This is a genomic window from Comamonas denitrificans (assembly GCF_042654745.1).
Lineage (GTDB): Bacteria > Pseudomonadota > Gammaproteobacteria > Burkholderiales > Burkholderiaceae_C > Comamonas > Comamonas denitrificans.
In genome coordinates this window covers 1-55,492 of the sequence record NZ_JBHSEY010000046.1, presented here as the reverse complement: position 1 = coordinate 55,492, position 55,492 = coordinate 1, and the positions used below count along the sequence as shown (strand labels likewise).

57 protein-coding genes (1 of these 57 cut by a window edge) are annotated in these 55,492 nt (G+C 60.6%); 22 read left to right on the top strand and 35 right to left on the bottom strand.

Features of this window, described 5'->3' with window-relative positions; all coding sequences use genetic code 11:
* From map to ACFO24_RS09305, 9 genes are all read right to left on the bottom strand, one after another.
* A protein-coding gene (gene map, locus ACFO24_RS09345) for a type I methionyl aminopeptidase (protein ID WP_377738101.1) crosses the window boundary here: on the bottom strand, positions 1-3 show its start. It extends 813 nt beyond the left edge of the window; the window shows 3 of its 816 coding nt (coding positions 1-3); its start codon is at positions 1-3; its stop codon lies beyond the left edge, outside the window.
* A gap of 186 nt (positions 4-189) precedes the next feature.
* Complete coding sequence (glnA, locus tag ACFO24_RS09340) at positions 190-1,605, bottom strand: type I glutamate--ammonia ligase (protein WP_377738100.1); 1,416 nt, start codon at positions 1,603-1,605, stop codon at positions 190-192.
* A 96-nt stretch (positions 1,606-1,701) separates the two neighbouring features.
* Positions 1,702-2,535: a competence/damage-inducible protein A gene (locus tag ACFO24_RS09335; protein WP_377738098.1), complete on the bottom strand. Its 834-nt coding sequence runs from the start codon at positions 2,533-2,535 to the stop codon at positions 1,702-1,704.
* Between the two features lie 172 nt (positions 2,536-2,707).
* On the bottom strand, positions 2,708-3,502 hold the full coding sequence (locus ACFO24_RS09330) for an ABC transporter ATP-binding protein (RefSeq protein WP_207574702.1): 795 nt from the start codon (positions 3,500-3,502) through the stop codon (positions 2,708-2,710).
* A 22-nt stretch (positions 3,503-3,524) separates the two neighbouring features.
* Positions 3,525-4,412, bottom strand: a complete 888-nt coding sequence (locus ACFO24_RS09325; RefSeq protein WP_207574703.1) for an ABC transporter permease — start codon at positions 4,410-4,412, stop codon at positions 3,525-3,527.
* A gap of 98 nt (positions 4,413-4,510) precedes the next feature.
* The gene (locus tag ACFO24_RS09320; protein WP_377738096.1) at positions 4,511-5,473 is read right to left on the bottom strand and encodes an ABC transporter substrate-binding protein; all 963 of its coding nucleotides are present in this window, start codon (positions 5,471-5,473) and stop codon (positions 4,511-4,513) included.
* A 253-nt stretch (positions 5,474-5,726) separates the two neighbouring features.
* The gene (locus ACFO24_RS09315) at positions 5,727-7,430 is read right to left on the bottom strand and encodes an electron transfer flavoprotein-ubiquinone oxidoreductase (protein ID WP_377738095.1); all 1,704 of its coding nucleotides are present in this window, start codon (positions 7,428-7,430) and stop codon (positions 5,727-5,729) included.
* A gap of 134 nt (positions 7,431-7,564) precedes the next feature.
* The gene (locus ACFO24_RS09310; protein WP_207574741.1) at positions 7,565-8,167 is read right to left on the bottom strand and encodes a peroxidase-related enzyme; all 603 of its coding nucleotides are present in this window, start codon (positions 8,165-8,167) and stop codon (positions 7,565-7,567) included.
* A 126-nt stretch (positions 8,168-8,293) separates the two neighbouring features.
* Positions 8,294-8,839 (bottom strand): PAS and helix-turn-helix domain-containing protein, encoded by a 546-nt coding sequence (locus ACFO24_RS09305; protein ID WP_207574742.1) that lies wholly within the window; start codon positions 8,837-8,839, stop codon positions 8,294-8,296.
* 109 nt (positions 8,840-8,948) lie between these two features.
* Between ACFO24_RS09305 and ACFO24_RS09300 the strand changes: the two genes are divergently transcribed.
* Entirely contained in the window at positions 8,949-9,656 is a 708-nt protein-coding gene (locus tag ACFO24_RS09300) for a 3-oxoacid CoA-transferase subunit A (protein WP_207574706.1), read from the top strand.
* A 1-nt stretch (position 9,657) separates the two neighbouring features.
* Positions 9,658-10,296, top strand: coding sequence for a 3-oxoacid CoA-transferase subunit B (locus tag ACFO24_RS09295; protein WP_207574707.1), 639 nt, complete (start codon positions 9,658-9,660; stop codon positions 10,294-10,296).
* Between the two features lie 99 nt (positions 10,297-10,395).
* Here the strand turns inward: ACFO24_RS09295 and ACFO24_RS09290 are convergent, their stop codons facing one another.
* From ACFO24_RS09290 to ACFO24_RS09280, 3 genes are read right to left on the bottom strand one after another with little or no spacing between them, the layout of a single operon-like run.
* A complete protein-coding gene (locus ACFO24_RS09290) occupies positions 10,396-11,847 on the bottom strand; it encodes a TolC family protein (protein ID WP_377738094.1) in 1,452 nt (483 codons plus the stop codon).
* A complete protein-coding gene (locus tag ACFO24_RS09285; RefSeq protein WP_377738093.1) occupies positions 11,844-15,116 on the bottom strand; it encodes an efflux RND transporter permease subunit in 3,273 nt (1,090 codons plus the stop codon). Before ACFO24_RS09285 ends, ACFO24_RS09290 begins: the two co-directional genes overlap by 4 nt.
* Position 15,117: 1 nt before the next feature.
* The gene (locus ACFO24_RS09280; protein WP_377738092.1) at positions 15,118-16,224 is read right to left on the bottom strand and encodes an efflux RND transporter periplasmic adaptor subunit; all 1,107 of its coding nucleotides are present in this window, start codon (positions 16,222-16,224) and stop codon (positions 15,118-15,120) included.
* A gap of 136 nt (positions 16,225-16,360) precedes the next feature.
* Here ACFO24_RS09280 and ACFO24_RS09275 point away from each other — a divergent pair, with 136 nt between their 5' ends.
* Complete coding sequence (locus tag ACFO24_RS09275; RefSeq protein ID WP_377738090.1) at positions 16,361-16,702, top strand: ArsR/SmtB family transcription factor; 342 nt, start codon at positions 16,361-16,363, stop codon at positions 16,700-16,702.
* Between the two features lie 217 nt (positions 16,703-16,919).
* Here ACFO24_RS09275 and ACFO24_RS09270 read toward each other — a convergent pair whose 3' ends face one another.
* Entirely contained in the window at positions 16,920-18,131 is a 1,212-nt protein-coding gene (locus ACFO24_RS09270; RefSeq protein ID WP_377738088.1) for a tyrosine-type recombinase/integrase, read from the bottom strand.
* Between the two features lie 96 nt (positions 18,132-18,227).
* On the opposite strand from ACFO24_RS09270, the gene ACFO24_RS09265 reads away from it, so the two are divergent.
* Entirely contained in the window at positions 18,228-19,187 is a 960-nt protein-coding gene (locus tag ACFO24_RS09265; protein ID WP_377738087.1) for a DNA-binding protein, read from the top strand.
* Positions 19,188-19,395: 208 nt separating this feature from the next.
* Here ACFO24_RS09265 and ACFO24_RS09260 read toward each other — a convergent pair whose 3' ends face one another.
* From ACFO24_RS09260 to ACFO24_RS09245, 4 genes are all read right to left on the bottom strand, one after another.
* Positions 19,396-20,715, bottom strand: coding sequence for a TolC family outer membrane protein (locus ACFO24_RS09260; protein ID WP_377738086.1), 1,320 nt, complete (start codon positions 20,713-20,715; stop codon positions 19,396-19,398).
* Between the two features lie 117 nt (positions 20,716-20,832).
* A complete protein-coding gene (locus ACFO24_RS09255; RefSeq protein WP_207574714.1) occupies positions 20,833-21,183 on the bottom strand; it encodes a rhodanese-like domain-containing protein in 351 nt (116 codons plus the stop codon).
* A 33-nt stretch (positions 21,184-21,216) separates the two neighbouring features.
* Positions 21,217-21,927 carry a protein-L-isoaspartate O-methyltransferase family protein gene (locus tag ACFO24_RS09250; protein ID WP_377738085.1) on the bottom strand — a complete coding sequence of 237 codons (711 nt, stop codon included), beginning with the start codon at positions 21,925-21,927 and terminating at the stop codon, positions 21,217-21,219.
* Between the two features lie 131 nt (positions 21,928-22,058).
* Entirely contained in the window at positions 22,059-23,561 is a 1,503-nt protein-coding gene (locus ACFO24_RS09245; RefSeq protein ID WP_377738084.1) for a helicase HerA-like domain-containing protein, read from the bottom strand.
* 82 nt (positions 23,562-23,643) lie between these two features.
* On the opposite strand from ACFO24_RS09245, the gene ACFO24_RS09240 reads away from it, so the two are divergent.
* The 6 genes from ACFO24_RS09240 to ACFO24_RS09215 all read left to right on the top strand — a co-directional run bounded on the left by ACFO24_RS09240 (position 23,644) and on the right by ACFO24_RS09215 (position 28,639).
* Positions 23,644-24,363 (top strand): YebC/PmpR family DNA-binding transcriptional regulator, encoded by a 720-nt coding sequence (locus tag ACFO24_RS09240; RefSeq protein WP_207574717.1) that lies wholly within the window; start codon positions 23,644-23,646, stop codon positions 24,361-24,363.
* The gene (gene purD / locus ACFO24_RS09235) at positions 24,360-25,646 is read left to right on the top strand and encodes a phosphoribosylamine--glycine ligase (RefSeq protein WP_377738083.1); all 1,287 of its coding nucleotides are present in this window, start codon (positions 24,360-24,362) and stop codon (positions 25,644-25,646) included. Before ACFO24_RS09240 ends, purD begins: the two co-directional genes overlap by 4 nt.
* A 14-nt stretch (positions 25,647-25,660) precedes the next feature.
* On the top strand, positions 25,661-26,593 hold the full coding sequence (hemF, locus tag ACFO24_RS09230; protein WP_377738082.1) for an oxygen-dependent coproporphyrinogen oxidase: 933 nt from the start codon (positions 25,661-25,663) through the stop codon (positions 26,591-26,593).
* A gap of 85 nt (positions 26,594-26,678) precedes the next feature.
* Positions 26,679-27,446, top strand: a complete 768-nt coding sequence (gene rsfS / locus ACFO24_RS09225; RefSeq protein WP_377738080.1) for a ribosome silencing factor — start codon at positions 26,679-26,681, stop codon at positions 27,444-27,446.
* Between the two features lie 42 nt (positions 27,447-27,488).
* Positions 27,489-27,956 carry a 23S rRNA (pseudouridine(1915)-N(3))-methyltransferase RlmH gene (gene rlmH, locus ACFO24_RS09220; protein ID WP_207574721.1) on the top strand — a complete coding sequence of 156 codons (468 nt, stop codon included), beginning with the start codon at positions 27,489-27,491 and terminating at the stop codon, positions 27,954-27,956.
* An 80-nt stretch (positions 27,957-28,036) separates the two neighbouring features.
* Positions 28,037-28,639: a Maf family protein gene (locus ACFO24_RS09215; protein ID WP_377738078.1), complete on the top strand. Its 603-nt coding sequence runs from the start codon at positions 28,037-28,039 to the stop codon at positions 28,637-28,639.
* Here ACFO24_RS09215 and ACFO24_RS09210 read toward each other — a convergent pair.
* The 14 genes from ACFO24_RS09210 to ACFO24_RS09145 form a co-directional block, all read right to left on the bottom strand.
* Positions 28,636-29,328, bottom strand: coding sequence for a Crp/Fnr family transcriptional regulator (locus ACFO24_RS09210; protein WP_377738077.1), 693 nt, complete (start codon positions 29,326-29,328; stop codon positions 28,636-28,638). The genes ACFO24_RS09215 and ACFO24_RS09210 overlap by 4 nt on opposite strands.
* A gap of 70 nt (positions 29,329-29,398) precedes the next feature.
* Positions 29,399-31,225: a nitric oxide reductase activation protein NorD gene (locus ACFO24_RS09205; RefSeq protein ID WP_377738075.1), complete on the bottom strand. Its 1,827-nt coding sequence runs from the start codon at positions 31,223-31,225 to the stop codon at positions 29,399-29,401.
* A gap of 112 nt (positions 31,226-31,337) precedes the next feature.
* Positions 31,338-32,165 (bottom strand): CbbQ/NirQ/NorQ/GpvN family protein, encoded by an 828-nt coding sequence (locus tag ACFO24_RS09200; RefSeq protein WP_377738074.1) that lies wholly within the window; start codon positions 32,163-32,165, stop codon positions 31,338-31,340.
* A gap of 33 nt (positions 32,166-32,198) precedes the next feature.
* A complete protein-coding gene (locus ACFO24_RS09195; RefSeq protein ID WP_207574726.1) occupies positions 32,199-33,623 on the bottom strand; it encodes a cbb3-type cytochrome c oxidase subunit I in 1,425 nt (474 codons plus the stop codon).
* A gap of 17 nt (positions 33,624-33,640) precedes the next feature.
* Entirely contained in the window at positions 33,641-34,078 is a 438-nt protein-coding gene (locus tag ACFO24_RS09190; RefSeq protein WP_207574727.1) for a c-type cytochrome, read from the bottom strand.
* Between the two features lie 86 nt (positions 34,079-34,164).
* Entirely contained in the window at positions 34,165-34,440 is a 276-nt protein-coding gene (locus ACFO24_RS09185; RefSeq protein WP_207574728.1) for a cytochrome C oxidase subunit IV family protein, read from the bottom strand.
* A gap of 35 nt (positions 34,441-34,475) precedes the next feature.
* Positions 34,476-35,036, bottom strand: a complete 561-nt coding sequence (locus ACFO24_RS09180; RefSeq protein WP_377738073.1) for a cytochrome c oxidase subunit 3 — start codon at positions 35,034-35,036, stop codon at positions 34,476-34,478.
* Between the two features lie 62 nt (positions 35,037-35,098).
* Positions 35,099-36,706: a cytochrome D1 domain-containing protein gene (locus ACFO24_RS09175; protein ID WP_377738072.1), complete on the bottom strand. Its 1,608-nt coding sequence runs from the start codon at positions 36,704-36,706 to the stop codon at positions 35,099-35,101.
* Complete coding sequence (nirJ, locus tag ACFO24_RS09170) at positions 36,699-37,931, bottom strand: heme d1 biosynthesis radical SAM protein NirJ (RefSeq protein ID WP_377738071.1); 1,233 nt, start codon at positions 37,929-37,931, stop codon at positions 36,699-36,701. Before nirJ ends, ACFO24_RS09175 begins: the two co-directional genes overlap by 8 nt.
* A 23-nt stretch (positions 37,932-37,954) precedes the next feature.
* Entirely contained in the window at positions 37,955-38,434 is a 480-nt protein-coding gene (gene ahbB / locus ACFO24_RS09165; protein WP_377738069.1) for a siroheme decarboxylase subunit beta, read from the bottom strand.
* Complete coding sequence (locus ACFO24_RS09160; protein WP_377738068.1) at positions 38,421-38,927, bottom strand: Lrp/AsnC family transcriptional regulator; 507 nt, start codon at positions 38,925-38,927, stop codon at positions 38,421-38,423. Before ACFO24_RS09160 ends, ahbB (ACFO24_RS09165) begins: the two co-directional genes overlap by 14 nt.
* Positions 38,928-38,948: 21 nt before the next feature.
* A complete protein-coding gene (gene ahbB / locus ACFO24_RS09155; RefSeq protein WP_377738067.1) occupies positions 38,949-39,956 on the bottom strand; it encodes a siroheme decarboxylase subunit beta in 1,008 nt (335 codons plus the stop codon).
* A 12-nt stretch (positions 39,957-39,968) separates the two neighbouring features.
* Complete coding sequence (locus tag ACFO24_RS09150) at positions 39,969-41,186, bottom strand: cytochrome D1 domain-containing protein (protein ID WP_377738145.1); 1,218 nt, start codon at positions 41,184-41,186, stop codon at positions 39,969-39,971.
* Positions 41,187-41,208: 22 nt separating this feature from the next.
* Positions 41,209-41,583, bottom strand: coding sequence for a c-type cytochrome (locus tag ACFO24_RS09145; RefSeq protein WP_377738066.1), 375 nt, complete (start codon positions 41,581-41,583; stop codon positions 41,209-41,211).
* A 139-nt stretch (positions 41,584-41,722) separates the two neighbouring features.
* On the opposite strand from ACFO24_RS09145, the gene cobA reads away from it, so the two are divergent.
* Positions 41,723-42,529: a uroporphyrinogen-III C-methyltransferase gene (cobA, locus tag ACFO24_RS09140; protein WP_377738065.1), complete on the top strand. Its 807-nt coding sequence runs from the start codon at positions 41,723-41,725 to the stop codon at positions 42,527-42,529.
* A gap of 8 nt (positions 42,530-42,537) precedes the next feature.
* Here cobA and ACFO24_RS09135 read toward each other — a convergent pair whose 3' ends face one another.
* Positions 42,538-42,816 carry a hypothetical protein gene (locus ACFO24_RS09135; RefSeq protein ID WP_207574735.1) on the bottom strand — a complete coding sequence of 93 codons (279 nt, stop codon included), beginning with the start codon at positions 42,814-42,816 and terminating at the stop codon, positions 42,538-42,540.
* A gap of 110 nt (positions 42,817-42,926) precedes the next feature.
* On the bottom strand, positions 42,927-43,508 hold the full coding sequence (locus ACFO24_RS09130) for a C40 family peptidase (protein WP_377738064.1): 582 nt from the start codon (positions 43,506-43,508) through the stop codon (positions 42,927-42,929).
* A 224-nt stretch (positions 43,509-43,732) separates the two neighbouring features.
* On the opposite strand from ACFO24_RS09130, the gene ACFO24_RS09125 reads away from it, so the two are divergent.
* A complete protein-coding gene (locus ACFO24_RS09125; RefSeq protein ID WP_377738063.1) occupies positions 43,733-44,335 on the top strand; it encodes an isochorismatase family protein in 603 nt (200 codons plus the stop codon).
* A gap of 10 nt (positions 44,336-44,345) precedes the next feature.
* Here the strand turns inward: ACFO24_RS09125 and pdxH are convergent, their stop codons facing one another.
* The gene (pdxH, locus tag ACFO24_RS09120; protein ID WP_207574737.1) at positions 44,346-45,005 is read right to left on the bottom strand and encodes a pyridoxamine 5'-phosphate oxidase; all 660 of its coding nucleotides are present in this window, start codon (positions 45,003-45,005) and stop codon (positions 44,346-44,348) included.
* A 141-nt stretch (positions 45,006-45,146) separates the two neighbouring features.
* Between pdxH and ACFO24_RS09115 the strand changes: the two genes are divergently transcribed.
* Complete coding sequence (locus tag ACFO24_RS09115) at positions 45,147-45,701, top strand: OmpA family protein (RefSeq protein WP_377738062.1); 555 nt, start codon at positions 45,147-45,149, stop codon at positions 45,699-45,701.
* A 105-nt stretch (positions 45,702-45,806) separates the two neighbouring features.
* Here ACFO24_RS09115 and ACFO24_RS09110 read toward each other — a convergent pair whose 3' ends face one another.
* Entirely contained in the window at positions 45,807-47,234 is a 1,428-nt protein-coding gene (locus tag ACFO24_RS09110; RefSeq protein WP_377738061.1) for an APC family permease, read from the bottom strand.
* Between the two features lie 324 nt (positions 47,235-47,558).
* On the opposite strand from ACFO24_RS09110, the gene ACFO24_RS09105 reads away from it, so the two are divergent.
* From ACFO24_RS09105 to ACFO24_RS09065, 9 genes are all read left to right on the top strand, one after another.
* Complete coding sequence (locus ACFO24_RS09105; RefSeq protein ID WP_377738059.1) at positions 47,559-48,560, top strand: sulfate ABC transporter substrate-binding protein; 1,002 nt, start codon at positions 47,559-47,561, stop codon at positions 48,558-48,560.
* Positions 48,561-48,607: 47 nt separating this feature from the next.
* On the top strand, positions 48,608-49,477 hold the full coding sequence (gene cysT, locus ACFO24_RS09100) for a sulfate ABC transporter permease subunit CysT (RefSeq protein ID WP_377738058.1): 870 nt from the start codon (positions 48,608-48,610) through the stop codon (positions 49,475-49,477).
* Positions 49,474-50,397, top strand: a complete 924-nt coding sequence (cysW, locus tag ACFO24_RS09095) for a sulfate ABC transporter permease subunit CysW (protein WP_377738057.1) — start codon at positions 49,474-49,476, stop codon at positions 50,395-50,397. Before cysT ends, cysW begins: the two co-directional genes overlap by 4 nt.
* Positions 50,398-50,458: 61 nt before the next feature.
* On the top strand, positions 50,459-51,574 hold the full coding sequence (locus tag ACFO24_RS09090) for a sulfate/molybdate ABC transporter ATP-binding protein (RefSeq protein ID WP_377738056.1): 1,116 nt from the start codon (positions 50,459-50,461) through the stop codon (positions 51,572-51,574).
* 66 nt (positions 51,575-51,640) lie between these two features.
* The gene (locus ACFO24_RS09085; RefSeq protein ID WP_377738055.1) at positions 51,641-52,135 is read left to right on the top strand and encodes a disulfide bond formation protein B; all 495 of its coding nucleotides are present in this window, start codon (positions 51,641-51,643) and stop codon (positions 52,133-52,135) included.
* The gene (locus ACFO24_RS09080) at positions 52,136-52,753 is read left to right on the top strand and encodes a pseudouridine synthase (protein WP_207575390.1); all 618 of its coding nucleotides are present in this window, start codon (positions 52,136-52,138) and stop codon (positions 52,751-52,753) included.
* 73 nt (positions 52,754-52,826) lie between these two features.
* A complete protein-coding gene (locus tag ACFO24_RS09075) occupies positions 52,827-53,252 on the top strand; it encodes a hypothetical protein (RefSeq protein ID WP_377738054.1) in 426 nt (141 codons plus the stop codon).
* 190 nt (positions 53,253-53,442) lie between these two features.
* Complete coding sequence (gene infA / locus ACFO24_RS09070) at positions 53,443-53,691, top strand: translation initiation factor IF-1 (RefSeq protein WP_377738052.1); 249 nt, start codon at positions 53,443-53,445, stop codon at positions 53,689-53,691.
* A partial coding sequence (locus tag ACFO24_RS09065; RefSeq protein ID WP_377738050.1) for a PAS domain S-box protein occupies positions 53,621-55,492 on the top strand: 1,872 nt, incomplete at its 3' end. The genes infA and ACFO24_RS09065, both read left to right, overlap by 71 nt.

Genomic DNA, 55,492 nt, shown 5'->3' with positions numbered 1-55,492 from the left:
CATGGCGGCGAATTATCCCACCACCTTTCGCGGCAGCAGGGCGCACGCAAAAAAGCCCAGCCACCGACTGCGGCGCTGGGCGTTGATGCTGGGCTTTGATAAAAAGAGCTGGTTGCGCTTTTAAATAAAGTGATTTAAGTTGTTTAGTGCAATAAATTGAATAAATTCAAGCGCAAGCAGCTACTTTTTTTAGAGCGAATAGTACATGTCGTACTCGATGGGGTGTACGGCCTGGCGAAAGCGCGTGACCTCGTCCATCTTCAGGGCGATATAGGCATCGAGCATGTCGTTGGAGAACACGCCGCCCTTGGTCAAAAAGGCGCGGTCTTGGTCCAGCGCTTCCAGGGCCTGGTCCAGGCTGTGGCAGACGGTGGGCACCAGGCGGTCTTCCTCGGGCGGCAGGTGGTACAGGTCTTTGGTGGCGGCTTCGCCGGGGTGGATTTTGTTTTCCACACCATCCAGACCGGCCATCAGCAGGGCCGAAAAACCCAGGTAGGGGTTCATCAGCGGATCGGGGAAGCGGGCTTCTACGCGCCGGCCCTTGGGGTTGCTGGTGTAGGGGATGCGGATGGAGGCCGAGCGGTTTTTCGCCGAGTAGGCCAGTTTGACCGGCGCTTCATAGCCGGGCACCAAGCGTTTGTAGCTGTTGGTGCCGGGGTTGGTGATGGCGTTGAGCGCGCGGGCGTGTTTGATGATGCCGCCGATGTAGTACAGCGCAAAGTCCGACAGGCCGGCGTAGCCGTCGCCAGCAAACAGGTTTTTGCCGTCTTTCCAGACCGACTGGTGCACGTGCATGCCCGAGCCGTTGTCGCCCGCGTAGGGCTTGGGCATGAAGGTGGCGGTTTTGCCGTAGTTGTTGGCCACGTTCCAGATCACGTACTTTTGCACCTGCGTCCAGTCGGCGCGTTGCACCAGGGTGGAAAAGCGCGTGCCCAGTTCGTTTTGGCCGGCACCGCCCACCTCGCGGTGCAGCACTTCGACGGGGATGCCCAGGGATTCGAGCAGCAAGGCCATTTCGGCGCGGATGTTTTGCGTGCTGTCGATGGGCGGCACGGGAAAGTAACCGCCCTTGGTGCGCGGGCGGTGGCCCTTGTTGTTGCCATCGAGCTGGGCACCGCTGTTCCAGGGGGCTTCGTACTCTTCGATGGTGTAGAAGGTGTTGCCCGGCTGGTTGTCCCAGCGCACGTTGTCAAACAAAAAGAATTCTGGCTCGGGCCCAAAAAAGGCGGTGTCGCCCAGGCCCGAGGCTTTCAAATACGCTTCGGCGCGTTTAGCGATGCTGCGCGGGTCGCGGTCGTAGGCCTTGCCGTCGCCCGGCTCGACCACGTCGCACTGCAAAAACAGCGTGGTTTCTTCAAAGAAGGGGTCGATGTTGGCGGTGGCGGGGTCGGGCATGAGCTGCATGTCCGAGGCTTCAATGCCCTTCCAGCCGGGCATGGAGGAACCATCAAAGGCGTGCCCTTCGCTGAATTTGTCTTCATCAAAATGCGATACGGGCACCGTGACGTGCTGCTCTTTGCCCCGGGTATCGGTAAAACGCAGATCGACGAATTTCACTTCGTAGTCTTCGACCATTTGCATCACATCAGCGATGGTTTTGCTCATCAATTGCTCCGGCTTGTGCCTGGTTAAGTAGTAAGGGGGAAATAAGGGGGAATGCGTTTAAAAAAGCGCTGGGTGGCGGGCCAAGGGGCCCGATCATTAAATCTGGCGCTGCAATTCGGGGCCAAATTGTGCCCCAAGGCGGTGTAAACCCTCGGTTAATTGCTGCCAAGCCGGGGCAATGGCCGCGGTTTTTCCTTTCACGCCCAGCTCAATGTGCAGGCCGTATTCGGGGTGGTCCACGCTGGGCAGGCTAAACACTTTGATGCCGGGGTGGGCCATCTCAACGGCTTGCATCAGCGGGGTCAGGGCCGACTCCTGGGCTTTGAACAAAATGACCGAGCGCTCGGTGTAGGCCTGCTGCTGGTGCAAATCACGGTGGTGGGCATCCAGCGCCCACGCCACCATGGGCCAGGCCATCACCGGGAAACCCGGCACGCAATGCAGCCAGGCCCCACGCGCACCCCGGTAGCTAAAGCCAGGGATGCGGTTAAACGGGTTGGGAATAATCTGCGCCCCGGCGGGCAACACGCCCATTTGCAGGCGCTGCACGTTGTCCGGGCGCTGGGGCGCAAATGCTTCGCCTTTTTCAGCTGCCATCTCTTGCATGCGCTGGGTGATCAAGGCCTGGGCCTGGGGGTGCGGTTGCAGTGCCACGCCCAACGCGGCCGCCGTGCATTGCCGGGTGTGATCGTCCGGCGTGGCACCAATGCCGCCAAAGCTAAAGACGATGTCGTTGCCAGCGACTGCGCGGCGCAGCACCTCGGTTAAACGGGTGCGCTCATCGCCCACATACTCGGCCCAGGACAGGGTGCAGCCCCGGGCGGCGAGCAATTCGATCAGCTTGGGCAGGTGCTTGTCTTGGCGTTTGCCAGAGAGAATTTCGTCACCAATGATGATGGCGCCAAATTGGGGGGCGGGGGAGTGGCTCATTCGGGCGATTTTATCGTTCACAAACACGCTTTCTGCCGACGGTGTGCGCAATGAAAGCCAGGGGGTTTAATTTTAAAAAGAGCTGTTTGCGCTGGATAAATCTCAAATTCAATGACTTAAAAGCCTGAATTGTCGATGAAATAAGCGCTAACAGCTCTTGTTTTTAATGCGCTTAGCTGAGCAGCAACGCATCGTCCGAGAGTTTTTCGCCGCGCACTTTCTCGAACATTTGCAGCAGGTCGGGCACATCCATGCGGCTGCGCTCTTCGCCGCTCACGTCCAGCACCACCTGGCCTTGGTGCAGCATGATGGTGCGGCTGCCCACGTCCAGCGCCTGGCGCATGCTGTGGGTGACCATCATGGTGGTGAGCTTGGATTCTTCCACGATGCGGCAGGTCAGCTGCAGCACAAAATCGGCCGTGCGCGGGTCGAGCGCGGCGGTGTGTTCGTCCAGCAGCAGGATGCGCGAGGGCTGCAGCGCCGCCATCAGCAGGCTGATGGCCTGGCGTTGCCCGCCCGAGAGCAGGCCGATGCGGTCGGTCAGCCGGTTTTCCAGCCCCAGGCCCAGCATGGCCAGCCGATCGCGAAACAGCGCGCGCATTTCGGTCTTGACGGCGCGGGTCAGCTTGCGAAAGCTGCCCCGGCACTGCGCCAGGGCCATGTTTTCTTCGATGGTCAGGTCTTCGCAGGTGCCAGCCATGGGGTCTTGAAAGACGCGGGCCACGCGCTCAGAGCGGGCCCAGACGGGCATTTTGGTCACATCCAGGCCGTCGATTTTGATGGTGCCGCTATCGACACTTTGGTCGCCTGAGACCGAGTTCAAAAACGTCGATTTGCCAGCCCCGTTGGAGCCGATCACGGTGACGAACTGCCCCGTGGGAATCTCCAGCGACAGGCCGCGCAAGGCTTTGGTCTCGATCGGGGTGCCAGGGTTGAAGGTCAAGCGCAGGTCTTGTGCACTCAGCATAAAACTTCCTTTGTTGTGCGCGTTACGAGACGCGGGCGTTGAGTTTGCGCTTGAGCTGGGGTAGCACCAGCGCCAGCGTGACCAGCACGGCGGTGATCAGGTTCAGGTCTTGCGCCTTCAGGCCAATAAAGTCGCTGTTAAGCGCTGCAGCGATAAAGAAGCGGTACACGATGGCCCCCAGCACCACCGCCAGCGTGGCCCAAATAATGCGCCGCGACGGCAGGATGGACTCGCCCACGATCACGGCAGCCAGACCGATCACGATGGTGCCGATGCCCATCGAAATATCGGCCCCGCCCTGGGTTTGCACGAACAAGGCACCGGCCAGCCCCACCAGCGCGTTGGAGATGGCCATGCCCAGCAGCACCATCGCCCCGGTGTTGATGCCCTGGGCACGGGCCATGCGGGCGTTGGAGCCGGTGGCGCGAATGGCCAGGCCGCGCTCGGTGGCGAAAAACCAGTCCAGCAACAGTTTGGCCAGCACCACAATCACCAGCAGCACCAGGGGGCGCAGTACGTAATCGGCCATGCTGTCGGGCTGCAGTTGGGTGAACAGGGTGGGTTCGGCAATCAGGGGCACGTTGGGGCCGTTCATGACGCGCAGATTGATGGAGTACAGCGCCGTCATCATCAGGATCGAGGCCAGCAGATCCATGATTTTGAGCTTGACGTTGAGCCAGCCCGTTACCAGCCCGGCGGCAGCCCCGGCCAGGGTGGCCCCCAAGGTGGCGATCCATGGGTTAAAACCGGCAACGATCATGACAGCGCAGACGGCCCCCCCCAGGGGGAAGCTGCCATCGACGGTTAAGTCGGGAAAGCGCAGCAAGCGAAAAGAGATGTAAACGCCCAGCGCGACCAAGGCAAAAATCAAGCCGATCTCAATAGCACCAAGCAGGGAAAACAAAGACATGGGAGAGCCACCATCGAAAGGGTGAGGAGGGGAGTGGAAAAGAACGAAAAAAGGCAGGGGCCGCTACTGGCACCTGCCTGTTGTCTGCACCGCAGCGCTTACTGCACGACTTGGGCGGCTTTGTCCACCAGTGCCTGGGGCAATTTCACGCCTTGCTTCTCTGCCGCGCCGGGATTGACGAACAGCTCCAGCTTGTCACTGGTTTCGGGCTTGATGTCGCCGGGCTTCTCGCCCTTCAGAATGCGCACCACCATGCGGCCAGTTTGCTCGCCCAAATCGCGGTAGTTGATGCCCAGGGCGGCAATCGCGCCGCGCTTGACCGAATCGGTGTCCGAGGCGATCAGGGGAATCTTCGCTTCCTGGCCCACCTTGACCAGCGATTCGTAGGCGGACACCACGTTGTTGTCCGTATTCGTATAAATCACGTCCACCTTGCCTACCAGGCTGCGGGCGGCGCTGCCCACGTCCACGGTGCGCGGCGCAGCGGCTTCAACCAGGGTCAGGCCCGCTTCAGGCAACAGCTTTTGCAGTTGTTTGACGACCACGACCGAGTTCGCTTCGCCGGGGTTGTACACCATGCCTACGCGCTTGGCGGTTGGCACCACTTCCTTGATCAATGCAATTTGTTTTTCCAGTACCAGCAAGTCCGATACACCGGTCACGTTGATTTTGGAAGCCTCCCAGCCCGGCACCAGTTTCGCGGCCACCGGATCGGTTACCGCGGAGAACACCACCGGCACGTTTTTCGTTGCGGCCACAGCGGCCTGGGCCGAAGGGGTGGCGATGGCAACAATCGCATCGGGCTTGTCACCGATGAACTTGCGGGCAATTTGTGCAGCGGTGCCGGTGTTGCCCTGGGCGCTTTGGTACTGCCACTTGAGGTTTTTGCCTGCTTCGTAGCCAGCATCCTTCAGGGCGGCCTGCACGCCGTCGCGCACGGCATCCAGGGCGGGGTGCTCCACGATGGCGGTGACGGCCACGGATTTTTCTTCGGCAGCGTGCGCTGCGCTCAGGCTCAACAGGGACAGGGCGACAGCAGATGCCAGGGCTTTGAGTTGCATAAAGTGGTCTCCAGCGAAGCAGTAGAAAAATAAAAAGTTACCGGGGGTAAATTTGAGGTGGGGCAAGTCTAAGTCAGCCAATGTGGCCAAAAAGCTTGAAATCCCAGGGTTTGCACGAGGGCAAAAGGCGCATTGCACGTCGCCTGCTTTAAAACAAGCGAACGTGCTTTTTTATTTAGAAAAAGTGCGTTTTCATGAAAAATAGCCTATTAAATAGACTATTTTTTGCAGGAAACATGAATTTTGCGCAGGTTTACATGCCTGCGTAGGTTGGCCCGCCGCCGCCTTCGGGCGTGACCCAGGTGATGTTTTGCGTCGGGTCTTTGATGTCGCAGGTCTTGCAGTGCACGCAGTTTTGCGCGTTGATCTGCAGGCGCTTGGCACCTTGGCGGGCCTCATCGTCCACAAACTCGTACACCCCGGCCGGGCAGTAGCGGCTTTCGGGACCAGCGTACTTGGCCAGATTGACGTTCACCGGCACGCTGGCATCTTTCAAGGTCAGGTGCGCTGGCTGGTCTTCGCTGTGGTTGGTGCTGCTGATAAAGACGCTGGAGAGGCGGTCAAACGTCAGCTTGCCATCGGGCTTGGGGTACTCAATGGGCTTGCACTCGGCGGCAGGTTTCAAGTACAGGTGATCGGGCTTGTCGCGGTGCAGCGTCCAGGGGATGTTGCCCTTGAGCAGAAATTGCTCCAGGCCGTTCATCAGCGTGGCAGTGGACAGGCCTTTTTTGAACCAGGCTTTGAAGTTGCGTGCCTTGTACAGTTCATCGTACAGCCAGCTGTTTTCAAACGCGGTTTCGTAAGCGGTGAGGGTGTCGCCCTGGCGGCCGGCCACAATCGCTTCGTAGGCGGCTTCGGCGGCCATCATGCCGGTCTTGATGGCGGCGTGGCTGCCCTTGATGCGGCTGACGTTGAGGAACCCGGCCTCGCAACCGACCAAGGCCCCACCGGGGAAGACAAACTTGGGCAGGCTCAGAATACCGCCCGCCGTAATTGCCCGGGCCCCGTAGGACAGGCGCTTGGCCGGCTTGATGCCTTTGGACTCATCGCCCTCAAGGTACCAGCGGATGTTTTGGTGGGTTTTCCAGCGCTGCATCTCTTCAAAGGGCGAGATGTACGGGTTGGCGTAATCCAGCCCGGTGATAAAGCCCAGGGTGACCAGGTTGTCCTCCAGGTGGTACAGGAACCCGCCGCCGTAGGTGTCGGACTGCAGCGGCCAGCCCGCGGTGTGTACCACGGTGCCCGGCTTGTGGCGGGCCGGGTCAATCTCCCACAGCTCCTTGATGCCGATGCCGTAGGCCTGCGGGTCTTTGCCAGCATCGAGCTTGAAGTGGGCAATCAACTGCTTGCCCAGGTGGCCACGGGCCCCTTCGGCAAAGATGGTGTACTTGCCGTGCAGCTCCATGCCCAGCTGAAATTCAGCCGTGGGCTCGCCATCCTTGCCAATGCCCATGTTGCCGGTGGCCACGCCTTTGATGCTGCCGTTGTCGTTGAACAGCACTTCGGCAGCGGCAAAGCCGGGGAAAATTTCTACGCCCAGCGCTTCGGCCTGCTCGGCCAGCCACTTGGTGACAAAGCCCAGGCGCACGATGTAATTGCCCTCGTTGTGAAAGCACTGGGGCAGCAGCCAGTTGGGGGTGCGCAGCGAGGAGTTCTCACTCAGGAAAACCATGGCATCTTGGGTGACGGGCTGGTTCAGGGGCGCGCCCTTGGCCTTCCAGTCGGGGATCAGCTCGCTCAGGGCCTGCGGGTCCATGATGGCGCCAGAGAGGGTATGGGCGCCCGCATCAGCACCTTTTTCCAGCACGACGACCGAGACATCCTGGCCTTTTTCTGCCGCCAGTTGTTTGAGGCGTATGGCTGTCGATAGGCCAGCGGGCCCGCCGCCGACGATGACGATGTCGTACTCCATGGCTTCGCGGGGGCCGTACTGGGCCAGGATTTCTTCGTGGGTCATAGGGATGTCTCTTGAAGTTGGAAAAATAGAACGATCGTTCTATTGTATTGCCGAAAATTGCCGCGCATTCTATGCCCTTGGGTCGCGCTCAAGTCTTTGGGTGCTTTCCTAGTGGCATGGCTTAGAACGTGTTCTTAGCGCGTTTTCTCGCGGGGAATGCGGCCCATCAGGTAGAACTCGGGGTTGGGTTGCATGCCGGTGGCACTGACCAAGCGGTTGGACAGGCCAAAAAAGGCGGTAATGGCCGCAATGTCCCAAATATCTTCGTCGTCAAACCCATGGGCGTGCAGGGTGGCGAAATCCGCATCGTTGATTTCGTAGCTGCGTTGATTGACCTTCATGGCAAAGTCGAGCATGGCTTTTTGGCGCGGGGTGATGTCGGCCGTGCGGTAATTGACGGCCAATTGGTCGGCAATCAGGGGGTTTTTTTCGTAAATCCGCAAGACCGCCCCGTGGGCGACCACGCAGTACAAGCATTGATTGACGCTGCTGGTGGCGGTGACGATCATTTCGCGCTCGCCTTTGGTCAAATTACCTTCTTCTTTGGCCATGAGGGCATCGTGGTAGGCAAAAAATGCCCGCCATTCCGCCGGGCGGCGGGCCAGGCCGAGGAAAACATTGGGAATGAAACCGGCTTTTTCCTGTATTTCCAAAATACGCGTGCGGATGTCTTCCGGCAAATTTTCCAGGGCCGGAAAAGGGTAGCGGGCGGGGCCGAGCGAAGCAGGTGTGGTCATGGCGGTTGAATTGACGTTTACGGAAACGTCAAGCATAAGAGTAAATATTCTTACCCGTTACTGACAATTTATTCGGATAAACCCTTGTTCCTTGGTGCGCGGCCGCAGCGTCGTTGGCTTGTGGATTTAACTTGCCCCCACCAATTTGTGCACCAAATCGGCGGTGGTGTTGGCCCCGTACTTGCGCATCAAACGGGCACGGTAAATTTCTACGGTGCGGTGGCTGATGCCCAGCACGCGGCCAATTTCCTTGGAGGTCATGCCGTCGAGCAGGCGGGCGGCCACTTCGCGTTCGCGGCTGGTGAGGTCGGCCTTGACGGGGCGCTGTTGGCTTAAATCCTCAAAACTCCAGATGCCGCTGGCATGGGGGTTGCAGCGATCGAGCGCGCGACCGGTGACATGGCACCAAAAAGTCTCGCCATTGGCGCGTTTCATGATGCGGTTGTCGCTGTAGAAACCTTTGGCATTGAGAATTGGGGCCATGCGCTGGCCTTGGCGCTCGTACTCTTCCAAGCTGGGGTAGAGCAGTGAAAAGGACTGGCCAATCAGCAATTCTGGGGATGCGCAAAACATTTCACACAGGCGCTGATTGCAATTGATCATGCGCCGATCACGCGATATCACCAAGCCCACTGGGGCCATTTCAAAGGCCAGGCGGTAATCCAAATTCAAAGAGGTCATAAATAGTGCCTTTGCAGGTGCTAGGGTAGTTCGCTAGGAAATACTACGTAGCTTGTTACGTAGTATCGTACGCGACATTCGTTTAAACAAAGGAGGCAATGTGAAAAAACTCTATCCAAGCGCCGCCGCTGCGCTGCAAGGGGTGGTTGCCGATGGCCAGTTGTTGGCCGTTGGTGGTTTTGGCTTGTGCGGGATTCCCGAAGCGCTGATTGATGCCCTGCGCGACAGCGGGGTGAAAAACCTCACCGTGGTGTCCAACAACGCCGGTGTTGATGGTTTTGGCCTGGGCAAGCTGCTGGAGACGCGCCAGATCAAGAAGATGGTCAGCTCGTATGTGGGGGAAAACAAAGAGTTTGAGCGCCAGTTTCTGGCCGGCGAACTGGAGTTGGAATTTACCCCCCAAGGAACGCTGGCAGAAAAATTAAGAGCAGGTGGCGCAGGCATTCCGGCATTTTTCACCAAAACTGGCGTAGGAACCTTGGTGGCTGAGGGCAAAGAGCTACGAGAATTTGATGGCGAAACCTATGTGATGGAGCGCTCCATCGTCACCGATGTGTCGCTGGTCAAGGCCTACCGTGCCGACAAAAGCGGCAACCTGCAATTTCGCCTGACGGCGCGCAACTTCAACCCCGCTGCGGCCACCGCTGGCAAGGTGTGCATTGTGGAAGTGGAAGAAGTTGTGGAAGTGGGCGAAATTGCGCCGGACGATATTCACCTGCCGGGCATTTATGTACACCGCATCGTGCACAACCCCAACCCGGAAAAGCGCATCGAAAAACGCACCCTGACCGAGAAAAAAGGAGACTGATATGCCTTGGACGCAAGACCAAATGGCCGCGCGTGCGGCGCAGGAACTGGAAGACGGTTTTTACGTGAACTTAGGCATCGGCATTCCGACCCTGGTGGCCAACCACACGGGCGATAAAGAGGTGTGGCTGCAATCGGAAAACGGCATGCTGGGCATTGGCCCTTTTCCCACCGAAGAGCAGGTTGATGCCGACCTGATCAACGCGGGCAAGCAGACCGTGACCACCTTGCCGGGTTCGGCGATTTTTGGCTCTGACCAGTCGTTTGCCATGATTCGCGGCGGCAAGATCAACCTGTCCATTCTGGGGGCCATGCAGGTCACCGCCAGCGGTGACCTGGCCAACTGGATGATTCCGGGCAAGATGGTCAAGGGCATGGGCGGCGCGATGGATTTGGTGGCCGGTGTCAAGCGCGTGATCGTGCTGATGGAGCATGTGGCCCGCAAAAAAGACGGCACCACGGATTTGAAAATCCTGCCCGAATGCACCTTGCCCCTGACCGGCAAAGGCGTGGTCGATCGCATCATTACCGATCTGGGGGTGATGGATGTGACCCCTGAAGGCTTGAAGCTGGTCGAGCTGGCCCCGGATGTAACGTTTGAAGAGATTCAGTCCAAAACAGGGGTGCCGCTGATTCGCTAAGCGACTCGCTTAAAAGATAGCGCTTAACGCCCGTTATACGGGCGTTTTTTTATTTTTATCCTTTATTTCCTTGTGCATCCAGCGCAAGCAGCTATGCATTTATGGCTTTGGTGCTTGTGCAAACGCCTGGTTGGCTTGCTGCAGCGCGGCCTCATCCAGCGTGCCGGCCAGTTGGGCCAGTTGCAATTGCGCCAGCAGCAGGCGGCTGCGGGCCTGGGCCAGGGCCAAGGTGGTGGCGGCGTGGTCGTTGTCGGCGTGCAGCACATCCAGCACGGTGCGCTCGCCGGTGGCTTGGCCAATGCGGGTGGCTTCTTGGCGGGCGGCGCTGGCCTGCAGGGCCGCTTCCAGGGCGCGCACTTGCTGCACACCGGTTTGCTCGCCCAGCCAGGCGGCGTGAACTTGCTGGGCCACCAGGGTTTGCGTGGCGGCCAGTTGCGCCTGGGCGGCTTGGGCCTGGGCCTGGGTTTCGTCGGCCTTGGCCGAGCGGTAGCCGCCGGTGTACAGCGGCACGGTCAGCTGCACGCCGACCAGGGCCTGGGTGTCTTTGTTGCGGGCGTGGCGGCCAAAGTCGCCCCGGCCCGACAGGCGCTGCTGCTGCGCCTGGGCGACCAGGTCGAGCTTAGGCGCGGCGCTGGCACGGTGCTTGCTGGCTTCGGCTTGGGCGGCCTCCACGGCGCGTTGCTGCAGGCGGATGCTGAAGTTGTGCGCAGCCGCATGCTCTTGCCACCACGCCAGCGCTTGGCCCAGGGGGGCGATGGTAACGGGCAGGTGCGGGGCCAGGTCGGCCGCTGGCAGGCCGGTGGTGTCGTGCAGCTGGCGGCGCTGCACGTCCAGCGTGGTTTGCGCGGCCAGGTGCTGCGCTTGCAGCTGGGCCTGCTGGGCGCGGGCTTCGTGGACGGCGGTGATGGGGGCGGCCCCCAGGTCAAAGCGCTCTTGTGCTTCGGCCAGAGTGCGGTTGATGGCGGCCAGTTGCTGCTCCAGCACGCGCAGGGCTTCGTGCGCCACGGCCAGGTCCAGGTACTGCTGGGCGGTGCGCAGCATGGCCGCCTGCCGGGCCGCTTGCCATTGCAGGTCACCGATGTCGGCGCTGGCGTTCAGTTGCTGCTGCTGGGCGCGGCGTTCGGGGTTGTACAGGGGCTGGCTGGCCTGCAGCGCAATCTGGGTGGCGTTGCCGTGGGTGACCGAGGTGCCAAAGTCCACCCCATTGTTGGTGCCCATGCCGGGCGCGGAAAATTGCGCCCCTTGCATCTGCGTTTCGCCATAGCCGCGCCCGGCGCTGGCGCTCAGCCCCAGGCTGGGCCGCCACAGCGCCTTGGCCTGCTGGCGCAGGGGCTGGGCGCTGCCGTGGGCGGCCTGGGCGGCCAGCCATTGGGGGTCGTGGGTTTGTGCGGCCTGCCAGGCGTGCAGCAAATCGGTGGCTTGGGCTGGCAGGGCGGTCAGCAGGGCGCAGGCGGCAGCGGTCAGAGCAACAGCCAGTGGGTGAGGTTTTATAAGAAATCGGTGTTTAGTCCTTGCGGGTAAAGCGCTTGCAGCTATGGTTAGCGTAGTCATTCAACGGCTCCTTGCGAGGGGGCAGCTGGCGAAGCTGCCGGGCCGCGCACCACGTCCAGGCGGTGGCGGTAGGCGATGTAGTACAGCAGGGGGATGACGACCAGCGTCAGCACGGTGGAGACGGCGATGCCAAAAATCAGCGAGATCGCCAAGCCGTTGAAGATCGGGTCGTCCAGGATGAAAAACGCCCCCAGCATGGCCGCCAGCCCGGTCAGCACAATGGGCTGGGCGCGGGTGATGGCCGATTGCACGATGGCCTGCTTAAAGTCTTGCCCGGCTTGTACCTGCAGGCGGATGAAGTCCACCAGCAAGATGGAGTTGCGCACGATGATGCCGGCCAGCGCAATCATGCCGATCATGCTGGTGGCGGTGTATTGCGCCCCCAGGATGGCGTGGCCGGGCATGACACCGATGATGGTCAGCGGAATGGGGGCCATGATGATCAGCGGCGTGAGGTACGAGGCAAAGTGCGCCACCACCAGCAGGTAGATCAGCAGCAGCCCCACGGCGTAGGCGGCGCCCATGTCGCGGAAGGTCTCGTAGGTGATTTGCCACTCGCCATCCCATTTGATGGCGTAGCCCCGGTACGGGTCGCTGGGCTGGCGGATGAAGTATTCCTCTAGCCCCGCACCATCGGGCGCAACGATGGTGGCAATCGCACTGCGGGCGGCAAACATGCCGTACAGCGGGCTATCGACCTTGCCGGCCATGTCGGCCACCACCAGGTTCATGGGCAGCAAATCCTTGTGGTAGATGGGCTGCTCGCGCAGGGTGTCGGTCACGGTGACCAGTTCGCCAATGGCCACCGTGCGGCCGTCGGCGGTGCGCACCGGCAGTTGCAGCAGGGCGTGCAGATCGCCGTGGCGCTCTGGCGGCAGTTGCAGCAGCACGGGGGTGGGGTATTTGCTGTGGGCATCGCGCAGCCAGGTGGCGGCTTCACCCATCAAACCGGCGTGCAGGGCGCTGACGATGGCTGCTTGCGGCACCCCCATTTGCATGGCTTTGGCGCGATCAACCAGCACCAGCTGGCGCGGCGCGTTGGCAATGGCCGAATCGTCCAGATCGACAATGCCGGTGGTTTGCGCGAGCGCCTGGCGCACGGCCTGGGCCACCTGGCGGCGGCCTTCGGCCTCAGGGCCGTAGATTTCGGCCACGATGGGCGAGAGCACGGGCGGGCCGGGCGGCACTTCCACCACCTTCACATTGGCACCAAACCGTGCGCCGATGGCTTGCAGCGCCGGGCGCTCGCGCATGGCGATGGCGTGGCTTTGGTCGTGGCGCTCGTGCTTGTCTTTCAGGTTTACCTGGATGTCGCCCACCTCGCCGCCGCTGCGCAGGTCGTATTGGCGCACCAGGCCGTTGAAGTTGATCGGCCCGGCGGTGCCCGCGTAGGCTTGGTAGTTGATCACCTCCGGCACGGTGGCCAGGTGGGCGGCCAGCTCGTGCAGCACGGCGGCGGTGGCCTCGGGCGGGGTGCCGGCGGGCATATCGACGATGACTTGAAATTCGGATTTGTTATCAAACGGCAGCATCTTCAGCTGCACCCAGCCCAGCACCGGCAACAGCATTGACAGCGCGATCAGGCCCACCACCGCCAGCCCCAGCAGGCTGCGGTTGCGCCGCCCCGTGTGTTCATCCAGCAGTGGGGTAAAGATGCGCTCAAACAGCGGCGTGAGTTTGGCTGAAATACCGCTTGGCGCGTTGCTGGATGTGTGGTTGGCGCTATTGTTTTTCATCCACAGCCGCGCCAGCCAGGGCGTGACGGTAAACGCCACGGCCAGCGAAATCACCATGCCCATGCTGGCGTTGATGGGGATAGGAGCCATGTACGGCCCCATCAGCCCGCTGACAAAGGCCATGGGCAGCAGCGCAGCAATCACGGTGAAGGTGGCCAAAATGGTGGGCCCGCCCACCTCATCGACCGCGCCGGGGATGAGCTGCAGCAGGGTTTTGTCCGGGTGCAGGGCTTGGTGGCGGTGGATGTTTTCGACCACCACAATCGCGTCATCGACCAGGATGCCAATCGAAAAAATCAGCGCAAACAGCGACACGCGGTTCAGCGTAAAGCCCCAGGCCCACGAGGCAAACAAGGTGGCCGCCAGCGTCAGCCCCACGGCCACGCCAACGATCAGCGCCTCGCGCCGGCCCAGGGCAAAAAACACCAGGGCGACCACGCTGGCGGTGGCAAACAGCAGTTTCTGAATCAGCTTTTGCGCCTTGTCGTTGGCCGTGGCACCGTAGTCGCGCGTTTCGGCCACTTGCACCTCAGCGGGGATGACGGTGTTGCGCAGCTCATCTACGCGCTGCATCACGGCCTGGGCCACGTCGATGGCGTTGGCCCCGGCTTTTTTCGTTACTGCCAGGGTGACGGCAGGATATTCAGTGGCTTGGCCAGCGCTCACCTGTCCATGCCAGACATAGCGCTGCGCAGGCCGGGGGCCATCGGTCACAGTGGCGATGTCTTTCAGAAAGACGGGCTTGCCCTGGCGGGTGCCGACCATGATGTCGGCCACCTCTTGGGCGCTGGCCAGCAGCGGCCCGGCCTCGAGCGTGACGGATTGGTTGCCGCCCAGCAACTCACCCAGCGGCAGGCCTTGGTTGGCCGATTGCAAAGCGCCGCGCACCTCGTCCACCGTGATGGCGCTACTGGCCATGCGGGCCGCATCCAGTTGTACCAGCACGGCGCGGCCAGGGCCGCCGATGGTGGTCACGGTGCGGGCACCGGGCACGCGCATCAGCTCGGCCTCGATGCTGTGGGCTACGCGCTCCAGGGCAAAGGGGCCGCTGTCTGGGTCATCGCTGAACAGGGTGAGGGTGACCACCGGGACATCGTCAATGCCCTTGGGGCGGATGATGGGCTCTTGCGCCCCCAGGCCGCGCGGCAGCCAGTCGGCGTTGCTGCGCAGGGTGTCGTGCAGGCGCACCAGCGCCTCGGTGCGCGGCACGCCCACCGCAAATTGCACCGTCAGCACCGCCATGCCGGGGCGCGAGACGCTCATCACATGCTCTACGCCCAGCATTTGCGCCAGCACCTGCTCGGCGGGCGTGGCAATCATTTGCTCGACATCGCGCACCGCCGCGCCGGGGAAGGGCACGATGACGTTGGCCATGGTCACGTCGATCTGCGGCTCTTCTTCGCGTGGGGTGACCAGCACGGCAAACAGGCCCAGCAGCAGCGCCAACAGGGCCAGTAACGGGGTGATTTGGGCACTTTGGAAAGCGGCGGCAATGCGCCCGGAAAGGCCCATGGTGGCAGGTGTTGGCTTCATATCAGCGCCCCTTTGCGGCTTTTTGTGGCTCCAAGGCCACCTGGTCACCGGGGCGCAGACCGCTTAATACCTCGATCTGGTCGCCTTGCATGGGCCCCAGGCGCACCTGGCGCAGCTGTGGCTGGCCGTTGGCCGCTTGCACATACACCCCGGTCATCTCGGCGCGGCGCACCACGGCCTGGGCCGGAATCCATACGGGCAGGCGTGCCGCAGCGCCGTCTGCAGACGCGCTGGGGGCCGTGGCAGGCACCCACAGGCGGGCAAACAGGCCGGGTACAAGCTTGGCGACATCGGTCGGCAAGGCCACCCGCACCGTTACCGTGTGGGTCAGCGGATCGGCGCTGGGCAGCACCTGCACTTGCGTGGCCGCAAGGCGCAAGCGCTGTGCGGTGCTGGGCAACTCAATCTGCACTTCGTCGGCCTGGCGCAGGGCCTGGGCGGGGGCGTTGGCAAGCTGGGCCGTAATGCGCAAGGCGCTGGGGTCGTACAGCGCGATCAAGGGCGTGCCGGGCATGGCCATATCGCCCACGGTGACTGGCACGCGGGCCACGATGCCGTCAAACGGGGCCGTGATGGTGTGCAAGCCCGATTGCGTGGCCGCCACACCGGCCTGGGCCTGCAATGCTTTGACTTGCGCTTGGGCGGCTTGCCATTGGGCCTGGGCGCTGTCCAGGGCGGCCTGGCTGATGTAGTGTTTGGCAAATAGCTGCTGCTGGCGCTCGTACTCTTTGCGGGCCACGTGCAGTTGGGCCTGGGCGGCGCTGACTTGGGCCTGGCTGGCCACAGCGCCTTGCTGGGCCATGCGGCCATCAATTTTGAGCAGGGGTTGGCCTTTTTTCACCGCATCCCCCGCCTGCACCTGCACCGCCACAATGGCCCCAGGCACCTGGGCCGAGAGCAGGGCATCGCGCACCGCCTCGACCTGGGCCTCGTGGCTGTGCCAGCCCGCTTGCGTGGCCGCCGCCACGGTGTGGTAGGCCAAAGCGCTTGCCGCTGGACGGGGTTGTTGCGCCCACGCTGTGCCGCCCAGGCTGCCAGCCGCAGCCAAGGCGATCGCACTCAGAGCGCACAACCGGCGCAGTTGGAAAGGAGCAGAGACGGTGGTCATAGCAATTCCTTTATTACTTATTTAAGCAATCAATTAAATAAGCAACAATGTATCATGCTTTATTGGCTTTGCCCCCCCTGGGCCCGTGGTAACCCGTGCCGGCCCGTGTGCTTTTGATTTGTAAATAGCTGTTGTTATGAAAAAAGACCTTCCCCCCCAAGCTTTGGAGCAAGTTGCCGCCTATTTCCAAGTGCTGGCCGAGCCCACACGGCTGCACATCTTGAATCTGCTGCGCCAGCGCGAATACAACGTGGGCGAGCTGGCCCAGGCGTGCGGCTACACGGCGGCCAATATCTCGCGCCATCTGTCGCTTATGACCAAACAAGGCATGGTCAGCCGCGAGGGGCGGGGCACCAGCGTGTACTACCGGCTGGCTGACGATTCGGTCGATGCGCTGTGCGACCTGGTGTGCGGCAGCATCGCCCGGCGGCTGGAGCAGGCGGCCGCCGCCAGCGATGCGTTTCGGGCGGCGCTTTGAACGTGTGCAAAGAACCATCGGTATGGGGCAGGGCGATGGGGCGAAGATGGTCGGCCAATCCGTCAGAGCAAAACCTGTAGGGGCAGACCTGCGTGTCTGCCCTAGCTGCATACGTAACAGCGCCAATGCTCTGAATAAAAGAGCTATTACCGCTCAATAAATCGCTATTTACTAATAAAAAACCGCGAAATTGTTGATCTATAAAGCGGGAAAAGCTTCACTTATCTTCTTCCTCTTCCATCAAATACGCCGCCGGGTTGTGCATGGCCGCTTCGGCGCGGAAGTAGCCCAACACGGTGGGCACGCTTTGGTGGCCAGTGAGCGCCATGGTTTGGGCCAGGGGAATGTTGCGCCGCCCCGCCTCCGTCACAAAGCCCGAGCGCAGGGAGTGCGCGGAAAAATCGCCCTCCACCCCGGCCAGGCGGCAGCGCTCTTGCACGATCAAACGCACCGCCGCAGGGCTTAAGCCTGCCGCCGCTTTCGCGCTGGTATCCAGGTGGCCGCCTTTGCGGATGCGCCGAAAAATCGCCCCTTCGGTAATCGCGCTGGCTGCCAGCCAGGCCTCTAGGGCCGCGCCGGCCGCGCCCAGCACGGGTTTGTTGCTGTCAGGCGTAGCGCGGCCGGTTTGGTTGGTTTTGCTCACCAGCAGTTCATACACAAACTGCCCCGGTGCCAAGCGCCGCAAAAACCGCATCTCGGCCTGCGCCACTTCTGAGCGGCGGCGGCCCCCGCTGCTCCAGGCAAACAGCAGCAGCGCCCGATCGCGCAGGCCCACCAAGCTGTCGTCACACGTGGCCAGCAGTTGCTGGAGCACATCCTTGGTCAAGGCCGCTTTTTTTTGCACCCGCCCACCTTGCCGCGCATAGGTTTTGCGGGCGCGGGAGAGCACTTCGCGCACCCGGGGGTCTTGGCAGGGATTGGGCAGGTTGCGGCTTTGGTGCGCTTTGGAGAGCACCGCCAGCCGATGCACCAAGGTGGTGTGCGCCAGTGGCCCCAGTTTGGCTTTGCAACCCGATTGCACCAGGGCGGCATCGACCTCGGGCGGCAGCTCCCCGCGCACGCCCGTCGATGTTTGGCGCGGGGCGTGGTCGGCGATGAATTGCAACACCACCTCCATCGACAAGGGCAGGGCAATGGTCTGCCCCAGCCGCAGCTGCATCCACCCGGCCCAGTAGCGCATGGCGCTGGCGTAGCTGCGCAGGGTGTTTTCTGCTTCGCCCTGGCGCAGCAGGTCTTGCAGGGCGAGCAAGGTGGCCTGGCTCAGGCTGCTCAAGGCCGAAGGCGCGCGGGCGGTGGGCGCAGCGCTCTCGAATGCCGCCCCCAGGCGCTCGGGCTGGGCAAGCGGCGTTTTTGCATGTGAAGCCCCAGACGAATGGCCCGAAATCGGCTTGTTTTTGTCGTTTTCTGAGGAATAGTGTTTTTTTTGCATTTTTTTGTATGAAATAATATGTAATACAAATGTTATTTAATAAATTTAGCTTATAATTAACGATAAGCTTCACTTATCAAAAGTAAATTATCCACCATGTCGTACATCACCCCCAAAACCACCCGTGGCGTGCAAGAGCAAGATGTTTGGGCCGCGGCCGATGCCGTGCTGCTGCAGGGCGAGCGTCCCACCATTGAGCGCGTGCGCCAGCACATGGGGCGGGGCTCGCCCAATACCGTGGGGCCCATGCTGGAAAGCTGGTTTGGCCGCTTGGGGCAACGCTTGAGTGCTGCAGAAAATGAAGCGCAAGGCGATGCCCTCTTGCCCCAGGTGGTGCAAGAGGTAGCGCTGGCTTTGTGGCAAGCCGCGTGCAAACAGGCGCAAGTGGCTGCCCAAACGGCGTTGCAAGATCAACACACGGCGCTGGCGCAGGCCCAAGAGGCCCTGGCCGCGCGTGAGGCGCGCTTGGAGCAAGGGGAGCTGAACTTGCAGCAGCAAAAACAGGGGCTGGACGCGGCGTTAAAACTCGCGCAAGACCAGCAGGCCGATTTGTCGGAGCGCCTGGCGGCCATGCAGCAGCAGCTGGAGCAGCGCGAGGCCCAATTAACAGCCCAGCGCCAGGAGTGGGACGAGCTGCAACAACAGCGCGATGCCGAGCGGCGCCAGCACAGCACGGCGTTGGAAGCGGCGGCGCAAGAGCGTCAGCGCTTGGCCGAGCAGTTTTCTGGCAATGAAAAGCGCTGGCTGGGCGAGCTGGACCGCAGCCGCCAAGAGGTGGAAAAACTGAAAAAACAGCAGCAACAGGCCGCCCAGGATGCCCAAGCGCTGGTGGCCGAAATGCGCAGCCGCCAAGCGCAGCTGGAGACCGAAGCCCTGGCGGCGCAAAGCGTTTTGGCAACCACGCAGCACAGCCTGCACCTGGCCAACGAACGCATCGAGGAATTAAAAATTCAGCTGCAGCAGCGCCCGCTGCCAGATGCGCCCGCTTTGCGCAGCAGCAGCCCATCGCTGCAGCGGCGCGCTTTGGCGCAAAAAAGCCTGGCGCGGCGGCGGTAAGAGGCTAAGAGGCTAAAAAACCAAACTTAGAACGTGTTCATGATCTCGAATGAAGGTGTGGGGGATGCGGTTCGGGATGGGTTGCGAGGCGCAAACCACAGCAATAGCTTGGCTATTGCGAGGATTTGCAACGACGCAGACCGCCCGAGGCCGCGCCCGCACACCCATGAGGAGATCGTGAACACGTTCTTAGATCGTGAACACGTTCTTAGCCAGCAGCGGCAAACAAGGCGCTGACCTGGCCCAGATCGTCCAAATTCAACACCCCTGCCGCATGGCGCAGCTGCAGATAGCCCAGCACCACCCGGTAGCGGGCTTGCAGCCAGTCTTTTTGGGCATTGGCAGCTTGGGTTTGGGCGGCCAGCACATCGGCATTGATGCGCACCCCCACTGCGTAGCCGGTTTGGGTGGCTTGCAAAGCGGTGTTGGCCGAGGTGACGGCAGTGGCCAGGGCTGCGCTTTGCTCTTGGGCCGATTGCCAGCCAAGGAAGGCTTGGCGCACCGCCAGCTCCAGGCTGCGCTGGGCCTCTTCGTAATCGGCCTGGGCTTTGGCGGCCAAGGTGGTGGCTTCGCGCAGGCGGTTTTGGGTGGCAAAACCGGCAAACAAAGGCAGTTGCAGGCTGACACCGATGGTGCCAACGGTGGTGCGGTGTGGCAGCGCTTGGGTCAAGCTGCCATCGGGGTTGCGCTGCTGGCCGTAGCTGGCTTGCAAATCGACGGTGGGCAAGTGCCCCGCCTGGGCTTTGGTGACTTCTAACTGGGCCACGGTGCGGGCTTTTTCGGCTTGGCGCAGCACAGGGTGGGCGCTGGGCAGGTCGGCCAGCCAGGCATCGCGCTGCTGGCTGGTGACCGTGGGCAGGGTGGCTGTGGGGGGCAATCGCCAGGGTTGGGGGGCGGCCCAGCCGGTTAGTTTTTGCAGCGCCAGGGTGTGCATGTCCACCTCGTTGCGGGCGGCCAGCCATTGGGCTTGCACGGCATCGAGGCGGGCTTGGGCCTCGCGCACATCGGTGATGGTGACCAGGCCCACATCAAAATTGCGCTGGGCCAGGGCGGCTTGCTCGGTCACGGTGTGGCGCAGGGTGGTTTGCACTTGCAATACATCGTGCGCTTGCAAGACGTTCACATAGGCCTGGGCCACTTGCAGCAGCAGGCTTTGCCCAGCGGCCGCTTCCTGGGCCTGGGCCAGCTCCAGGGCGTGCTGGCCTTGGCGGTATTGGGCCAGGTTGGCGGGGCGGTACAGCGGCTGGCTCAGGGCAATGCCGGCACTGCGCTCCCAGGCGGGCAAGTGGTGCGTTTGCTGGCCCTGCGGGGTGCTCAGGCGCACTTCACTGTCGCTGTGCTGGGTGCCTGCTTGCAGGCCAATTTGCGGTAGCAACAAGGCGCGGCCCTGGGCGCTGCGGTGGGCGGCCGCTTGGGTGGCGAGGGTTTGGGCTTGCCAGCGGGCATCGTGGGCCAAGGCGCTTTGGGCCGCATCCAGCAGGCTTTGGGCCTGGGCGCTAACGCTATAGCTGAGGCCCAGAACAATCAAAAGGCATAGCGTTTTGCGCTGTATTCGCATGAATTTTTTAGTGATTTTTACCAAAAATGATGGCGCACAAGCGGCTCGTGCTTCATTCATGATGGGTGGATGGAGGGGGCGTGGGGGCTAGTAGTAGCCGATGCTGGGGTCGCACTCGTGCGCCCAGGCATCAATACCGCCGGTGATGTTGGCCACATGCGCAAAGCCTTGCTGGGCCAAATAAGCCGCCACCCGCATGCTGCGGGCACCGTGGTGGCACAGGCAGGCAATGGGGCGTTGGGGGTCGAGTGCGTCTTGCCAGCGGGCGGGGATGTCGCCCATGGGGATGAAGGCTTGCGCAAAGCGGGCATCTTCAGGCAGGCGCACGACCTCGCATTCCCATGGCTCGCGCACATCCAGCACCAGGGGTAATGGGGCTTGGCCGGCAAATTGGGCCAGCCAACTGTCCATTTGCTTGGGCCGAACTTGGTAAAACATGCCGGGGCCGATCGCAGTGCGTTGAAAACGTGCTTAAAACACGAATTTGGACTTGTCCGCAAAGCCTTGCAGGCGCGGGGCGACGGTGTCCCAGGGAGTGGTGGTGGTCAGTTGCCCGCCTTGCTTGCGCACGATGGTCACGCGCATCATGGGCAGGTCGCCGACGATGGCGATCAGGCGGCCCCCGTCTTTGAGGTGGGCCAGCAGTTTTTCGGGGATTTGGGCCACAGAGCCGCTCAAGACGATGGCATCAAACGGGCTATCGCTCAAGCTGTCTTGGCTGCCATCGGCCACGCGCACGGTGACGTTGTGGCATTCGGCAGTGGCCAGGTTTTCGCGGGCGGTTTCGGCCAGTTCGGGGTCGATTTCCAGCGTGGTCACATCCTGGCACAGGCGCGAGAGCAGGGCGGCCATGTAGCCCGAGCCGGTGCCGATCTCCAGCACGCGCTCATGGGGCTGTAGTTGCAGGTCGTTGGCCATGCGGGCATCAATCTTGGGGGCCAGCATGCAATGGCCGCGCTCGATGGCAAAGGCATCGTCGCGCAGGGGGATTTCGATGTCCATAAAGGCTTTTTGGTAGTGCGCAGGGGGCACAAAGTCTTCACGGCGCAGGCTGTGCAGCACTTTTAAAACGGTGTTGTCGCTGACGTTCCAAGGGCGGATTTGCTGCTCCACCATGTTGTAGCGGGTGTGGGCCAAGGTGTCTTGGGTGGCATCGACCAGACTGTTGAAAGGCAAGCTCATGGGTGTCTCGTGAAAAAATAATCGTGAAAAAATTCGGAAAAACCTGGGCGGGCAGCACCCGCAAACCGGCTGATTCTAAAAGCGGATCTGCCGCTGTGCTGTCACCTGGGGTGAGATGGCGCAAGGAAGGGCTATTTTTTCCCGCCCAGCAAGCTGCCCAGCACGCCGCGCAGCAGTTGGCCAGCGGCTTTGTTGGCGATGGAGCGGGCCTGGGACTTGGCCACGCTTTGCAGCAGCCCGTCCTTTTTGCCGCCGCGCGGGCCGGTGCTGCCAAACAAAAAGTCGTTCAGTACGCCGCCAAGGCCCGATGAAGCCTCTTGTGCCTGGGCGCTTTGCTGGGCCGCCGCGTTGGCGCGGTCGCGCAAAATTTCAAAGGCCGATTCGCGGTCCAGCGGCGTTTCATACACCCCCGCCACCAACGAGTTGTTCAGCAGCGCTTGGCGCTGAGCATCGGCAATCGGGCCGATTTGGCTGCCAGGAGGAGCTACGTACGCACGCTGGGTAACGCTTGGGCGGCCTTTTTCATCCAAAAAGCTTACCAACGCCTCGCCAACTGCTAGTTCTGTAATAGCAGCCTCAATATTGAGCGCCGGGTTGGGGCGCATGGTCTGGGCGGTGGCTTTGACGGCCTTTTGGTCTTTGGGCGTAAAGGCGCGCAGGGCGTGCTGCACGCGGTTGCCCAGTTGGGCAAGCACACTGTCGGGGATGTCGGTGGGCACTTGGGTGACAAAGTACACGCCCACGCCCTTGGAGCGGATCAGGCGCACCACCAGCTCGATGCGCTCGACCAGCACCTTGGGCGCATCGTTGAACAGCAGGTGGGCTTCGTCAAAGAAAAAAGCCAGCTTCGGCTTTTCAAGGTCGCCCACCTCGGGCAGGCGCTCGTACAGCTCGGAGAGCAGCCACAGCAAAAAGGTCGAATACAGGCGCGGCGATTGCATCAGCTGGTCGGCGGCCAGGATATTGACCATGCCCCGGCCCTGGGGGTCGGTTTGCATCAGGTCGTCGATGTTGAGCATGGGTTCGCCAAAAAACTGCTCCCCGCCCTGGGTTTCCAATTGCAGCAGGCCGCGCTGGATGGCCCCGACGCTGGCGGCCGAGACATTGCCGTAGTCGGTGGTGAACTGTTTGGCGTTGTCGCCCACGTACTGCAGCATGGCGCGCAGGTCTTTTAAATCCAGCAGCAGCAGGCCGTTGTCATCGGCCACTTTAAAGACGATGTTGAGCACCCCCATTTGCGTGTCATTCAAACCCAGCATGCGGCCAATGAGCTGGGGGCCCATGTCTGAAATAGTGGCCCGCACCGGGTGGCCTTGCTGGCCAAACACATCCCACAACTGAGCGGGGCAGGCGACTGGGTCGGGCACCTCAATACCGCGTTCGGCCAGAATGCGGGCCATTTTTTCGCCAATGCCGCCGCTTTGGCTGATGCCGGTCAGGTCGCCCTTGATGTCGGCCATGAATACGGGCACCCCCGCCAGCGACAGACTTTCGGCTATTTTTTGCAGGGTCACGGTTTTGCCCGTGCCGGTGGCACCGGTGATCAAACCATGGCGATTGGCCAGCGACAAATGCAAGGCACACGCGCCTTGGGCATTCTGGGCGATGGGCAAAAGCGACAAAGGGGCGGGCATATTGGGGTTTCCTCTCGGGGGCTTCAAGTCAAAAGGTAGAATCTTAGGTTCCCGAGATTAAACCAACATAAAAGGAATTCTTGTGGCAGGACACAGTAAATGGGCCAACATCCAGCACCGCAAAGGCCGCCAGGATGAAAAGCGTGGCCGGATTTGGACGCGCATTATTCGTGAAATCATGGTGGCAGCCCGCCAAGGCGGCGGCGATTTGGATGCCAATCCGCGCCTGCGTTTGGCCGTTGAGAAAGCCAAAGCGGCCAATATGCCCGCTGACAATATCAAGCGCAATATCGACAAAGCCACCGGCAACCTTGAAGGCGTGGTGTACGAAGAAATCCGCTACGAGGGCTACGGCATTGGCGGCGCGGCCATCATTGTGGACACCATGACCGACAACCGCGTGCGCACCGTCGCTGAAGTGCGCCATGCTTTTAACAAGCACGGCGGCAACATGGGCACCGAAGGCTCGGTGGCCTTTCAGTTCAAGCACCAGGGTCAATTGATTTTTGCCCCCGGCACCAACGAAGACCAGGTGATGGAAATCGCCCTGGAAGCCGGGGCCGAAGACGTGATTACCGACGAAGAAGGCGCCATCGAGGTGCTGACCGCCCCCGGCGACTTTGAGGCGGTCAAAAACGCGCTGCAAGCGGCAGGTCTGACCCCCGAAATGGCCGAGGTCACCATGCGCGCCGAAAACACCATCGCCTTGGAAGGCGACGATGCCGAGCGCATGCAAAAGCTGCTCGACGTGCTGGAAGACCTGGACGACGTGCAAAACGTCTATCACAACGCAGAATTATGAAAATACTCGTTATTGGCGGCGGTGGCCGCGAGCACGCCCTGGCGTGGAAGTTGGCCCAGTCGCCCAAAGCGACCAAGGTGTTTGTGGCCCCTGGCAATGGCGGCACCGCCTTGGCCGGCGGCAAGCTCGAAAACCTGCCCATCACCGACCCCGTGGCTCTGCGCGAATGGGCGCAGGCCGAGAAAATCGGCCTGGCCGTGGTTGGCCCCGAAGCGCCCTTGGCCGCCGGGGTGGTCGATGAATTTCGCGCCCATGGCCTGAAGATTTTTGGGCCCACCAAGGCCGCCGCGCAGCTGGAAAGCTCCAAGGCCTTTTCCAAAGCGTTTATGCAGCGCCATGGCATTCCCACCGCTGCTTACGACACCTTCACCGACCCGGTGGCGGCGCACGCCTACATCGACAAACTGGGCGCTCCCATCGTCATCAAGGCCGATGGTCTGGCCGCCGGCAAGGGCGTGGTGGTCGCCATGACGCTGGAGGAAGCCCACGCCGCGGTCGATTTCATGCTGGTTGATAACAAATTTGGCGTGCAGCACAACGAGGGCGGTGCCCGCGTGGTGATTGAGGAATTTCTTGCTGGCGAAGAGGCCAGCTTCATCGTGCTGGTCGATGGTAAAAACGTCTGCGCCCTGGCCACCAGCCAAGACCACAAGCGCCTGAAAGACGGCGATGAAGGCCCCAATACCGGCGGCATGGGCGCGTATTCGCCCGCGCCGGTGGTTACCGCCGATGTCTATGGCCGTGCCATGCGCGAAATCATCCTGCCCACCGTGCGCGGCATGGAAAAAGACGGCGTGCCGTTCACCGGCTTTTTGTACGCCGGGCTGATGATTGATGGCCAGGGCCAGCCTAAAACGCTGGAATTCAACACCCGCATGGGCGATCCGGAAACCCAGCCCATTCTGATGCGCCTGAAAACCGACTTTGTCGATGTGCTGCTGGCGGCTACCGACGGGCGCTTGGACCAGGTCGAACTGGAATGGGATCGGCGCACCGCGCTGGGCGTGGTCATGGCCGCTGCAGGCTACCCCGAGTCGCCGCGCAAAGGCGACCTGATCAGTGGCCTACCGGCCGAAGCGGACGATGCCATGGTGTTTCACGCTGGCAGCCAGCTTGATGCCGAAGGCAAGCCCCGCACCAGCGGCGGGCGCGTCCTGTGCGTCACTGCCCTAGCCGACAGCGTGCGCCAGGCCCAGCAGCGGGTGTACGACGTGACCCGGGGCATCCATTTCGATGGCATGCAATACCGCCGCGACATTGGCCATCGCGCTATCAAAAGCTAAACAAGGCAGCCCCTATGACGGCAGTGGACAGCAGCAGCGTGCGCAATTACCTCCTGGGCCTGCAAGAGCGCATCACCAGCGCTTTGGAGCAGGTGGAAGGCCCGCAAGGAGCCCGCTTTGTGCGCGATGCCTGGGCCAAGGGGCCGCAGGAGCGCCTGCAAGGCGATGGCATCACCAAAATCTTGGAAGGTGGCCGCATTTGGGAGCGGGCCGGTTGCGGCTTTTCCCACGTGCGCGGGCCGCAGCTGCCGCCTTCGGCCACCCAGCACCGCCCCGAGTTGGCCGGTGCGCCCTTTGAGGCCATGGGCGTGTCGCTGGTGTTTCACCCGGTCAATCCTTTGGTGCCCACCGTACACATGAATGTGCGCATGATCTCTGCCCAGCCAGCGGGCCAAGAGGCCGTTTGCTGGTTTGGCGGCGGCATGGATTTAACGCCGGTGTATGGGTTTGAAGAAGATGCTCAACATTTTCATAGCGCTTGCCGTAATGCTTTAGCGCCTTTCGGTGCTGATCTATACCCAAGATTCAAGACCTGGTGCGATGAGTACTTCTATTTAAAACATCGGCAAGAGCAGCGCGGTATTGGCGGCATCTTTTTTGATGACTTTGCCGAGCTGGGCCAGGCGCGCAGCTTTGCCATGCTGCAAAGCGTGGGCGATGCGTTTTTAGGGGCCTACCTGCCCATTGTCGAAAAACGCCAGGCCCTGCCGTACACGCAAGCGCAGGTGGATTTTCAGCGCTACCGCCGGGGCCGCTACGTCGAATTTAATTTGGTGTGGGACCGGGGTACGCACTTTGGCCTGCAATCGGGCGGCCGCACCGAATCGATTTTGTTGTCCATGCCCTTGCACACCAACTGGAGCTACCAGCGCCAAGACCCGCCGGGCAGCCCCGAAGCCGAGCTGCTCACCAAATACCTAGTGCGCCGGGACTGGATTAGCGCTTAAACCTATAATTTTTGAAATTGCCTTTGTTGCCCCGCTGTTGTAACGGTCGGGGCATTTTTTACTTTACTTCGATTTGCCCGTCCTGATGAGCTCCACTTCCAACACCGCCGTTAAAAAAGACCTGACCAAACTCCAACGCGCCATCATCGATGGGCTGGAGGATGTCAAGGCCCAAGACATTCAGGTGTTCGACACCGAGCATTTATCCCCGCTGTTTGAGCGCGTGATTGTGGCCACCGGCACCTCCAATCGCCAAACCAAAGCCATTGCCAGCAGCGTGCGCGATGCCGTGAAAAAAGCCGGTTTTGCCACCCCGCGCCACGAGGGTGAAGCCAGCGGCGAATGGATCATTGTCGATTGCAACCAAGCGGTGGTGCACATCATGCAACCGGCCATTCGCCAGTACTACCGCTTGGAAGAGATTTGGGGCGAAAAGCCCGTGCGCGTCAAACTGGGCGGGGCCAAAGTTTCCAAACGCACCGCCTCGGAAGATGCCAGCCAAGAAGCCCCGGCCGCCACCCCCACCAAAAAACCCAGCGTGCGCAAAACGGCCAGCACAACCGCAGCCGAACCCAAAGCCAGCACCAAACCGCGTGCGGCCAGCACCCGCAGCGCCAGCAGTGCCACTACCAGTGCCAGCGCCGCCAAAAAAGCCCCGGCGAAAAAGCCCATGACGACCACCAAGGTCGCCGGTGGCGCGGCCGCCGCAGTCAAAAAAGCCCCGGCCCGCAAGCCTGCGGCACCCAAGGCCGAGGCGGCCATCAAGACCGTGGTCGTCAAGCCCACCACAGCCCGGGGTGCGGCCAAAAAGCCCGCTGCGGTGCGCAAAGCCGCCGCCGCCAAGAAAGCCTAAGTTGGTGGCTGTGCCGTCTCGCTTGTCTGCAGTCTTGTTCCCATGCGTGTGTTGATTGTGGCGGTGGGCCAGCATGTGCCCGATTGGGCGCAGACGGCCTACGATGATTACGCCAAGCGGTTTCCGCCGGAGCTCAAAGTCGAGCTCAAAACCGTCAAGACCGAGCCGCGCGGCTCCAAAACCCTGGCCACGCTGTATGCCGCCGAGCGCAAGCGCATTGAAGCGGCCATCCCCCGGGGCAGCCGCACCGTGGTGCTGGACGAGCACGGCACGGCCCTGCGCACCACGGCCTTGGCGCAGCGGCTGAAAAACTGGCAACTCGAGGGGGACGATGTGGCCCTCATCATCGGTGGGCCCGATGGGCTGGATCCCCAGTTCAAGCAAGCTGCGCATGAGCGCATCCGTTTGTCCGACCTGACCTTGCCGCACGCCATGGTGCGGGTGCTGTTGATTGAGCAGCTCTACCGCGCTTGGTCGGTGAACGCCGGGCACCCTTACCACCGCGAATAAATAGAGCGCTGTGCGCTTGCCACCATTGGGTTTTATCATTTAAATCGCTTGAAATGGCCTTTATTTCAGCGGCAACTGCTATGCATTCTTTGATTTACCTCGCCTCCCAAAGCCCACGGCGCAGCCAGTTGCTCACGCAAATTGGCGTGGCCCATGCGCTGCTCTTGCCCGGGCCGCAGGAAGATGCCGAAGCCCTGGAGCTGGCTTTGCCAGGCGAAGCGCCCGTGGATTACGTACAACGCGTCACCCGCTTGAAGCTCGAAGCGGCCGTGCAGCGCCACGCCCAGCGTGGTTTGCCGCCTGGGGCGATCGTGTGTGCCGACACCACCGTGGCCTTGGAGGGGGTGATTTTGGGCAAACCCCACAACGGGGCCGATGCCGCGCAGATGCTGGCGCAGCTGTCGGGCCAATCCCACCAGGTGTTTACCGCGGTGGCCGTGGCATCGGGGGCAGGGCGCTGGGCGGCGCTGTCGATTTCCCAGGTGCAGTTTGCCCCGCTCACTCCCGCACAAATCAGCGCTTATGTGGCCAGTGGTGAGCCCATGGGCAAAGCCGGGGCGTACGGCATTCAAGGGGCGGCGGCAGCGTTTATTGCCCATATCGAGGGCAGTTACAGCGGCATCATGGGCTTGCCACTGTTTGAGACGGAGCAGCTTTTGCGCAGCGCTGGGGTGCTCGATTAAGCGCAGTGGCTGGCCAGACGGGCGGCGTTGTGAATATGAATTTCGCGCTTGTCCACGCTGATCAGGCCGGCGCTTTCCAGCTCGTGCAGCACGCGCGAGAAGTATTCTGGCGTGATGGACAGGCGCGAGGCGATGGTGGCCTTGCTCACCGGCAGCGATACTTTGAGTGCGTTGCTGGTGGCCGGATTTTCTTCCAGCGGGTGCAACAAATAATCAATCACGCGCTGCATGCCGTTGTGCAGCGAGTAGGCCTGCACATCGTGCACCAGGCCATGCAGCCGCCGCGAGATGCCCGCCAGCATGCGCATGGCAAAGCGCGGGTCGTCTTCAATCTCGCGCACCACGGCCGCTTTGCCCACGCTTAACACGATGGATTCGCTTAAGGCCTGGGCATTGATGATGTAGGGCTTGCCGGTAAACACCAGCGCTTCGGCAAAGCTGATGCCGGGGCCGGCCAGCTCAATGACTTTTTCTTGGCCGCTGGGCGAGAGGGCGAACAGTTTCACTTGGCCAGTGATGGTGACGTGAAATTCCTCGCAAGGCATGCCGACGCTAAAAATGTTCTCCCCACGGGAGAAATTGCGCAACCGACACCCCTGGGCCAAGCGCTGCAGATCGGCGGGGGCGATTTCTTCGAACAGCGGTAAATTGGCCAAGTAACGGGGAATATCGAACTGCTGCAGATCCATGACACAAACCAAATACTAAAAATTGATAGCAGTCAAGTTTACCAGCGAAGGGCTTGGGCACGATCTTGCTTTAGCGCGTTAAACCGGCATAGGCCCCCGCCAGGCGGCGTACCAAATCTTGTGGTCGGTGGACCAGGGCGTAGCCTTGCGAGCCAAACAGGTGCGGCAGGTAGTCGTGCGCATCGGCATCAATGGTCACGCAAAACGGGGTCAGGCCCGCTTGGCGGGCTTCGCGCACGGCTTGGCGGGTGTCTTCCAGGCCGTAGCGGCCTTCGTACACGTCCAGGTCGTTGGGTTTGCCGTCGGTCAGGATGAGCAGCAGGCGTTGGTGCTCGCCGCGCTGGCTCAGTTGCGCTGTGGCGTGGCGGATGGCCGCGCCCATGCGGGTGTAGTAGCCGGGGCGGATGGCGTGGATGCGGGCAATGCAGGCCTTGTCCCACGGTTCGTCAAAGTTTTTCAGGTGGTTGATGCGCACCTTGGTGCGGCGCACCGAGGAAAAACCCAGCATGGCAAACGGGTCGCCGCAGGCGTGCAGCGCTTCACCAAAAACGTAGAGCGCATCGCGAATCACCTCAATCACCCGGGTGGTGTCATTCACGTGGGCATCGGTGGACAGCGACAGGTCGGCCAGCAGCACGGTGGCCAAGCTGCGCTCGGTGCGCACGCGCCGCTGAAAAACAGGGGGGGTGCTGCTGCGCGGGCCCTGGTCGGCCTGGTAGCGAATCCAGGCATCCAGGTCGATGTCGTCGCCTTCGGTTTGCCCGCGCACGCGGCCTGGGTCGGCCCGCAGCGCCTCCAAGCGCCGGCGCATGCGCCGGGCGGTGGTGCGCAGGGCCACGGGCGGGGTGGCGGGCTCGGCATCGCGGGCGGTGTAGATTTGCACGCTGCAGTGCTCGGGCACCAAGGCCTGGCGCTTGTAGTCCCACTCGGGGTATTTCAGGCCGGGGCCCAGGGGCAGGTCGTCGTGGGCGGCGCTGGGCAGGTCCAGGTCAAACTTGACGCGCGAGGCGCTGGACTGGCCATCTGGGGCAATGGCCAGTTCGTCCATATTGTTGGCGGCGTTGAGCTGGTTGCCGTCATCGTCATCGTCATCGGCACGATTGACCTTGGTGAATTCGGTCCACGACATAAACGATTCGGCGCGGAACATCATGATGAAGGGCGCTTCGTTGCGTTCATCCTTGATGGCCTGGGCGGCGCGGCGGCGGCGGTCGTTGGCGCTTAAGTTGTGGGCGTTGTTGTGTTGGCCGTCCTGGTCTTTGATGTTGCGGGCGGCTTCGGCGGCCAGCGGCGGCTGGGTGAGCCATAACCACACCGGGGCCACATCGGCCTGGTGAAGATCGCGTGGGCGATCCTTGGGCAGCGCCTCGCCACGCAGGGCGCATTGCACGGCGTGCTCGGCCTGGGCGGCGCGGCCTTTGAGGCGGGCCAGGGCAGGGCGCTGGGCCAGCTGGGCTTGGCGCAGGGCGTGGTAGTTTTTCGTCAGGCCCGGAAAGGTTTGCAGTGCCGCCTGGGTGGCCTGCATTTGGCTGGTGAGCCAATCGCTGCTGGCTTGGGTTTGTGCGGCCAGTGCGGCCAGCCACAGGTACAGGGCACGGTTTTGCTGGGCATCGCTAAACACGCTGATGGCCGGGGGCAGCGAGAGCACATCGGGCTGCCATTGGCCCAGATAGGCGTGGGTGGCGCTGCCGGCAATGCGTTGCAGCAGGCTGCGTTGGTTGTGTACGCGGGTGGTGTTGGCTGGGGCCAAGCGCACGGCCTGGGCACCGCCGCCGGCGCGAAACATCAGGCCGATGCTGCGCTGCACGGCTTCCAGGCGCACGGCACCGGGGTTGTCACGGCCATCGGCGGCGCGGGTGATGAAGCGGTGCCATTGAATGCCAACCCATTCTTCCATGCTGCTTTTTCCTCATAAAAAATAGCTGTTAGCGCTTTGTATGTAAGCAATTCAAGGTTTTTGATCTTGAATGCTTTGTTAAATAAGCGCAAACAGCTATTTATTTTTTAAATTAGGGTGCCGAGGCTTCACCCAACACGGCGGCGGCCACTTCGGCCAGGGCGGCGGCGGTCTCGGCATCGTCGGTCAGGGCATCAATGACCGCAGCCTGGCAGGCCGTGGGCAGGGCAATGCCGCTGGCCACCAAGCGCCCGGCCATGACCAACAGGCGGGTACTGACGGTTTCTTCCAAGTCCTGCTCGGTCAGGCGGCGCAGGGCTTGGGCCAGGCCCACCAGTTTTTGGGCGGTGAGGGTATCGACCCCGGCTTCGTGCGCGACGATGCGCAGCTCGACCTCGGGGGCGGGGTAGTTGAAATTGAGGGCGATGAACCGCTGGCGTGTGCTGGGTTTCAGGCTTTTGAGCACGTTTTGGTAGCCAGGGTTGAAGCTGACCACCAGCATGAAGCCAGGGGCCGCACTAATTTGTTCACCGGTGCGCTCAATCGGCAGCACGCGGCGGTCGTCGGCCAGCGGGTGCAGCACGACGGTGGTGTCTTTGCGCGCTTCGACCACCTCGTCCAGGTAGCAGATGGCACCTTGGCGCACGGCGCGGGTTAAGGGGCCGTCGGACCAGACGGTGCCACCATCGGTTAAGAGGTGGCGACCGACCAGGTCGGCGGCCGATAGATCGTCATGGCAGCTCACCGTGATGAGCGGGCGGCCCAGCCGCGCGGCCATGTGTTCGACAAAACGGGTTTTGCCACACCCCGTGGGCCCTTTGATGAGCACCGGCAGTTTTTGCTCGAAAGCATGGGCAAACAGGGCCGCTTCGCCGCCTTGTTCGGCGTAGTAGGGGGTCTGTTGCTGGGCCTGCAGGTGGCGGCTATCGCTGTGGTCCATGGGGTGGGTTCTCCGTAATTGCGAGGGTAGTGGTTAAGCAGCTTTCAAAGCCATGGCATCGGCGTGGCTTTCGACGTGTTTGCCACCGATAAAGAAGCTGGCGAAGTACATGAACTGGCCGATCAGGAAGACCACGCCGCCCACGACCCGCAGCCAGTAGTAACCGCGCAGCTCGTCTTGGGTGGCCATGTAGGACAGGGCCTGGCCTTCAGGCAGCCAGCGCTGCAGGTAGGACTGCATCACACCGGCGATGGTCAGGGCCAGCACCATGACGCACATGCCGATGGTCATTACCCAGAAGCTTTTTTTCTCCATGGATTGGGCTTCAGGGCTGTTGGCCAGGCGGCCACGCAGGTGGGGCATGGCGTAGCTGATGATGGTGATCACCACCAATACATACGCGCCGTAGAAAGCCAAGTGACCATGGGCGGCCGTCAGCTGGGTGGCGTGGGTGTAGTAGTTCACCGGGGCCAGGGTGTGCATAAAGCCCCATACACCGGCACCCAAGAAGCCCACCACCGCCGTGCCCTTGGCCCACAAAATGGCGGCCTGGTTGGGGTGGTTGCGGCGGCGCTGCGCGACCATGTTGTAGGCAAACAGCACCAGCAGGAAGAAGGGGATGGGCTCCAAGGCGGAGAACACCGAACCGATCCACAGCCAGTAGCCAGGCATGCCGATGAAGAAGTAGTGGTGGCCCGTACCGAGCAGGCCGGACATCAGCGCAAAGGCGATGATCAAGTACATCCACTTGTCGATCACTTCACGGTCCACGCCCGTGGTTTTCACCAGCACGTAGGCCAGCAGCGAGGCCAGGATCAGCTCCCACACGCCTTCAACCCACAGGTGCACCACAAACCACCAGTACATCTTGTCGCGCACCAGGTTTTCCGGGTTCACGAAGCTGAACAGGAAGAAGATGGCCAGGCCCCACAGCCCCATCAGCAGCACGGTGGAGATGCTGGTTTTGCGGCCTTTGAGCACGGTCATGCTGATGTTGAACAAAAAGCCCAAGGCCACCACCACGATCCCCACCTTGGTGGGCAGCGGTTGCTCTAAGAACTCCCGTCCCATGGTGGCCAGGATGTTATTGCCCGTGGCTTCGGCCAAGCGTGCATAGGGCACCAGCAGGTAGCCCAGGATGGTGGCCGCGCCCGCGATCAGGAAGATCCAAAACAGCGCAATCGCCAGCTTGGGGCTGTACAGCTCGGTCTCGGCCTCTTCCGGGACCATGTAGTAGGCCGCGCCCATGAAGCCAAACAACAGCCACACAATCAGCAAGTTGGTGTGCACCATGCGGGCGATGTTGAAGGGGATGTAGGGGAAGAACAAATCCCCAATCAGGTATTGCAACCCCAGGGTGATGCCAAAAATGATTTGGCCGGCAAACAATGCCATGGCGCCGATGAAGTACAGCTTGGCGACCGATTGGCTTTTGTATTTCAAGACTTGGTTTGTCATAGTTGTTGCTCCCTGGCTTAGCCTTCGATGTTGGGTGGCCAGTTTTCGGTGTTGATCTCACCGGTCCACTTCAAGAACTCGACCATGTCGTCCAGCTGCTGCTCGGTCAGGTTGAACTGCGGCATCTGGCGGCGACCCGGTACGCCCGAGGGGGACATATCGCGAATCCAGGTTTTGATGAAGTCCGGGCCACGGCGCTTGTACACGTTGCCCAGCTCAGGGGCAAAGTACGCCCCTTCACCCAGCAGCGAGTGGCAGCCGATGCAGTTGTTCGTCTCCCAGACGTGCTTGCCGCGCACCACCGATTCGGTGATGTTTTGCGCGTTGGAGCGTTCTGGAATACGCCGTTCGCTGTCAAAGATCAACCCGGCGAACACCAGCCCGAAAAAGACCGTGCCTCCGAAGAACATGTTGCGGGCCATTTGTTTGGTAAACCCGCTGTGTGTTTGGCTCATGTGCAAGCCCTCCTTCTTAAAAGAACACTTTGATCTTCATCTTTTAAGAAAGAAAAAACCTTGAACTTAGTCAAGAAAACATCACATTAACCGCGCACGCTGTACCAAAAAGAGGCAGCAAAAAGCAACACCGCCATGGCGATGATCCAGGCCAGCATCAGGTAACGCCACAGGCGCGGGCCGTGGCGCAGTTCCATGAAGTCTTGAATGATGCACCAGCCCTTGACCACCGACAGGCTGAGCACGATGCCCGCCGTGACCAGCGCCGATTGGCCATCGGCCTGGCCCTCGCCCAGCCACCAGGTGAGGGCGGTGGCGCTGAGCAAGATGCTCCAGATGATGTTCAGGCGTAAATCGGTCATGGTGCAATTCCTGCAAAAGACTATAAATTTAAGAGCTAGCGAAGTACGTACACCAGCGGAAACAAAATCATCCACAGCAAATCGACCATGTGCCAAAAGACGGTTACCGTCTCAAGGGTGCTGCAGTTGTCGGGCGTGTATTTGCCGCTGCGCGTCGGGGCCCACACCAGGGCAAACAGCACGCAACCGACCAGGGCATGCAGGAAGTGAAAGCCGGTGAGCATCACGTACAGCATGTCAAAAGTGTTGTTGGCAAAGTCCAGGCCCAGCTGCCACTTTTGCCAATATTCAATGCTTTTGACCACCAAAAAGCCGATGCCCAAAGCCAGCGCCCCCAGCAGCCAGTGGCTGCCTTGGCGATTGCGCTGGGTGCGCACCGCATGCAGCGCCCACGCAGCGCAGGCGCTGGCACTGACCAGCAGCACCGTATTGACCGCCCCCGACCACAGGGCCAGCTTGGCCTGTCCGGCGGCAAACACCTCGGGCTGGGCCAGCTTGGCACCGGCAAACCCAATAAAGAGGATGGCAAAGGTCGTCATCTCCAGCAGCACCAGCAGCCAGATAACAAAGTCTCCCGGCAAGGTGGCCGCCGCCATGGGGGGGGCGGCGGTTTGGGAAGGGTGATTTTTTGTCGATGTTTTTAGCTGTGCGTTGTCAGCTAGTGCGAGGTTCCCTCGCTGCGCGAGATTTTGTTCCATACGTTGTATTTCCCCACGGGCTTGACCATGGGCAGACGCTTAACCTCCTTAAAGCTGCGAGCGTCTAAAACAATGATAGCGCCATCCATTTCCCACACACTGGCCAAGGCGTAGCGGCCATCTTTGGTGAATTCGATGTGCGCCAGCGTCTTGCCCGGCTCGCGCACCTGGGCGACGGGCTCCAGCGTGCGCTTGTCGATGATGGTCAGCGTGTCTTTGGCCGTGGGGCTCATCATCGAATCGGTCCAGGCGTAGGGCGTGTTTTCATGGCTGCGCATGAAAAAGCCGGCCCCCGGCGTGGGGATGGTGCGCACGGTTTGCCAGTTTTTCATGTCGATGACATCAATCGCCCCGCCGCCCAGATTGGGGCTGGCCAGCACCGTGGTGTCTTTATACGCAAAGGTGATGCCCGAGCCCAAATGCGGCATCCCGGCAATGGGCAGGTCGGCCACTTTGACGCGGGCATTGAGGTTTACCACCTGGGCGCTGGGCTTGCCATCGCCTTTGCGCGGACGGGTCGCCCCCAGGGCGTGCTGGTAGCTTTGGTCGAAAAAGAAGTCGTCCAGCGGCTCGGTCAGGGGGGTGCGGCGCACGTTCAAAAAGCCCGGTTTGCTGATGCCTTCTTTCATTTTGTAGTCGTGCACCAGGCCGTCGTAGATGGGTTCGGCGTTTTTGTCGTACGAGATTTCCCAGATTTCCGGGATGTCTTTCAGGGCCACGACAAAGCTGTTGCGCGGTGTCGCGTCGTACACCGCCGAGGCGCGCGAGCTGCTTGTGCCGTCCTGGGTGGCCGTGTCGTAGGTTTTCACCAGATTCAAATCGGCATCAAACAGCGCCAGGGTGTGCGGCAGGTAGTTGGCCGCCATGACCCACTGGCCATCGGCACTGACGGCCACGTTGCGCATATTCAGGCCCGCGCGCACCTCGGCCACCACCTGCAGGCGGTACAGGTCGTACTTGGTAATCCAGCCGTCGCGCGAGCCAAAAAACACGTAACGCCCGTCCTGGGTGAATTTGGGCCCGCCGTGCAGGGCAAAGCGGCTTGGAAAGCGCTTGATGACTTCAAACTTGTCGCCATCGAGCAGGGAAATGTGGTGGTCACCGCCTTCCACCACGACGAACAAATTCATCGGATCGGCCTGCCACAGCGGCGTGTTGGGCGTTCCGGCGGGCAAGGGGGTGGCGATGCGCGAGGCGGTGATGTCGGCCGCTGTCCAGCGCGGGGCGGGCACCACCGGGGTGCGAATCCAGTCGGCCAGGGCCTGGATTTCAGCGCCCGAGAGCAGGTCGCCAAAGCCCATCATCTGCGTGGCCTGGCGGCCCTCTTTGATTACGCGCAGCACTTCGGGGGCGCGGGTGCGTTCCAGGCTTTCAGGCAACAGGGCTGGGCCCATTAAGCCCGTGCGCTGCTCACCGTGGCAGCTGGCGCAATGCTGTTGGTACAGCGCAGCGGCGTTGATGCTTGGCGGCGTGGGGGCCGTCGGCAGTGTTTGTGCAAACACATTGCTCGCAAAAAAGAAGCACGCTGCGCTGATGATTTTTGGGTATTTTTGCAAAATGTTATGCATTTTCAGCATCTTTACTGCGGCGAATGCTATTGAAAGCTTTGGTTTTTGCGGGCACTTCCAACGGGGTGCTGGTCGCGCCCACTTCGTCATCGCTCAGGTAGCAGCCGGGGTCTTCAAACCAGGGGTTGCCCGTGAGCTGCTGCGCCCGCACGCGGGTGTTGCCGTTGCAAATGGCCAGGTACTTGCACCCGGCGCAGCGGCCTTGCACCGGGCGGGGGTGTTGCTTGAGCCCGGCCATGAGCGGGTCGGAGGTGTCGTTCCAGATGGCCGAGAAAGGCCGATCGCGCACGCAGCCCAGGTCGTGGTGCCACCACATGGTGTCGGGGTGGACGTGGCCCAGGTTGTCGATGTTGGCCACCATCTGCCCGCTGGCGTTGCCGCCCCAGCGGGTCAGGCGCTCGGTCAGGGCGCTTTCCCACTGCGGCAGGTGCTGGCGCACCCAGTGCAGCAAGAAGGGGCCGTCGGCATCGTTGTTGCCGCTGACGTAATCGTCCATGCAGCCGGCCTGCGCATCCGCCCAGGCGCGGTCAAACAGCAGGTTCATGGCATCGCGTGTTGCCAGGTGGTGGGCATCCTTATCGCGGTGGATGTTGCCGCGCCCGGCGTAGTTCAGGTGCGAGAAGTAGAACTTGTTCGCCCCTTCGTCCTTCATCAACTGCAGCAGGTTGGGCAGGTCGTGGGCGTTCATGGCCGTCATGGTGAAGCGCAGGCCCACCTTCACGCCAAATTCAGCCAAAAAGCGCACGGCGGCCAGGCTGCGGTCAAAGGCCCCGTCCAGGCGGCGAAATTTATCGTGCGTGGGTTTCAGTCCATCCAGGCTGATGCCTACGTAGTCAAAGCCTTCCTGGGCGATGCGCTGGGCCAGCGGGCGGTCAATCAGCGTGCCGTTGGTCGAGAGGCCGGTGTAAAAGCCCAGTTTTCGCGCCTGGGCGGAGATGTCAAAAATATCCGGCCGCAAGAGTGGCTCGCCGCCGGACAAAATCAGCGCGGGCACGCCAAAGCCCTTTAAATCGTCCATCACGGTAAAGACTTCGGGCAGGGTCAGTTCGCCCACGTAGTCGTGGTCGGCCGACAGGGCGTAGCAGTGCTTGCAGGTGAGGTTGCAGCGGCGAATCAAATTCCAGATCACCACCGGGCCGCGGGCTTTGCGCTCGCGCACCTCGGGGTAGTGGCCGGTTTGCTCGGCGTGCGCCAGTTCGCGCATGTATTGGCTGATACGAAACATGGGCAGGGTTCCTTTGTGGTGGCTTAGTTTTTCAAGCGCAGGCCGGTTTTTTTCAAAATCGCGGTGGAATACAAAATGTCGTGGCCCCGGCAGGCAGCGCCCAAGATGGTGGCCAGCTCTTGGGCCTGCTGCTCCACTGCGGCACGGCTGGTGCCGTGCAGCATGGCAAACAGGTTGTACGGCCACTCGGGCAGGTGGCGCGGGCGGCGGTAGCAGTGCGAGACACCGGGCAGCTTGGCAATGCGCTGGCCCAGGGCTTGCACTTGGTCATCTTCGACATCCCACACGCTCATGCCGTTGGCGGTGTAGCCCAGGCGGTAGTGGTTGGGCACGGCGCCGATGCGGCGAATCAGGCCGCTCTCCAGCATGCTGGAGAGGCGCTGGCGCACCTGTTCGCCACTCACGCCCAGCATCGCGCCAACGGCCTCGTAGGGGCGGGCCACCAGGGGCAGGCCGCCCTGGGTGGCGGCAATCAGGGCGCGGTCAAAATCAGTCAAGGCCATGGGGCGCTCCTTGGCTGGCCTGGGCGGGCAGGCGCAGCTCGACAAAATATTCTTCTTCCTTGGGGAAGGCGTACACGGGCAGGCCCACGGCTTCTTCAATGCGCGCAATGGCGGTTTGCGCCAGCGCCGGGGTTTCGGCGGCCACCACAAACCACATATTCAAGCGGTGGGTGCGGCGGTAGTTGTGCGCCACCTCGGGGAAGCTATTGACCACGGTATTGACCACATCAAAGCGCTCTTCGGGCACGGCAATCGCTGCCAGCACAAACTGGCCGCCAGCGCGTTCGATTTGGAACAGGGGGCCAAAGCGGGTGAGCACGCCCCGCGCCAGCAGCTGGTGCAGGCGCTCGATGACGCGCTCTTCGCTCCAGCCCAGTTGCGCCCCAACGGTGGCAAAGGGGCGCTCATCCAAAGGAAAACCGCCGTGCAGGTGGTTGATTAATAAGGCATCTTCCGCAGCTAGTACCGCAATGGATTGGATGTTTTCAGGCATAAAGTGCTTTCAAGTCTTTATTTAATCAGCGGCAACAGCTATCAATTTAGTATTTGATGCGCTAAACCGCTGCCCCCCGGTTTGCTTGAAGCGGCGCAAAGAGAACAAGGTGGCCCGGGGCAGTCCGCTTAAGCCAGCGTGGGCAATGGCGTGCTCCACGGTGTGCAGCACCGCCGCACGGTCGCGCCCATGCACCATGCAGTAGAGGTTGAAATCCCACCCTGGGGCGCGGCTGCGCTGGTAGGCCAGGGTCACCCCCGGCACCTGGGCCAGGGCCAGCCCGCAGGCATCGACCTGGGCGGCAGGCACGTCAAACACCGTCATGGCGTTGGCCGAAAAACCCAGCTCGTGGTGGCGCACGACCACGCCAAAGCGGCTCATCAGCCCGGCATCGAGCCAGGCTTGCAGGCGCTGCAGCACGGTATCGACATCGGTATGCAAGGCCTTGGCCCACATGGCAAAAGGCGCATCGACCAAAGGCAGGCCCTGCTCGGCCAGGGCGGCCAGCGGCTTATCGTGCGCAGCGATAGGGGCCGGGGCCCAGTGGGTGGCCCCGCTGGTGGTGGATTGCGCCTGGCGCAGGTCAAACCCGGTGTCGATGCGGTACGGGCGCAGCATGGGCAGGCGCAGCACGGGCAGGGCGGTGGCGGCCTCAATGCTTTGCAGCAGCAGCTCCACCTGGTCGGCATCGCTGCCGGTGGCGACAAACCACAGGTTTACCCGGTGCTCGCGCTCGTAGTTGTGATTGACCCCGGCAAAGCGGGAGACGATGGCGGCCACGGCCTCCAGCTGCTGCGGTGGCACGGCCATGGCCGCCAGCAGCGATGCGCCGCCAGCGCCGGGGGCAAAAACTGCGCCAATGCGGCTGAGTGAGCCGCGTTGCTGCAGCTGGGCGTAGGTGGCCAGCACCTGCGCCGGGGGCATGCCTTCTTGCGCGGCAATGGTGGCAAAGGGGGCAACCACCAAAGGAAAGCCGCGCTGCCAGTGGTTGAGCAGGGCCAGCTCGGTGGGGCTGTGGGGGTGCTGCATGGCCTTGACCACCTAAAACCCCATGCGCTGGGCGCGGGCGGTAAAGAAGATGCCGCTGGGCGCATCCACTTTTAAGCTGGCCTGCAACTGGCGGGTGTGGGTGTCATACACCTGCACCTGGTGGCTGTCGCGGCAGCTGATCCACACCGATTCGCCCCGGGGGGTGAACTCCATGTGCAGCACGGCTTTGCCCGGCTCCAGGGTGTCGATGATGGTTTGGCTGGGGGTGTCGATGACTTGCACGCGGTGGTAATCGGGCACCGAAAAATTCACCCACACCTGGCGGCCATCCGGGCGGGCCATGACAAACACGGGTTGTCCGGCCACGGGGATGCGGCCCACTTCTTCCCAGGTGGTGGTATCGACCACCAACACCTCGTGCCGGCCCACGGCGGGCAGGTAGGCGTGCTGGCCCGCAATGGCCCAGCCACGCAAATGGGGCATTTTGTACACCGGCAGCGGTTGCTCGCCGCGCCCGTAGCCGCCCAGAATGCGGCGCACTTGCAGCTTGGGCGCCCACATATCGACCATGGCCAGGCCATCTTCGCCAAACAGCCCGGCAATATAGGTGCGGCCATTGGGCGAGAGCAGGGCATCGTAGGGCTGCTTGCCAATGTTGGGCAGGGTGGTTACGGTGGGCTGGCGCGGATCGCTGCAATCGGCAATGCAAATTGCCCCGGCATCAAACAGGCTGTACACAAAACGCCGCTGTGGCAAATCGGCCAGTCCAACGACGCGCGAGCGCTGGCCATTGGGCATGGTGGCGGGCACATCGGCCAACAGCTCCAGCGTGGCGGCATCAAACACCTTGATGCCACCGGGGGTGTAGTTTTGCGCCACAACCAAGCGGCCATCGTCGCTGATGGCCCCGCCGATCGAATTGCCCGCCTGCATCACGCGGTGGGTGATTTTTTGCGCCAGGAGGTCCACGCGGGTGGCGGCACCATCGCGGCCAAAAACAAAAGCATAGCGGCCATCGCGCGAAAATACGACGGATGCGTGCGATAAGTCTCCCAAACCCTCGACCCGGCCAATGGCTTGGCGCGTGGAGGTATTGACCAGCGTGAGTGCGCCCAGGGCGCGTTCAATCACCACGCCCAAGTCGCCCGTGCCTTGCAGGGCTGGGGCAGCAAGGGGGGTGGCCGTGCTGGTGGTGCTGGCGGTGTTGGCGCAGCCAGCGGCCAACAGGCCGGCCCCGGCAGTCAGCGAAAGTAAAGCGCGGCGGTGCAATGTGGACATGGGGAGGGACTCCTTATTTCTCTAACTTCTCAAGTGGAAAACCTTGGAACAATTGCTGCGCAATCCATTGCGCCTCGGGCGCGGTGAGCATGGCGCTCCAGGGCGGCATGGGCGTGCCAGGGATGCCATGCAAAATCACGGCTTGCAGGTATTCAGGGGGTTTGGCGGTTAATGCCTCAGCGGTCAGGGCCGGGCCCAGGCCGCCCGTTAAGCGCATGCCATGGCAGGAGCCACAGTCTTGGCGCACCATGTGGGTCAGGGCCTCGATGCGCTGGGCAGGGATCAACGGGGCCGCTGCGGGTGTTGGCACGGGCTGTGCGCTGACCGTGGCAGCGGTCAGGGTGGTGATCAGCCCCCAGGGCCAGCGCGTAAAAAAATGCTTGGTCATGACCAGTCCTTCAGGCGTTCAATCCATAGCCACAATCGTGCCGTGGCAATAGGGAATAATCCTTAAACTGGTTTAAGGACGCTTTGCGCCAATCCTCGAACAATGCGTTGCAGCGCCACCAATGTGATGAAGGAAGAACATGGATTTCGTCGAACAAGCTCGCTGGTTCACCCCGGTTAGAGACGGCTGCCGCCCTGGCAAGGTCACGCTCGTGGGTGCCGGCCCGGGGGCCGTCGATTTGCTCACAGTGCGTGCGGCCCGCGCCCTGGAGCAGGCAACGATGGTGCTGTACGACAACCTGGTCAGCAAAGATGTGCTGGCGCTGGTGCCCGCCGGGGCCGAGATGATTTATGTGGGCAAAGTGGCCTCGCACCACACGCTGGCGCAGGAAAGCATCATTGATCTGATGGTGCGCCTGGCCCAGGCCGGGCACGACCTGGTGCGCTTAAAAGGCGGTGACGGCTATATTTTTGGCCGTGGCGGCGAAGAAGCCCAGGTGCTGGCCGAGCAAGACATTCCCTTTGAGGTCGTTCCAGGCATTACCGCTGCCCAAGGCGCGGGCGCTTGTGCCGGCATTCCGCTGACCCACCGCGATTATTCGGCCACCCTGGTGCTGGCCACGGGGCATTTGCGCGGGGCCAACGAAGTGGCCCTGGATTGGCCCGCCCTGTCGCGCCCGCGCCAAACGGTGGTGATTTATATGGGGATTGGCACCTTGCCCATCATTTGCCGCGAGTTGCTGGCCCATGGTTTGCCAGGAGATACGCCAGCCGCGTTGGTCGAAAAAGCCAGCCTGCCCGAGCAGCGCTGCGTGACCGGCACTGTCGCGGACCTGCCGCAACTGGCCAAAGATGAAAATATCAAGGCTCCGGCGCTCATCATCATTGGCCATGTGGTCAAGCTGCAAGCGCAGTTGCAGCCCCAGGCGGTTGCGGCCTTGTTGTAATCCTGTAATCAGGGATTGGTATTCCAGCGGGCCTTGAAGTCAAACTCCAGCCGCTCGCAATCTTCTTTACCAGCAAAGTGCTTGGGCTTGTCGTCTTCGGGTTTGCGCTCCAACTCTTTCCAGCATTGGCGGATGGTTTCCCGCTCGATCCACTGGGCCTCGGTGTCCGGGGAGGTGGTAAACAAGAGCTTGCTGATGAGCATCAACACGGCAAAAAAACCGACGGGCAGACCGATGGCCCAGCGCACAACATTGATTTTGGAAGGGTCTTTTTCGGAGGTGGGCATAAGGAGTCAATTCAAAGGCCTGCCCGAGTGGAGCAGGCCTTTTTCTATGAAAAGCGCGGGGGCAAGAAGCTTGAAAGTGGCGCTCAAAGCGGGCAGCAAGCAGGCTTTCCTTAAGGGGCCAAAGAGTAATTGGCAGCACCTGTGCTGCTTAAGCTGCCTACCGATGCCACGCGGCGGGCACCGTTGAAGCGGGCGCTCCAGTATTTGGTATTCATGCTCTCAATGCGTACCTTGGCGCCCGAGCGGGGAGAGTGGATGAACTTGCCTTCGCCCAGATAAATCCCGACATGGCTGAAGGTGCGGCGCATGGTGTTGAAAAAGACCAGGTCACCGGGGCGCAATTCTTTCTTTTCAATCTTTTTGGTGGCATTGGCTTGGTCACGGGCTACGCGTGGCAGCACCAAGCCCAGGGCATCGGCATACACGTTGCGCACAAAGCCGCTGCAATCAAAGCCAGAGGCCGCATTGCTGCCACCACGGCGGTAGGGAACTCCCATGAATTGGATGGCGGTGCTGATCAGCTGCTTGGTGTTGTGGGCCACAGTCTCGCCAGCATGGGTAATCTGGGGGAGCCAGTCGTGCTCGGCGGGCTCACCGGCGTTGCTGCTTGCCGAATGGGAGGGTGTGGCCGTGGTGGACAAGGCCTCGGTATCCAGCTCCAGTGCCGCCGACGGTACGGAAAAGGTACTCACATCGTCCAGCGCATAGGAAAACGCTTGCGCTAATGCGGCGTTGTCCGGACTGGGTGCTGTTTGCGCTTGAAGCGCTGAGCTGACAAACAGAGTGAGGGCAAAAAGGCAGCGGGAAAAAGGCATCCCGCAAGGGTAACACGTTTGTTTTTTCAGGCGAAGCATTTGAAGCCAGTAAAAAAGGTAAAAATGCCAGCTTTCTCGTGTGAATTAAAAAGGAAATCGCAATGCTCTTGGATGTGGATGAATGCCAGTTGGTGCTGGTCGATTACCAAGAAAAACTGATGCCCGCCATGCGCGATGGCGAGCAGGTGGTGGCCAACGCTTTGCGCTTGGCCCAAGCCGCGCGGCTGCTGGAGGTGCCAATTTGGGCCACCGAGCAAAACCCGTTGAAACTGGGCGGCAATGTGCCGGCTCTGGCGGCCCTGGCCGATAAAACGCTGCACAAGATGAGTTTCAGCGCGGCCACCCCAGAATTGCTTGACATCTTGCGCCCACCGGTTCGCCCAGCAGGGGGCAATGCCCGCAGCCTGCCCAAGCATTTGCGCAAACCTGAAGTGGCCGAACCAGAGCGCCCTACGATCGTGCTGGCCGGCTGTGAAACCCATGTCTGCCTGCTGCAAACGGCGCTGGATTTGCTGACCGAGGAAATGGATGTCTGGGTGGTCACCGATGCCTGCAGCTCGCGCACCGAGCGCAACCGCGATGCGGCGTTTGACCGCCTGGCAGGGGCGGGCGCTGAGTTGGTCACCACCGAAATGGTGTTGTTTGAGTGGCTGCGCGATTGCGAGCACCCGCACTTTCGCACCATCTTGCAGTCGATCAAGTAAAGCCCAAAGCCTAGGGTGCCAGGCGTTCGCGCACCCAGGCATCGGCAGGGGCGCTCTCCTCGGGGCGGTAGCGCAAACGGTCATGCAAACGGCTTTTGCGCCCTTGCCAAAACTCCCACTGCTCGGGCACCAGGCGGTAACCGCCCCAATGTGGCGGGCGCGGCGGGTTGAGCAAAAATTGCGCCCCATATTTGGCCGCGTTGGTGACCAGCACGCTGCGCCCGGCAATCACCTGGCTTTGCGGGCTGGCCCAAGCACCAATGCGCGAATCCAAGGGGCGGCTGTGAAAGTAAGCATCGCTTTCTTCGGCGCTGACCTTTTCCACGCGCCCTTCGATGCGCACCACACGCTCTAGCTCAACCCAATGAAATTGCAGCGCGGCAAAGGGGGTCGCCGCCAGCTCTTGGGCTTTGCGGCTTTGGTAATTGGTGTACCAAACGATGCCCCGCGCATCAAAGCCTTTGATCAGCACCACCCGCGTGCTCGGGCGCATGGCACTGCTCACGGTGGCCAGGGTCATGGCATTGGGCTCGGGCAGCTGAGCGTTGATGGCTTCTTGCAGCCATTGCGCAAACAGTTCTAAGGGATTGGCCGGTGTGCTGGCTTCATTTAATTCAGCGCGGCCATAACTTTTGCGCAACTGGGCGATGGTGTGGGGAAGGTCAGACATAGAGCAAAGACAAAGCAAAAGATCCTGGGCGCAGCGCAGGGGCGCTGCTGGAATAAGCACCGAAGTGCAGAAAATCTTGAAGAATCGACCAAGGGGTTTTACTACAATGCGCCCCACGATTTTTATTCAAGGAGTGCTTTTATGCCGGCGGCCAATGGGGATGATCAACAACGCTTTGCCCTGGGTTTGGTGTTTACCTTGGTGGCCGCGGTGGTTGCCAGTGTGGTCGGCTTTGCGGCCCAGCGCAGTGGGCTGGCGGTGGCCACCACCACCGTGCCTGCCTCTGCCACAGCGGCCGCAGTCGATGCGACCCCCGCCCCGCTGGAGCCCGCTGCCCTGGCCCCCGCGGCCGTGGTGCTGACCGAGCAAGCGGCCGTGCGCGTGGATGGCAATAAGGTGAAGTTCTTTTTTGCCAAGGGCAAAACTGACGTGGCCCCTGGAGCGCAAGAAGCCTTGGCCACCGTGCTGGAAGGGGCCAAAGCGGGCCAGCGGATACGCATTTCTGGCTTTCATGATGCCACCGGCGATGCGGCGTTGAATGTCGAACTGGCCAAACGCCGCGCGGTGGCTGTGCGCGATTTGCTGCTGAGCTTGGGGGTGGACGAGGCGTTGCTAGAGCTTGTAAAACCAGAGCACACTCTGGCCAATGGCAGTAACGATAAAGCACGACGCGTTGAAGTTTTACTGATTGATTAAGCGCAAGCTGCTATCAATAAAGTAAAAAATTTAAAAAAAGGCCGCTTGATGGAAGCGGCCTTTTTTTGGGAGGACGACGGGATTGCCGGATGACCGCGGCAACTTTTACCGCTCAAAATCCTCTTCGTGCAGCTGGGGGGCCGCGCGGCGAAAGCCTTTGGTGAGCCAGCCCAGGTAAATCAATCCCACGGCGGCCCAGGAGATACCGGCTTTGAGCGAGGTTTCCTCCACCTCCAGCCACAGCGCACCAATCGAGGCAAAGCCCAGCAGCGGCAGCACAAAAAACTGCCAAACATCCTTGGGGCGTTTCAGGCGGCCATCGCGAAAACCGTAACTGCTGATGACCGATAAGTTCACAAAGCTAAAGGCCGTAAGCGCCCCAAAGCTGATCAGGGCGACCACAAATTCCAAGCTTAAAAAACCGGCAGACAGGCAAACCACCCCGGCCAGCCAAATGTTGTACGAGGGGGTGTAGCCCTTGGGCGAGATATGACCGAAAAAGCGTTTGGGCAGCACGCCATCGCGCCCCATCACATACATCAGGCGCGACACGCCGGCATGGGCGGCAATACCCGAGGCCAGGACGGTGACAATCGCAAAACTGAGCACCACCGACTGGAACAGCGCACCGCCGACCAGGAGCAAAATTTCCGGTTGGGTTTCATCCACCAGTTTGAAATATTGGCTGGGGTCACCCGGAAAAAACAGCTGCAAAAAGTAGGTGCAGAAAATAAACAGCAGGCCCGAGATCAAGGCCGTTAAAAACATGGCGCGGGGCAGCGTTTTTTTCGTGTCCTTGGTTTCTTCGGCCAAAGAGCTGAGCGAATCAAAGCCGGTAAAGGAAAAGCACAAAATCGTCGCCCCCGTGATCAGGGCCCCGACTTCGGTTTTTTCGCTCCAAAAAGGGCTAAAACTCCACAAGCCATCGGCGGTTTGGCCGTCAATGCTTCCCAACGCGTTTTGACCGGCGGCCAGTTTTTCGTAAATCAAGAATGTGAAGATGCCGATGATCAAAATCTGCAAAAACACAATCAGGCTATTGAAGTTGGCCACAAAGCGAATACCGCGCAGGTTGATGGCCACCATGAGCATGGTCAGCCCGATGATCCATACCCAGTGGTTCACTTCAGGGAACATATCGGTCAAATAAATGCGGGCCAGCAAAATATTCACCATGGGCGAGAGCAAATAATCCAGCAGCGATGACCAGCCCACCATGAACCCGGCATTGGGGTGAATCGACTTTTGCACATAGGTGTAGGCCGAGCCGGAGGAGGGGTACTTGCGAATCATGTGCCCGTAGCTGATCGAGGTCAGCAGCACGGCCGCCAGCGCAAACATATACGCCGTTGGCACGTGCTGGATGCTGTCGCGCGAGACCATGCCAAAGGTGTCCAGCAGCGTCATGGGCTGGATATAGGCCAGGCCAATCATGATGACCTGCCACATCACCAGTGTTTTTTGCAGGCGGGCGATGCCATGGGCGGGGTGGGTGGCCGCGGCGGCGGTCGAGGAGGGGTGCTGTGTGCTCACGATGGTGTCTTTCTTGGCTTAGAACAACAAGGGGGGCTTGGCACCGGGGCGGTGGGCCGCAGGGCAGGCAAAGTGGGTGGCAAGCTGCAGCGTGCAGGGACGAGGGTGGGCAGGCATAAATAACAATCCGAAAGTGTGCAAAAGCGCGGGATTCTACCTAGGGATGCGCCACGGGCTGCGGACACGGGTGTGCATGGTTTTTTGTCTTTTCACCAATCCTTTAGATTGATTTGAAATAAACAAAAAAATATATATTGGTTTGAGTTTTAAGAACACATTCGCACAATCGCGGCATTCTTCATAACACCATCAGGGATGCCCGCCATGTTCTCCACCACTGTGAAATCGATTGTTGTTGCCGCTGCCCTGGCCCTGGGCGGCACCGCTTTGGCGCAAGACAAGCTACTGAACGTCTCGTACGACGTGGCCCGTGAGTTCTACAAAGACTACAACGCCGCGTTCGTGGCCCACTACAAAAAAACCACCGGCAAAGACGTGAAGATTGACCAGTCGCACGCTGGCTCCAGCGCCCAAGCGCGTGCGGTCAATGATGGCTTAGAGGCCGACGTGGTGACCTTCAACACCACCACCGATGTGCAATTTTTGGCCGACAACGGCGTGGTAGCCAAAGACTGGGCGACCCAATTTCCGCACGCAGCCTCGCCCACCACCTCGACCATGCTGTTCTTGGTGCGCAAAGGCAACCCAAAAAACATCAAGGACTGGGACGATTTGATTCGCCCCGATGTGAAAGTCATCGTCGTCAATCCCAAAACCGGGGGCAATGGCCGTTACGCGTATTTGGGTGCCTGGGGCAGCGTGCGTGAAAAAGGCGGCACCGATGCGCAAGCGGCAGAGTTTGTTGGCAAGCTGTACAAAAACGTCCCCGTGCTGGCCAAGGGCGGGCGCGATGCCACGGCCACTTTCTTGCAGCGCAATATTGGCGATGTGCTGATTACGTTTGAATCCGAAGTGGTTTCGGTTGAGCGTGAATTTGGCAAAGGCAAAGTCGATTCGGTGTACCCATCGACAAGCATCAGCACCGAAAACCCCGTGGCCATCGTGCAGCGCACGGCGGCCAAAAAAGGCTCCAGCGCCTTGGCCAAAACGTATTTGGACTATCTGTACTCCGATGAAGCGCAAGAAATTGCCGCCAAGCATGCGCTGCGCCCCCGTTCGGAAGCCATCTTGGCCAAGCACCAAGACCAGTTCAAGCCCATTGCGCAATTTGCCGTGAGCAAATACTTTGGCTCTTTGGCCGAAGCGCAAAAAGTGCACTTTAACGACGGCGGCCAGTTCGACAAGCTCTACCAAGTCGGCAAGTAAAGCCCGCGCAGCAACCCAGCATTCAAACGCACGCATAAAGGCTTGCCATGACTTCGATTGTGCTCGGTGCCCCGCCGCGCTCCCCCCGCAAAGGCCCCGGCCGGGTGCTGCCCGGTTTTGGCCTGAGCTTGGGCTACACCCTGTTTTACCTGAGCATCATTGTGTTGATTCCGCTGCTGGCACTGCTGGCCAAGACCTTCACCATGAGCTGGGAAGATTTCGTCCAGGCCACCACCGCCCCGCGCGTGCTGGCGGCCTACAAACTCTCGCTGGGCGCTTCGCTGTTGGCCGCCAGTGTGAACTTGGTGTTTGGCCTGCTGATTGCCTGGGTGCTGGTGCGCTATGAGTTTGTTGGCAAAAAGCTGGTGGATGCGCTGGTGGATTTGCCTTTTGCCCTGCCCACCGCCGTTGCCGGGATTTCGCTGACGGCGCTGTTGGCCGGCAACGGCTGGGTCGGCCAGTACCTGGAGCCCTTGGGCATTGAGCTGGCCTTTCAGCCCGGCGGCATTGTGATTGCGCTGATTTTTATTGGCTTGCCTTTTGTCGTGCGCACGGTGCAACCGGTGCTGCAAGATTTTGAAAAAGAGCTGGAAGAGGCCGCCACCAGCCTGGGGGCCAACCGCTGGCAGATTTTTCGGCTGGTGATTTTGCCCAGCATCATCCCGGCCTTGCTCACCGGCTTTGCCATGGCCTTTGCCCGGGCGCTGGGCGAATACGGCTCGGTGATTTTTATCGCCGGCAATATGCCCATGGTGTCTGAAATTACCCCGCTGATCATCATCGGCAAGCTCGAACAATACGACGTGGCCGGGGCCACTGCGGTGGCGGTGGTGATGCTGGTGATCTCTTTCATCATGCTGCTGGTGATCAACCTTTTACAAGCCTGGCAGCGCCGCCACGCAGGGATGCAAGCATGAGTTCCCCCACCACTGATACCCGCGCCCTGCGCCGTGCCCAGGCGGGCACCACCGAGGCCACCTGGCTGCGCAACCTGCTGATTGGCCTGGCCCTGGCGTTTTTGCTGCTGTTTTTGGTGCTGCCGCTGGCCGCCGTGTTTACCGAAGCCTTGCGCCAAGGCTGGGATGCCTATATTGAGGGCCTGACGGACCCCGATGCCTGGTCGGCCATTAAGCTGACCTTGCTCACCGCCGTGATTGCTGTGCCGCTGAACCTGGTGTTTGGCGTGGCCGCAGCCTGGTGTGTGGCTAAGTTTGAGTTTCCGGGCAAGGCCTTTCTCATCACCTTGATTGACCTGCCGTTTTCCATCTCGCCGGTGGTCGCCGGCCTGATGTACGTGCTGGTGTTTGGTGCCAATGGCTGGTTTGGCAGCTGGCTGGCCGCGCACGACATCAAAATCATTTTTGCGGTGCCCGGCATTGTGCTGGCCACGGTGTTTGTTACCTTCCCCTTTATTGCGCGGGAGCTGATTCCGCTGATGCAAGCCCAGGGCACTGACGAGGAGCAAGCCGCCGTGGTGCTGGGGGCCAATGGCTGGCAGACTTTTTGGTATGTCACGCTGCCCAATATCAAATGGGGCTTGGTCTATGGCGTGATTCTGTGCAACGCCCGGGCGATGGGCGAGTTTGGCGCGGTGTCGGTGGTCAGCGGCCACATCCGGGGGCAGACCAACACCATCCCGCTGCATGTGGAAATTCTCTACAACGAATACCAGTCCGTGGCCGCCTTTGCCGCCGCCTCGCTGCTGGCCTTGTTGGCCCTGGTGACCTTGGCGATCAAAACCGTGGCGGAGTGGAAAGCCGAGCAACAGATGAAAGCCATCGCCGAATTGCCCGCCGAGCGGCCTACTATTAATGCAGCAGCTACCGCAAGTATTTAAAAGCTTTCAGGTAGAAAACTATCTCAATATATTGAAAACAAAGCGGTAAGAGCTATTAAAAATGAGCATTGAAGTACGCAACATCGACAAACGCTTTGGCAATTTTCACGCCCTGCGCAATGTCAATTTGAACATCGCCTCGGGCGAACTGGTGGCTTTGCTGGGGCCGTCGGGCTGCGGCAAGACCACGCTGCTGCGCATCATCGCCGGGCTGGAAGCGCCGGACAGCGGCAGCATCCACTTTGCCGGGCAGGACACCACCGGCGTCCACGTGCGCGAGCGCGGCGTGGGTTTTGTGTTTCAGCACTACGCCCTGTTCAAGCACATGACCGTGTTTGACAACGTCGCCTTTGGCCTGCGCATGAAGCCCAAAAAAGAGCGCCCCAGCGAGGCGCAAATCCGCGCCCGGGTGCTGGAGCTGCTCTCGCTGGTGCAGCTGGACTGGGTGGCCGAGCGCTTTCCGGCCCAACTGTCGGGCGGCCAGCGCCAGCGCATCGCCTTGGCCCGCGCCCTGGCCGTGCAGCCGCAGGTGCTGCTGTTGGATGAACCCTTTGGCGCTTTGGATGCCAAGGTGCGCAAAGAGCTGCGCCGCTGGCTGCGCCGCCTGCACGATGAGCTGCACGTGACCAGCATCTTTGTCACCCACGACCAAGAAGAAGCGCTGGAAGTGGCCGACCGCGTGGTCGTTATCAACCAGGGCCAAATCGAACAAGTCGGCACCCCGCAAGAGGTTTGGGACAACCCGGCCAGCCCCTTTGTCTATGGCTTTTTGGGCGATGTCAATCTGTTCCAAGGCCGCGCCCACGATGGCAGCGTGAAATTTGCCACCGGCCTGGAGCTGGCCAGCACCGAGGCGCAAGGGGCCAACGATGCCCAGGCCTGGGCGTATATCCGCCCGCACGAGCTGGATGTCAGCCGCCCCGCCGCTGGCGTCACCAGTGTGGCCGGGGGCTTGCTGGCGCAACTGGACCGTGCCATTGTGGTCGGCCCGGTGGCACGGCTGGAACTTATTGCCCAGCAGGCACCCGAAGTGGCCCACAATCACGCCTCTGAAAAATTGATCGAGGCACACATCTCGGCCCACGAGTTTCACACCCTGGGGCTGCGCGAAGGGGAAACCTTGCTGGTCACGCCCCGCCGCGCCAAAGTGTTTGTCGATCAGGGGGCCGGAATTTAAGGCAGGCGCAGCGTTTAACGAAGGCCTGTCGCGTCCCATTTTTCAGGCATTCGTTAAAGGATTTTTATGCAATGGATTTTTGCGGCACCGCGCCGCAGCTTGGCTTTGATGAGCGCCGCCTGTGTGGCCATGCTGGCTTTTGGCCTGTACCTGCAGCATTCCGTGGGGCTGGATCCCTGCCCGATGTGCATCGTGCAGCGGTACGCTCTGGTTGGAGTAGCTATCACCACAGGACTGGCAAGCCTAAGGCCGCAAAAAACATGGCAAAAAATATGGGCTGCTCTGGCCTTGCTGCTGGCTGGCTTTGGCGCTTTTACGGCCGCCCGCCAAAGCTGGCTGCAGTGGAATCCGCCCGAGTTTTCCACCTGCGGCCGCGATTTTTACGGCATCGTCGAAAACTATTCCTTTAGCCGTGCGCTGCCCATGCTCTTTCGCGGCTCGGGCGACTGCTCGGCCGTCGATTGGACATTTTTAGGCGGCAGCATTGCCAATTGGTCTTTCCTGTGGTTTGGCGCCTTTGCCATTGTTTTGGCCGTTTTGCTCGTGCGCCCCAGCCGCTAAATGCCGCGCTACGTACTGTTTCACAAGCCATACGGGGTGCTCTCGCAATTCACCCCCGAGGACGGTGCCCGCAGCCTGGCCGAGTTTGACCTGCCCAGCGGCATCTACCCCGCAGGGCGACTAGACAAAGACTCAGAAGGGCTGCTGCTTTTAACCGATGACGGCCCGCTGATTGAGCAATTGCTCAACCCGCGCAACGCCAAGCCCAAAACCTATTGGGCCTTGGTCGAGCGCGTTCCCGACGAAGCCGCCTTGCAACGCCTGCGCAGCGGCCTGCGCATTGAGGACTACCAAACCCGGCCCTGCGAGGCCAAAATTTTGGCCCCCCAGCCCGAAGTGCCGCCGCGCACGCCCCCCGTGCGGGTGCGTAAAACGGTGCAGGATGTCTGGCTGGAAATTACCCTGGTGGAGGGGAAAAACCGCCAAGTGCGCAAAATGACGGCCGCCATTGGCCACCCCACCTTGCGCCTAGTCCGGCAAAGCCTGGCGAATCTCAGCTTGGCCGGCTTGCTGCCGGGCCAATGGCGGGAAATTGCCCGGGCCGACATTGCATGGCAGCCAGACACAGGCAGCAAGCCCACTTGCAGCCGCCCCAAAAACCCCAAACAACGTCGATAAATAGTGGAAACCCCTGGTTTTCCGCGCACAATGCGCGGCTTCTGTTCTTCTTTTTTAGCCGGTTGGGGACCCTATGAAAAAACGCTTGGCCTGTTTACTGGCTGGTATTTGTACGCTTGCTTCCGCAGAGTTGGTGGTGAAAAACCTGCCGCCAAGCCTAGAGCGCCCTCTGCAAGGCAATGGTTTGCTGGCCGCTGAGATGGATGCCCAAGGCGTGCTGCATCTGCGCAGCAAAAAAGCCACTATTTCTGAATTGGATTACAACAATTTCGTCATGCACGGTTTGTGCTCTGAGCAATGGCGCGACCCGGCCCGCTTTGCGTCGTGGAACTTGGGCAAGGTTGAGCTGCTGGCAGTTGATGGCCAACAAGGCTATGCCTTTGATGCCAGTGGTGATGTTTGCGAACAACTGGGCCGCTTTGGGCAACCAGGACAAAACTACCGCAAGCGCGTGGCCGAACGCACTACCGTGTGCCAGCAAGGGCAGTGCGGCAAGTAAAGCTTGTGGCTTAGGCACAGCACAAATCAGGAACAAGGTTATAATCTACGGTTTTCGTGCTTGTAGTACTTGGCCTTTCTGATGATGGCGCTGGCAGACACCAGCCGCTTGCTTGCAATGCTCATCTTGAGCAACTGCTATGCGCAAGGTTCTCAGTCAAGGCAGCTATTCCTGATTAAAGAGATTGCACATGGCAAAAGAAGAATTGATTGAAATGCAAGGGCAAGTCACCGAGGTGCTGCCTGACTCGCGCTTTCGCGTCACCTTGGAAAATGGCCACCAGTTGATCGCCTACACCGGTGGAAAAATGCGCAAACACCATATTCGCATTCTGGCCGGCGACAAAGTTTCTCTTGAAATGTCGCCTTATGACCTTTCTAAAGGCCGCATTACTTTCCGCCACTTGGCAGGTCGTGGCCCAGGCCCAGCGCCACGGTAAAACCTTTTTGCATTTCCAATGCGCAAACCTCAGCTTCGGTTGGGGTTTTTTTATGTCTGAAAAAGACAAAAAAGTATTTTTTAGTTGCAAACGATTACACTGCAGCCGAACTTTTTGTTGGATGAATCAAGCTATGTCTTTGTGGCCGCGCACGCTCAAGCAAAAAACCATTTTGGTAGTGGTGTTGGTTGCCTTGTTAGCGCTGGGCAACGTGGTGACCCTGCAAGCCATGCTGCGCCGATTTGATGACATTGGCGCTACGGTGAACTTGGCTGGAAAAATGCGCATGCTCAGCCATCGCATTGCGTTAGAGGCTTTGGCCGAGAATCTTGCCCAGGGGGGCAATTGGCCCGAAGTGCAGGAGCGCTATGCAAGTTTTACGGAGTCTTATACCGCCTTGCGCCAGGGTGGGACAGCCTATGGTTTGCCAGTGCGCCCGGTTGATCCGCTATTTACCCCCACTTTGGATCAATTGCACCACGCTTGGCAGCATTTCCAGACGGTCGTCAATGCCTCCCACGCCACCATTCACGCACAAAACAACCTTTCGCGCATCCAGGTACTGGAAATCATGGCCGCCAGCGATGATTTATGGGCGCATTCTGAAAATTTAGTGAATCAATTAGTTGAATTTTCTGGCCAAGTTCAACAGCGTGCTTTATGGGCTAGTTTTTTGCTGTTTGGAATCGATATTTTTGTCTTATTGATTGGATTTTTTATAATTCAATTGCGGGTTTTGCGCCCTGTGCAAGAAATTTCTGCCCAATGTGCAGAAATGATTATAGGTAACTACAGCATACGAAATAAAATAACTGCTGGCGATGAGCTGGGACAATTGGCCGCAGTATTAAATCAGGCCGCAGAACAAATCGAAAAATTATTGCTCGATATCGCTACCGAACGCAGCGCAGTAGCACAAATGCAAGCCATGTTCAATGGTCTGGCTGAAAATGATGTGGCGGGCATTTATATGATTTCTTCTGAATTGAAGTTAATTTATGCCAATGATCAGCTGGCAACAATGCTCGGCTACTCGAAAGAATACCTCACCTGCAATTTCGCGGCAGAACGCATGTTTGCACCAAAAAGCGTTGCTCTGGTACGGACCAAAATTCTTGACCGCCTCGAAGGGCGTGCACATTCCACGCGCTATGAAACTATAGCAATTCACGCAAATGGAACAACATTTGACGTTGAAATTTTCGGTACATCCATGATGTACCAAGGGCAGCCCGCTATCATTGGCATGCTAATTGATATTAGTGCCCGTAAGCGCACCGAAGACTCCATGCGCCGCGCAGCCCTTGTCTATCAGCACACCAGCGAAGCCATGGTCGTGACGGACCCTAATGGTGTGGTGCTGGACATTAACCCTGCCTTTACCACTATCACGGGCTACCGTGCAGATGAAATTATTGGTCGCCGACTAAATATTATCAGTTCAGGGCGGCATGACCGTGATTTTTACAAAACTATGTGGGATGCTTTGAAAAAATCGGGCACATGGTCTGGAGATATTTACAATATCCGAAAAAATGGTGAAGAATACATTGAGCGCCTCACAATTACCACTTCCTTCAACACCGATGGCTCTATTAATAGCCATATTGGACTTTTTACCGATGTAACAAAATTACGACAGCGGGAGGCTGTTATTTGGCGACAGGCCCATTTTGATGATTTAACCCAGCTGCCCAATCGCCAAATGTTCCAGGAAAGTTTACTGAGTACATGTAGCATCCCGGATGATTGCATAGACAAAAATCGCTATCCGCTGTTTATGGCGCGATCCGTGCTGCGG

Bases quoted from the DNA above. Each gene is read 5' to 3' on its own strand.
- glnA (WP_377738100.1), bottom strand. From the start codon at position 1,605: ATGAGCAAAACCATCGCTGATGTGATGCAAATGGTCGAAGACTACGAA.
- ACFO24_RS09335 (WP_377738098.1), bottom strand. From the start codon at position 2,535: ATGAGCCACTCCCCCGCCCCCCAATTTGGCGCCATCATCATTGGTGAC.
- ACFO24_RS09330 (WP_207574702.1), bottom strand. From the start codon at position 3,502: ATGCTGAGTGCACAAGACCTGCGCTTGACCTTCAACCCTGGCACCCCG.
- ACFO24_RS09325 (WP_207574703.1), bottom strand. From the start codon at position 4,412: ATGTCTTTGTTTTCCCTGCTTGGTGCTATTGAGATCGGCTTGATTTTT.
- ACFO24_RS09320 (WP_377738096.1), bottom strand. From the start codon at position 5,473: ATGCAACTCAAAGCCCTGGCATCTGCTGTCGCCCTGTCCCTGTTGAGC.
- ACFO24_RS09315 (WP_377738095.1), bottom strand. From the start codon at position 7,430: ATGACCCACGAAGAAATCCTGGCCCAGTACGGCCCCCGCGAAGCCATG.
- ACFO24_RS09310 (WP_207574741.1), bottom strand. From the start codon at position 8,167: ATGACCACACCTGCTTCGCTCGGCCCCGCCCGCTACCCTTTTCCGGCC.
- ACFO24_RS09295 (WP_207574707.1), top strand. From the start codon at position 9,658: ATGCCTTGGACGCAAGACCAAATGGCCGCGCGTGCGGCGCAGGAACTG.
- ACFO24_RS09290 (WP_377738094.1), bottom strand. From the start codon at position 11,847: ATGACTACGCTAACCATAGCTGCAAGCGCTTTACCCGCAAGGACTAAA.
- ACFO24_RS09285 (WP_377738093.1), bottom strand. From the start codon at position 15,116: ATGAAGCCAACACCTGCCACCATGGGCCTTTCCGGGCGCATTGCCGCC.
- ACFO24_RS09280 (WP_377738092.1), bottom strand. From the start codon at position 16,224: ATGACCACCGTCTCTGCTCCTTTCCAACTGCGCCGGTTGTGCGCTCTG.
- ACFO24_RS09275 (WP_377738090.1), top strand. From the start codon at position 16,361: ATGAAAAAAGACCTTCCCCCCCAAGCTTTGGAGCAAGTTGCCGCCTAT.
- ACFO24_RS09270 (WP_377738088.1), bottom strand. From the start codon at position 18,131: ATGCAAAAAAAACACTATTCCTCAGAAAACGACAAAAACAAGCCGATT.
- ACFO24_RS09265 (WP_377738087.1), top strand. From the start codon at position 18,228: ATGTCGTACATCACCCCCAAAACCACCCGTGGCGTGCAAGAGCAAGAT.
- ACFO24_RS09255 (WP_207574714.1), bottom strand. From the start codon at position 21,183: ATGTTTTACCAAGTTCGGCCCAAGCAAATGGACAGTTGGCTGGCCCAA.
- ACFO24_RS09250 (WP_377738085.1), bottom strand. From the start codon at position 21,927: ATGAGCTTGCCTTTCAACAGTCTGGTCGATGCCACCCAAGACACCTTG.
- ACFO24_RS09245 (WP_377738084.1), bottom strand. From the start codon at position 23,561: ATGCCCGCCCCTTTGTCGCTTTTGCCCATCGCCCAGAATGCCCAAGGC.
- purD (WP_377738083.1), top strand. From the start codon at position 24,360: ATGAAAATACTCGTTATTGGCGGCGGTGGCCGCGAGCACGCCCTGGCG.
- hemF (WP_377738082.1), top strand. From the start codon at position 25,661: ATGACGGCAGTGGACAGCAGCAGCGTGCGCAATTACCTCCTGGGCCTG.
- rsfS (WP_377738080.1), top strand. From the start codon at position 26,679: ATGAGCTCCACTTCCAACACCGCCGTTAAAAAAGACCTGACCAAACTC.
- rlmH (WP_207574721.1), top strand. From the start codon at position 27,489: ATGCGTGTGTTGATTGTGGCGGTGGGCCAGCATGTGCCCGATTGGGCG.
- ACFO24_RS09215 (WP_377738078.1), top strand. From the start codon at position 28,037: ATGCATTCTTTGATTTACCTCGCCTCCCAAAGCCCACGGCGCAGCCAG.
- ACFO24_RS09210 (WP_377738077.1), bottom strand. From the start codon at position 29,328: ATGGATCTGCAGCAGTTCGATATTCCCCGTTACTTGGCCAATTTACCG.
- ACFO24_RS09205 (WP_377738075.1), bottom strand. From the start codon at position 31,225: ATGGAAGAATGGGTTGGCATTCAATGGCACCGCTTCATCACCCGCGCC.
- ACFO24_RS09200 (WP_377738074.1), bottom strand. From the start codon at position 32,165: ATGGACCACAGCGATAGCCGCCACCTGCAGGCCCAGCAACAGACCCCC.
- ACFO24_RS09195 (WP_207574726.1), bottom strand. From the start codon at position 33,623: ATGACAAACCAAGTCTTGAAATACAAAAGCCAATCGGTCGCCAAGCTG.
- ACFO24_RS09190 (WP_207574727.1), bottom strand. From the start codon at position 34,078: ATGAGCCAAACACACAGCGGGTTTACCAAACAAATGGCCCGCAACATG.
- ACFO24_RS09185 (WP_207574728.1), bottom strand. From the start codon at position 34,440: ATGACCGATTTACGCCTGAACATCATCTGGAGCATCTTGCTCAGCGCC.
- ACFO24_RS09180 (WP_377738073.1), bottom strand. From the start codon at position 35,036: ATGGCGGCGGCCACCTTGCCGGGAGACTTTGTTATCTGGCTGCTGGTG.
- ACFO24_RS09175 (WP_377738072.1), bottom strand. From the start codon at position 36,706: ATGCATAACATTTTGCAAAAATACCCAAAAATCATCAGCGCAGCGTGC.
- nirJ (WP_377738071.1), bottom strand. From the start codon at position 37,931: ATGTTTCGTATCAGCCAATACATGCGCGAACTGGCGCACGCCGAGCAA.
- ahbB (WP_377738069.1), bottom strand. From the start codon at position 38,434: ATGGCCTTGACTGATTTTGACCGCGCCCTGATTGCCGCCACCCAGGGC.
- ACFO24_RS09160 (WP_377738068.1), bottom strand. From the start codon at position 38,927: ATGCCTGAAAACATCCAATCCATTGCGGTACTAGCTGCGGAAGATGCC.
- ahbB (WP_377738067.1), bottom strand. From the start codon at position 39,956: ATGCAGCACCCCCACAGCCCCACCGAGCTGGCCCTGCTCAACCACTGG.
- ACFO24_RS09145 (WP_377738066.1), bottom strand. From the start codon at position 41,583: ATGACCAAGCATTTTTTTACGCGCTGGCCCTGGGGGCTGATCACCACC.
- cobA (WP_377738065.1), top strand. From the start codon at position 41,723: ATGGATTTCGTCGAACAAGCTCGCTGGTTCACCCCGGTTAGAGACGGC.
- ACFO24_RS09135 (WP_207574735.1), bottom strand. From the start codon at position 42,816: ATGCCCACCTCCGAAAAAGACCCTTCCAAAATCAATGTTGTGCGCTGG.
- ACFO24_RS09125 (WP_377738063.1), top strand. From the start codon at position 43,733: ATGCTCTTGGATGTGGATGAATGCCAGTTGGTGCTGGTCGATTACCAA.
- pdxH (WP_207574737.1), bottom strand. From the start codon at position 45,005: ATGTCTGACCTTCCCCACACCATCGCCCAGTTGCGCAAAAGTTATGGC.
- ACFO24_RS09115 (WP_377738062.1), top strand. From the start codon at position 45,147: ATGCCGGCGGCCAATGGGGATGATCAACAACGCTTTGCCCTGGGTTTG.
- ACFO24_RS09105 (WP_377738059.1), top strand. From the start codon at position 47,559: ATGTTCTCCACCACTGTGAAATCGATTGTTGTTGCCGCTGCCCTGGCC.
- cysT (WP_377738058.1), top strand. From the start codon at position 48,608: ATGACTTCGATTGTGCTCGGTGCCCCGCCGCGCTCCCCCCGCAAAGGC.
- cysW (WP_377738057.1), top strand. From the start codon at position 49,474: ATGAGTTCCCCCACCACTGATACCCGCGCCCTGCGCCGTGCCCAGGCG.
- ACFO24_RS09090 (WP_377738056.1), top strand. From the start codon at position 50,459: ATGAGCATTGAAGTACGCAACATCGACAAACGCTTTGGCAATTTTCAC.
- ACFO24_RS09085 (WP_377738055.1), top strand. From the start codon at position 51,641: ATGCAATGGATTTTTGCGGCACCGCGCCGCAGCTTGGCTTTGATGAGC.
- ACFO24_RS09080 (WP_207575390.1), top strand. From the start codon at position 52,136: ATGCCGCGCTACGTACTGTTTCACAAGCCATACGGGGTGCTCTCGCAA.
- ACFO24_RS09075 (WP_377738054.1), top strand. From the start codon at position 52,827: ATGAAAAAACGCTTGGCCTGTTTACTGGCTGGTATTTGTACGCTTGCT.
- infA (WP_377738052.1), top strand. From the start codon at position 53,443: ATGGCAAAAGAAGAATTGATTGAAATGCAAGGGCAAGTCACCGAGGTG.